Here is a 41127-nt window from a genome sequence, read left to right as displayed (position 1 = left end):
ATTGGATATTGACAAAGCCAAAGCGACTGTAACGGCGAATAGCGTATCAACTGTTTATAATGGACAAAACCAGACTGCATCAGGCTTTACTGCAACAGGCTTAGTCAATGGTGAAACTGAATCTGTACTTTCAGGTGTTACAGCATCCGTAACGGCTAAAGATGCAAGCAGTTATGCGAACAAAGCCAATGGCGTTGATAAAAACTATGACCTGACCTTTGTCGACGGTGTATTGGATATTGCCAAAGCCAAAATTAACCAAGTTACAGGAATTACAGCAAATAATCGTGTTTATGATGCCAGTACACAAGTAACGTTGAATACAGCAGCAGCGCAATTTACAGGTCAAATCGCAGGTGATGAACTGAAAGTCGAATCAGCAAAAGGACAATTCAGTGATAAAAATGTGGGTAATGCCAAACAAGTAAACATTCAAGGAATTAGCCTAAGTGGTGCAGATGCACATAACTACGAGTTAGTGAATAACACTGCACAAACCACAGCTGATATTAGTCAAGCTACGATTCAATATATTACAGGTATTCGCGCAAATAACCGCACCTATAATGGATTAACAATTGCTGATTTAGATCTTAGTCATGCCGAATTCAATGGCATCTATGCAGGGGATAGTCTGAATGTAGCAACAGCAATAGGTCAATTTGACAATGCGGCCACAGGGCAAGGCAAAAATGTATTGATTACAGATTTAAGTCTTGGCGGTTCAGATGCCCAAAACTACACACTCGTGGATAGGACTGCGAAAACTACAGCAGATATTTATATGTTGACACCAGCGGCTTACTTACAGGCCATTCAATTCAAACGACCACATTATTTGCCTGAAACACAAAATGCATTAAATACCGTCAATCTTGACGTACGCCAAGGTGGTGTGAACACCACAGGCATTCAAATCTTGGCAGGGGAGCACTAAACAATGAAATCACAACAACATATATTGTCAGCATCTGTAAGTGCTTGTTTCATGCTATTCAGCAACACAAACCATGCAGCACCTGCCCCGAATGCTGGGCAGCTGTTGCAACAACAGCAACAAGGGCAGACGCTTGAACCACAGACTGCTGTACAGATTGAAAATACCGCAAACCCAATAGCTCCTACGGCCACAGATGTACAAATTCCTGTACGAAAAATTGAAATTATCGGGAATAGCCGTTTTAATACCCAACAACTCCATCAACTGGTTGCTGATGCCGAAGGCCAGCAACTGACATTGAATCAACTTTGGCAGGTTGCACAAAAGATTAGCACTTACTATCAACAACATGGTTATGGTTACAGTCGTGCTTATCTTCCACAACAAAACTTGAGTCAAGGTATCGTACGAATCAATGTTCTTGAAGCGTATTACGATAAAACTCAGATTGAGAATCAAAGCCGAACTCAGAATTGGCTTATTGAGCAAACAGTCGCACCCTTGAAACAAGGCGAGCGAATCAACAGCGATCAAATGCAACAGCAACTTAAATTGCTCAATCGATTAAAAGGGGTGAGCACCCGAAATGTACTAAGTCCAGGAACCACAGTGGGCAGTAGCCAACTCAATGTAGAAGTACAGAATGCATCCCTACTCAATGGTTATATCGGTGCAGATAACTTTGGGAATAAATACACCAGTCGAGTACGAGGTACCGCCGGTGTCTCCGTCAATAATTTAGCTGGTTTAGGGGATGAACTGAGCTTAGATCTGATGACTGCTGGAAAACGGATGAACTACGGACGTGTCGGATACGCCTTTACCTTTACAGGAATGGGGACACGTGCAGGTGCAAGCTATTCCTATCTGGATTACGAACTGGGTAAAGATCTAAAAAGTATTGGGGCAGAAGGAAGTGCAGCACAAAGCAGTGTATTCATCAGCCAGCCTGCATTACTGACCAATACAGCAGAAGTGTTGTTAAGCTTACAATATGACCATAAACAACTCAAAGATGATATTCAATTGAACCAATATTACAAGCATCGCAATATTGATGTGATGACTGCGCGGCTAGATGGTTCGCAATTTGACTCTTGGTTAGGTGGTGGATTAACACAATATGGTGCCTCGACCAGTTATGGACGTGTTAAATTTAAAAATGATGATGCCGCTGCCTTAGATGAACAAACAGCAAAAATAGCAGGAGATTACTACACTGCAACACTGAATCTTTCCCGTTTACAAAATCTGGGTGGTAAGGGTACACAAGGCTATTTGGGAATTTATGGCCAATACAGTCCTAATAATCTAGACAGCGCAGAACAATATTTAGGAGGCGGCCCATTTAATGTTCGCGGTTATGAATCCAGCCAATTCGCAGGTTCGACCGGATATTTAGCTACAGCAGAACTGCGACAAAGCTTATTTGCAAATGCCAAACATCAACTTACTGGTAAAGTTTTTGTGGATACAGCAGAAGTAACCTTAAATGCGCAACGTTGGGCAGGCGTCACAGGCGACAATCAAGTACAAATCAGCAGTGCTGGATTGGGCTTAAACTGGAGCAGTTTATGGAATATCCAAGCCAATGCCGAAGTTGCATTTCCAATAGGAAGCACACCAGAACAACTCCAGGAACGAGATCATCAACAGTATTGGTTGAGTATCAGAAAAACTTTTTAATGCGGTAGAGAAGGAGGCAAATGCCTCCTTTTTTGATCGATAGGGCTATAATACTCAAAATGATAAAAGTGTTAAAAAGGTTTGCAGTGGATCCATTGCTTTCTTTTTATCAATTCTATCTAAAGTTTTCATTTAAGATAAAATATTTTTTTCGCACAACATTTTTTAAAGTGAAGACGCATTTTAATATGCTCAAACGTTTATGTGCTTTTTTGACGGAGAAAAACTGACCTGCCCGATGGAATGATAAAAATGGGGCGTTGATATTGCAAAAAATGTAATAAGCATTTGATTTTTTTATTATGCATATTTGTATAGGCTTGTATATACAAACAAGGTTGAGACCATATACAATGATTTGATATATTTTGTATGAGTTTTAGTCAATGTCAAGAGAGTCAAAGCACAACGATTTAGACTTGTCACTAGAAGAAGATAGTCCTGTTCCATTGTATTTGCGCGTAAAGCAAATGATTTCACAAAAAATTTATGAAGGAACATGGACGGTGAATAAAAAAATTCCTTCTGAAAGTGAATTGGTCAATTTACTCGGTTGTAGCCGTATGACTGTGAACCGTGCCTTGCGTGAACTCACCAGTGAGGGGTTATTGGTACGTATACAAGGTGTTGGATCTTTTGTTGCTGAAGGTCAGGGACGTACTGCTTTATTTCACGTCAATAATATTGCCGAAGAAATTATTGCAAGAAATCATAAACACCATGCTGAAGTCTTGGTACTCGAACAGATCCAAGCCAATGCAGAGCAAAGTCGTCTCATGCACATTCGTGAAGGGCAAAAGTTATTCCACTCTATCATTGTGCACTATGAAAATGGCGTGCCTGTGCAAATTGAAGATCGTTTGGTGGATCCTATTTTGATTCCCGATTATCTTGCACAAGATTTCAAAAGCATTACCCCGAATGCGTATTTAATGTCAAAAGCACCTGTTACAGAAGGTGAGCATGTGGTTACGGCGATTTTGGCATCCGCACAAGAATGTAAGTGGTTGAAAATCAATAAAACAGAACCTTGTTTACTGATTCGTCGTAGAACGTGGTCGAATAAACAGTTGATTTCAAGTGCCCGCTTAATCTATCCAGGAAGTCGCTATTATCTTGAAGGTAAATTTACGCAATGATTGCGCTGTTAGACATATCACACTATAAAAAAATGCGATGGAAAAACGGTGAAGGCTATACGCTAGAAATTGCCCGAAGTGCAGGAGAAAGCCTGAACGATTTTGAGTGGCGTATTTCGATGGCTGATGTCAAAAGTGCTGGAGAATTTTCCAAATTCCACGGGATGCAGCGTTTTTTAACCGTATTGGAAGGTCAGGGAATTTCACTGCATATCGATGATGATTTCAAATATTTGCATACCCTGCAAACTGTTTCGTTCAATGGGGAAAGTGTGGTGTACTGTGAGTTATTGGCAGGTCAAATCCGAGATTTTAATCTGATTTATGATCCCAAAAAAATATCAGCACAATATCAATGGATCTTTACTCAAGACACATTCAAAATTCCTGTCTCTTCAGATTTTATTTTTGTTTTTAACCAGTCAGTAAAACCATTAGAAATCATGATTGACGAAAAGATTTTTTATTTGCAGCATCAGAACTGTCTCAAAATCGAACATGAAAATTTGGCAAAAATGATGATTTTGAATCCACAATTTTCTACACAAGCCTGTCTCATTCAACTCTCAAAAATTTAAATTTCATTGATGTTGTTTCGACGCATTCAACTTAAAGTTGCATGCGTTTTTCTTTTTAATTGAAAATAATTTCAAATTAATTCATGTGCTTAAATCTAATTTCGAAAAAAAATTAAAAATCATCTTTTCAAGTTTAGAGATTTGTGTAGTATATAGATGTATATACAAGTTAATACATTGCTAGACAGTGAAAGTGATTTCATTCACTGCTTTAAACTCAAAGGAAGGAGTCCTATTGTGACAACAACGACAACAAAATTTCGTGATGTAGAGATTCGCGCGCCACGTGGTACGACACTCAATACAAAAAGCTGGTTGACTGAAGCTCCACTTCGAATGCTGATGAATAATCTTGATCCGGATGTCGCAGAGAACCCAAAAGAATTGGTTGTTTATGGTGGTATTGGTCGTGCCGCGCGTAACTGGGAATGTTTTGACAAGATTGTTGAAACACTTAAAAATTTAGAAATTGATGAGACGCTATTGGTTCAGTCAGGTAAGCCAGTGGGTGTATTTAAAACCCATCAAGATGCACCTCGTGTACTGATTGCAAACTCAAACCTTGTTCCTCATTGGGCAAACTGGAAGCATTTCAATGAAATGGATGCCAAAGGTTTAGCGATGTATGGGCAAATGACGGCAGGTTCTTGGATCTATATTGGCAGTCAAGGCATTGTACAAGGCACATACGAGACTTTTGTTGAAGCTGGGCGTCAACATTATAACGGTGATTTGAAAGGGCGTTGGGTACTGACCGCAGGTTTAGGTGGTATGGGCGGAGCACAACCTTTGGCTGCAACATTGGCAGGCGCTTGTTCTCTCAATATCGAATGTCAACAAGCCAGCATCGATTTCCGTTTGCGTACACGTTATGTTGATGAGCAAGCAGCAGACTTGGACGATGCGTTAGCACGTATTGAAAAATACACGCAAGAAGGCAAGGCAATTTCGATTGCACTTCATGGTAATGCTGCTGAAATTTTACCTGAACTGGTGCGCCGTGGTGTGCATCCTGACATGGTCACAGATCAAACCAGTGCACATGATCCATTGAATGGTTATTTGCCAATTGGCTGGACGTGGGAAGAATATCGTCAGCGTGCCCAGACTGAACCAGAAGTTGTGGTTAAAGCAGCAAAACAATCGATGGCAAAGCATGTTCAAGCCATGTTGGATTTTCAGAAGATGGGGGTTCCAACTTTTGATTATGGCAATAACATTCGTCAAATGGCACAAGATGAAGGTGTGGAAAATGCCTTTGATTTCCCAGGTTTTGTTCCTGCATATATCCGTCCGCTGTTTTGTCGAGGTATAGGTCCTTTCCGCTGGGCGGCTCTTTCAGGTGATCCAGAAGATATCTATAAAACAGATGCCAAAGTCAAAGAATTGATTCCAGATGATGAGCATTTGCATCGTTGGTTGGATATGGCACGTGAACGTATCAGCTTTCAAGGCTTACCTGCACGTATTTGTTGGGTTGGTTTGGGCTTACGTGCAAAATTGGGTTTAGCATTTAACGAAATGGTACGGAGTGGCGAGCTTTCAGCACCAATTGTCATTGGTCGTGATCATTTAGACTCGGGTTCAGTGTCAAGCCCTAACCGAGAAACTGAAGCCATGAAAGATGGTTCAGATGCGGTGTCTGATTGGCCATTACTGAATGCACTGTTAAATACTGCAGGTGGGGCAACTTGGGTGTCATTGCATCATGGTGGGGGGGTTGGTATGGGGTTCTCTCAGCATTCAGGTGTGGTGATCGTCTGTGATGGTACGGATGAAGCAGCAGCACGTATTGCTCGTGTACTGACCAATGACCCCGCAACAGGTGTAATGCGTCATGCAGATGCAGGTTATGACATTGCGATTGATTGCGCGAAAGAGCAAGGTCTGAACTTGCCTATGATTACGCAATAAAAAATACAAGGATCGCGATTACGGTGTTTTTTGCAATTGAGCAGAAAGCACTGTAACAGAACAATATAGTGCAAAACAGGACGTCAATAATGGAACTTTTAATTCAACCGGGCAAACTCACCCTAGCAGATCTCCGTCAAGCTTATTTAAATCCAATCAAAGTTAAACTCGATGACAGTGCTTCTGAAGGCATCAATGCGAGCGTTGCTTGTGTGGAAAAAATTGTCAATGAAGGGCGTACAGCCTACGGTATCAATACAGGCTTTGGCTTACTTGCCTCAACAAAAATTGCACCTGAAGACTTAGAGCAATTACAGCGTTCTTTAGTGCTTTCTCATGCCGCAGGTGTGGGCGAAGCATTAGATGATGCAATGGTCCGTTTAATCATGTTATTAAAAGCCAATAGCTTGGCACGAGGCTTTTCAGGTATTCGCCGTAAGGTGATTGATGCAATTCTTGCTTTGGTCAATGCTGAAGTATATCCGCATATTCCTTTAAAAGGTTCAGTGGGTGCTTCAGGTGACTTGGCACCATTGGCACATATGTCACTGGTTTTACTGGGTGAAAGTAAAGCGCGTTATCAAGGGAAATGGTTGCCTGCGGTTGAGGCACTTAAAGTAGCCGGTTTAGAGCCGATTTCTCTAGCAGCCAAAGAAGGTTTGGCGTTGTTAAATGGTACACAAGTTTCCACAGCATATGCACTACGCGGATTATTTGAAGCCGAAGATTTATTTGCGGCAGCGACTGTGTGTGGTGGTTTGAGTGTTGAAGCAATGTTGGGTTCACGTGCGCCATTTGATGCACGTATTCATGAAGTCCGAGGTCAACGAGGTCAAATTGATGTTGCTGCAGCATATCGTGACTTATTGACCGATTCGAGTGAAATTGCTCATTCACATGAAGATTGCAGCAAGGTTCAAGACCCATACTCATTACGCTGCCAGCCACAGGTTATGGGTGCATGTTTAACGCAAATACGTCAAGCCGCGGAAGTACTCGAAATCGAAGCAAATGCAGTATCTGATAATCCTTTGGTATTCGCAGCGGAAGGTGATGTGATTTCAGGAGGCAATTTCCACGCTGAACCAGTCGCGATGGCAGCAGATAATCTAGCACTTGCAATTGCTGAAATCGGTTCATTGTCTGAACGTCGTATTTCAATGATGATGGATCGTCATATGTCCCAACTGCCACCATTTTTAGTTGCCAATGGTGGTGTCAACTCTGGTTTTATGATTGCGCAAGTAACTGCTGCGGCATTGGCGAGTGACAACAAAGCGCTTGCACATCCTGCAAGTGTGGATAGCTTACCAACATCAGCCAATCAGGAAGACCATGTATCTATGGCGCCAAATGCAGGGAAACGTTTGTGGTATATGGCAGACAATGTTCGCGGTATCTTGGCAGTTGAATGGTTGGGAGCATGTCAAGGACTTGATTTCCGTGAAGGATTAAAAAGTTCACCAAAACTGGAGCAAGCACGCAAAGTGCTACGTGATCAAGTGCCGTATTACAGCGAAGACCGTTTCTTCGCCCCAGATATTGAACAGGCAAGTGAATTACTTGCGAGTGGTTGCTTAAACGAATTACTCATTCCAAAGCTATTACCAAGTTTATCTAAAGTGTGATCAATAAAACGGCCACATGGAGTGGCCGAATCTATCTAAATTTCCTCAAGGATTGGAGATTATAATGTCACAGAACTCCACATTACAGCGGGGGTTAAATACCCGACATATCCGTTTTTTAGCCTTAGGTTCAGCCATCGGAACAGGATTGTTCTATGGATCTGCAACCGCCATTAAAATGGCAGGCCCATCCGTATTACTTGCATATATTGTTGCCGGGATTGCGATTTATATCGTAATGCGAGCATTGGGTGAGATGGCAGTACACAACCCAGTATCTGGCTCATTTAGCGAATATGCATCTAATTATATTGGTCCACTTGCAGGATTTACCACAGGTTGGACCTATGTTTTTGAAATGATCATTGTTGCTTTGGCTGATGTGACAGCTTTCGGTATATATATGGGATTTTGGTATCCTGATGTACCCCGCTGGATCTGGATTTTGTCACTGATTATGTTCTTAGGTGCAATTAATCTGATTCATGTCAAAGTTTTTGGTGAGCTTGAATTCTGGCTATCCATTGTCAAGGTTAGCGCAATTGTAGCGATGATACTTGGTGGTTTTGGTTTGATGTTCTATGGTTTTCATGCTGAACATAGTGGCTTCACCACAGGTATCCAAAATCTATGGATACATGAGGGTTTTATGCCCAACGGCATTGCAGGATTAGTGGCCTGTTTATCTGTTGTGGTGTTTGCATTTGGTGGTATTGAAATCATCGGAATTACTGCGGGTGAATCTGAAGATCCTAAAAAATCGATTCCACGTGCAATCAATGCTGTTCCATTACGTATTTTGCTATTTTATGTTTTAACTATTTTTGTATTGATGTCAATTTTCCCGTGGAATCAAATTGGGAGTAAAGGCAGTCCATTTGTCCAGATTTTTGAAAATCTTGGTATTCAATCAGCAGCAACGATTTTAAACATTGTGGTGATTACTGCTGCGATTTCTGCAATCAACAGTGATGTGTTTGGTGCAGGTCGTATGTTGTATGGTATGTCGAATCGTGGTCAAGCACCGAAGGTTTTCCAAAGAATTTCCAAAAGAGGTGTGCCTTGGATGACTGTTGTGGTCATGGCGGGTGTCTTGCTTGTTGGTGTGGTACTGAATTATCTCATTCCTGAAAATGTTTTCATTATCATTGCGTCAATAGCAACCTTTGCAACTGTGTGGGTCTGGTTGATGATCCTGCTTTCTCAAGTTGCAATGCGTCGAAAATTATCGAAGGCAGAAATCAAAGCCCTGGATTTTCCAGTGATCGGTTGGCCATATGCTCCTGCATTTGCGATTGTATTCATGGTTTTCATTTTACTGATGATGGGATATTTCCCGGATTCGAGACCCGCGATCTATGTCGGTGCAAGTTGGCTGTTGATTCTTTGGATTGCTTACACGATCTGGGTTAAGCCAAAACGAAATAATGCAAAAGAAAAATCAAACTTACAGCAAAATATCGAAATGGAAAGCTAATACTGAAACTGCCTATGTACTTGACTACATAGGTAGTATGAGGAAATGTGAATGAAAAAACTTTGGACAAACTGTCATATCGCGACCATGCAAAATGGGCATTATTCCATTATAGAAGATGCTGCAATCGTGACTTTCGGACCACATATTCACTGGATTGGCGTACGAAAGGATGTTCCTGAAGATGATTATGCAGAGACCATCAATCTCAATGCAGCATGGCTAACTCCAGGTCTGATTGATTGCCATACACACAGTGTATTTGGTGGTAATCGAAGTATTGAGTTTGAAAAACGTTTGCAAGGGTTAAGCTATGCAGAAATTGCAGCGAGTGGTGGCGGAATTGCCAGTACTGTTCGTGCCACGCGTGAAGCAAGTGAAGCGCAACTTTTAAGCACAGCCTTGAAACGAGTCCTATGTCTGCTCAAAGATGGTGTAACCACGATTGAAATCAAATCAGGTTATGGTCTGGACTATCAAAATGAACGAAAAATGCTTCGTGTCATCCGTCAGATCGCGGATGCATTGCCAATGACAGTACGTAGTACATGTTTGGCTGCGCATGCATTGGCTCCAGAGTATCAGGGGCAAAGCGATGCTTATATTGAATATATATGCAACGAAATGCTGCCAAAACTAGCGCAGGAAGACTTGATTGATGCGGTTGATGCCTTTTGTGAGCATTTGGCATTTTCACCCGCTCAGGTTGAACGTGTTTTTAAAGCTGCCCAAAGCTTAAAACTGCCAGTAAAGCTACATGCGGAGCAGCTTTCATCCTTAGGTGGTTCAAGTCTTGCGGCACGCTACCATGCACTTTCCGCAGATCATTTAGAATTTATGACTGATGATGATGCCAAAGCCATGGCAGCTTCGGGAACTGTTGCAGTGCTTTTACCTGGTGCATTTTATTTTCTGAGAGAAACCCAATATCCACCATTTGATAGCTTGCACAAACATGGTGTGCGAATTGCATTGTCGAGTGACTTAAATCCGGGAACCTCTCCAACCCTGTCATTGCGTTTAATGTTGAATATGGGCAGTACTTTATTTCGATTGACGCCTGAACAAGCATTGGCGGCTGTCACCATCAATGCTGCTTTTGCACTTGGCTTGCAAGATACACATGGCAGTTTGGAACAAGGTAAGTTCGCTGATTTTATCGCATGGGATATTGAGCATCCTTCCGAAATTGTTTACTGGTTAGGTGGCGATTTGTCCAAACGGATTATAAGACATGGCACAGAAGTTTTATTCTAGCTTTAAACTCAGTTTGACAGCGTTGTATTTATTATGAAGCATTCATTTATATGGCAAGGACGCAACGATGGTGAAGGTGCTGCGCACTTGCGTATCCATCAAGTGATCAACACCCAAGCTCACGCATCTTATGCATTGATTGGCTTTGGTTCAGATGAAGGTGTGAAGCGTAACAAAGGTCGCTTGGGTGCAGCAGATGCGCCTGATGCAATTCGTGCCCAATTGGCAAATTTACCCGTACATCAACCGCTTTCAATTGCGGATTTGGGTACAGTAATGTGTGTAGATGGTGATCTTGAAAAGGCACAGGCGGAATTGGCTGATCAGGTTGAAGATTGTCTTTGCTCTGGAAGCCAACCCATCATTTTAGGTGGTGGGCATGAAGTGGCGTTTGGAAGTTTTTCCGGGTTATTTCAATATATACAGAAACATCAACCCGATCAAAAAATTGGGATTATCAACTTTGATGCACATTTTGATTTGCGTGAAGCTGAACGTGTAAGCTCGGGAACACCTTTTTTAAATGCTGCTCATTTATCAGCACAATATCAACAAGAATTTCACTATCTATGTATTGGTGTTGCCAAACATGCAAATACTCAAGTGTTATTTGAAACAGCTGATCGTTTGAATTGTACCTATATTTATGATCAAGCATTAAGAGAAACTCATTTAGATGCAATCATGCTGAAAATGAATCAGTTCATTGAGAAAGTTGATGTGCTTTATGTGACGGTCGATTTAGATGTTTTTAGTGCCAGTATCGCACCAGGGGTGAGTGCTCCAGCCGTGAAAGGAATCGATTTATCAGTATTTGATCCTTTATTTCAAGCCATTAAAAATACTGGGAAAATTAAAGTTCTTGATGTCGCTGAATGCAACCCAAGATTTGATTTGGACAACCGAACCGCCAAATTGGCTGCTTATATTATTTTTAATTACCTTTTCGATCAATGATTGAATACAAGGCATTAAAAGGACAAAACAACACATGTCGAATTTATCTTATATCGCTCAAAATCATGGCCCGTGGTCGACTTATCTCGAACAAATCGAACGGGTGACGCCTTATTTGGAACATCTCAAGGGTTATATAGACACATTAAAACGTCCTAAACGTGCACTGATTGTGGATGTGCCAATCGTGATGGATGACGGAACGATTCAGCATTTTGAGGGATACCGTGTACAGCACAATTTGTCACGTGGACCGGGCAAAGGCGGGATTCGCTATCATCCAGATGTTGATTTAAATGAAGTTATGGCACTTTCAGCATGGATGACGATTAAAACTGCTGTGTTAAATTTACCTTTTGGTGGTGCAAAAGGCGGTGTTCGAGTTGATCCACGTAAACTTTCTCCGCGTGAGTTAGAACGTATAACTCGACGTTATACCAGTGAGATCAGTCATATTATTGGTCCACAAAAAGATATTCCAGCACCTGATGTGGGTACCAATCCCAATGTAATGGGATGGATTATGGATACCTATTCATCTGGACAGGGTCATACTGTTACTGGTGTTGTGACGGGCAAACCAATTCACTTGGGCGGATCTTTAGGTCGTATTAAAGCCACAGGCCGTGGTGTTTTTGTGACTGGTCGAGAAGTTGCCGAAAAAATTAAGCTTCCACTCAAAGGAGCAAAAATTGCGGTTCAAGGTTTTGGTAATGTGGGCAGTGAAGCAGCTTACTTATTTGCAGAATCGCAATCTCTTATCGTGGCGATACAAGATCATACGGGAACTATTTTTAATCCAGAAGGCATTGATTTAGCGGAATTAAAAATATATTTCGAGACTAATCAGGGCGTTGCAGGTTTCGAGGGTGCTGAAATGATCAGCGATGAAGATTTCTGGAATGTTGAAATCGATATTTTGATTCCTGCCGCGTTGGAAGGGCAAATCACAATTGAGCGAGCACAGAAATTAACCGCAAAATTAGTCTTGGAAGGTGCAAATGGTCCAACTTATCCAGAAGCCGATGATATTTTGATTCAGCGTGGTGTGACAGTTGTTCCTGATGTGATTTGTAATGCAGGTGGGGTTACCGTCAGTTATTTTGAATGGGTGCAAGACATGTCGAGCTACTTCTGGTCTGAAGAAGAAATCAACCAACGCTTGGACAAGTTAATGGTTCAGGCGATCAATGATGTCTGGCATACCTCAAACGAAAAGATATGCAGTTTAAGAACGGCAGCATTTATTTTGGGGTGTGAACGAATTTTAAAGGCACGTATGGAACGTGGTATTTTCCCAGGTTAATCAGCTGTGCTATCCAAAAGGACTTTTATGTATTTACATGAAAGTTCTTTTTTTTTAATCAAGATAAAAACACCAAGGATAGAAATAAAATTATGTCGATGTTAAGTCTGTTCAACTCAAACCTTAACCTGACACTAAAGACACCATGAGGGTGATCAAATTATCAATCATATTTTACGAAAGCTATTTTATACAGTGAAGGCTGAAATCTGCGTAGATTTTTTCTTTCAAAGACCAGACAAAACGAAATCTTTGCGAAAGTCATTGATATGATCTGTAAAAGGTATCGGGGCTTGTAGCTAATAGTTATGAAAATAGATTAAATAATAATTGCTTAATATTTACTTTTTAAAAGATTATAGGCTACTGATTTTCTCATTTATAGTTTCAATTTCACATGAATTGAAATTTAGCGTATAAATAAACCCAACGAACAACAATTCATATCAATGTCTTCAATAAAATGTTTGGATCAGTAGGTTAATTGTATGAACAATATATTTTCAAAATGGCTATATATCTGGGGATTTGTGAGTCTGTCTGGTGTTGCAACGGCACTATCGGCTGCACCGACATTGCAATACTCAAAAACATATGATAAATGTAATCATGCTGCCAAGTCATCAACGAACAAGCAGAAATGTATAAGTGCAGAGTATCAACGTCAGAATCAAAGGTTAAAAAATGCCGAACAAAAACTGTCGGCGACACTCTCAGCCACTGAACAAAAAAGATTGTTAGATGTGCAAAAAGAGTGGCGATCCCTTCATACCTTCTATGATGATCAGTGTAATCAGACAGCATTTGATGCTGAAAATGCGCCCGCAACATCAAGTAAAAAAGTTACTGAATTAGACTGTGATCAGCAATTTCTTGAACGAGTGACTGAACGTGCAAATGAGTTGGAGCAGGGTAAGGTGAGAGCTGAATATTACCTGGATCCATAAAATTTTAGTTTCTCAGATTATAATTTTCTCTAAAAAGTAAAAAATGTTTTATGAAAAGCCATTGGACTATATTGAATATAGGTCAATAAGGCAAAATCAAAAATTAATAAAAGGAAATTTTTATGTGGATGAAACAGCAAGCAATAAACCCTGTTTTTCAACAGTCATCAAGTACATTGAAACTCAATCTGATCGGTCTGTTAGCGACCTTGACATTGGGGCTTTCGCTTACCGGTTGTGTCACTACACCTAATCCAGTAAAACAAGCCGCCGATAAATTGGTGGGACAGCACGTAAATAAAGCCATTGATATTTTTGGTTCACCGACTTACCGTGTCCCTGCCAGTAAGTTAGGCGGTTCAGCAATGTGGGAAAATTCTATTGTTTCTCAACATGTGGTGCAGCAGTTTGTGCAAACTGGATCTGAATATGCAGGTCAGCGTGTTGTTGGACAGACCGGAGGACAAGGTGTGGTAGGCGCGATTTATGAAAATCAATATCGACCAACAGGCTATTATCAAAATGCAGTCCAAGAACGTGCTCAGTATCTATGCAATATCACTGCATTAACTGGTCCCGGTGACATCATTACCGATATTATGGTGATTGGCTGTAAACCCAGCAAAGATGGTTTGTAATCTTTAACTACAGACCCACAATTGAGAGCTGACAGAACTATTTGACCTTGTAGCTCTGTCAGGCCAGTCTCAAGCAATGTGTATTTAAGCCATATTATTATGTTATTGTTTAACAAGCCTTTGCAACACCTCCGATAATTAAATCAATAATTGAATTTCCATAATTTTCTAAACCAATCAAGTCATCAGGATGGGCTAAAAAGCGTAAGGCGCCATTCATGATCATACCGATGATGTTGTGTCCTGTATTTTCACAGTCCAGATTTTCCCTAAAAAAGCCTAGTTCCACGCCATGTTCCAGATAGTCAGCCGTAAGCATGCCAGCCATCTGCATTAAATTTTGAATAAACTGGGTCATTTCAGCATCAATCGATGTTGCTTCGAGCAATACCAATTTTAAAGTGCGTGGATTTTCGTGAGCAAAAGCCCTTAAACGTTCTGAAATACGCTGACACTGCTCCCGATATTGTTCAATATTTTTTACAGCTTGAGGCGCATTTTCACCGGTCAGCAACGCCATGATTTTCTGCATCGTGTCTGAAATAACATGTTGGAGAATATCGCGTTTATTTTCAAAATGTCGATAAAAGGTACCGTGTCCAATACCCAGACGTTTAGCGATGTCTGAAATGGCTGTTTGGTGATAGCCGCGTTCAGAAAACTCTAAAAAAGCGGCTTCTAAAATTTCTGCTTGCAACTGTCGTCGTTGCCGTTCTGCACGACTTAAACCGATTTTTTCACTCATAGGCAAAAACTACCAAATAATCTTTTAAATTGTTAAACAATAGAAATTGACAAGTCATTCCGTTTTTGACATTTTATTCCAGTCGATCATATTCTAAGCGATTATTAACATGGAACCAAAGAAAAATAATGCAAAGGATCAAAACTTTTATCGCGTCATTATCGTCGGTGGTGGTTTCGCAGGTCTGGGCGCGGCGATCAAACTGAAACAAGCTGGCATCGAAGATTTTATTCTATTGGAAAAAGCCGCTGAAATGGGTGGAGTATGGCGGGAAAATACCTATCCAGGCTGTGCTTGTGATGTTCCATCTGCTTTGTATTCTTATTCTTTTGAACAAAATCCAGCTTGGTCTCGAGTTTTTGCTCAACAGAAGGAAATCAAACAGTATTTGTTTGATGTTGTTGATAAATACATGGTTATGCCACATGTACACTTAAATTGTGAGGCACTTGAAGCACAATGGTCGGATACAGAAAGCTGTTGGATCATCAAGACCAATCAAGGTGAATTGAGATCGCAATTTGCTATTCTTGCCTGTGGTCCTATGCATGAACCAGTATTACCGGATATTAAAGGAATTGAACATTTTAAAGGCGAGATTTTCCATTCTTCACAATGGCGTCATGATATCGATTTAACCGGAAAACGTGTTGCAGTGATCGGAACAGGGGCATCTGCATTACAGTTTGTGCCACAAATACAGCCTGTTGTAAAAAAATTGACAGTGTTTCAACGAACTGCACAATGGGTATTGCCCAAATCCGATATGCCTTTATTCGCACCTGTACGTGCCATGTTTAAGCTATTGCCGATGACGCAACAGCTTATGCGTGGATCTGTGTATGGGATTTTCGAAACCATCAATGGTGGAATCCAAAGTCCAGCAGCCATGAAGCAATTTCAAAAATTAGCACGATGGCATTTAAATTATCATATTAAAAATCCACAATTACGCCAAAAGCTCACCCCTGATTTTATCATTGGTTGTAAGCGTATTTTACAATCCAACAATTGGTATCCTGCATTAGCACAAGACAATGTCGCGGTCATTGCCAGTGGTTTAAATGAAATTAGCGGCAATACTTTAATTGCTTCAAATGGCGAAAGCTGCGAAGCAGATGTCATTATTCTTGGAACTGGCTTTGAAATCGCTGAGCCACCGATTGCCAAACGGGTCTATAACCGTTTTGGAGAAAGGATGTCAGATGTCTGGCAAGGTAGCCCAGAGGGCTATATGGGCACAATGGTAGAAAACTGTCCGAATGGTTTTTTAATGTTTGGACCGAATATAGCAGTGAGTTCTTCTGCTTTTATCATTATTGAAGCGCAGTTGGGCTATATCATGGATGCTTTAAAGCAGGCGATGCGATTGGGAATTCAAACCATCGAGCCCCATCCAAAACTGACCAGAATCTTTAATGAAGAAGTTCAAGCTGCTTTGCAGACCACAGTGTGGAATAAAGGGGGCTGCCAAAGTTATTTTATTGATCGGAATGGTCGTAACAGTACAGTCTGGCCGTGGACCACATTTAAACTGCGTGAAAAAATGAAACGTTTTAATCTTCGAGAGTATCGTGTCGATTATAAACCCGGGACAAAATCGGCATCATGATTATTGCTAAATACAAAATGATATTTTACTCAAAATAAGCAACTTAAAATGTGGATTAGATAAAGGACAAAACCATGTTTAAAAAACAACAATTAAAAGGGAAAGTGATTGCGATTACAGGGGCGGCACGGGGTATCGGTTTGGCTACTGCGGAAGCTTTGATCGCATTGGGTGCGAAAGTCAGTATCGGTGATCTTGATCTAGCGCTGGCTGAAACAGAAGCAAAACGGATAGGTGCCAAAGCTTTTCAAGTCGATGTAAGAGATCGCACATCATTTGCCCAATTTATTGAAAATACGATTCAACATTATGGCAGTCTTTATTCATTGGTGAATAACGCAGGTATTATGCCAATGGGTGCATTTATTGATGAAGATCCTGCCTTGGCGGATGCACAAATTGACATTAATTTCCGCGGTGTAGTCATCGGAATGCAGTTGGCATTGCCAGAGCTGATCAAACAGCAGCAAGGACATATCATCAATATTGCATCGCTTGCCGGACGTTTTGCTTTACCAGGTTCAGCTGTTTATTCTGGAACCAAATTTGCGGTGATTGGTCTGACTGAAGCAGTGGCTGGAGAGTTTCGTGATTCCAATATTCAGTTTACTGCAATTTTGCCCAGCAAGGTACTGACAGAGCTTACTTTAGGGACTGAACATGCGGCAAAGACAATTCCTGCGGTGACACCTCAGCAAGTTGCCAATGCTGTGGTAAGTGCCTTAGTGAAACCACGTTTGTTTATTGCAGTTCCTGATTATTTACAAACTGTGCATGGTGCTTATGGTCTATTGCCACAATGGGCACAACGAGGGGCGCGCCGTGTCTTGGGTGATAATGGAATACTGACCAAACTTGATCATTCTGCACGTTCAGGTTATGACAAACGAATTCATCAATTGGCAGAATAATGTTCTGGCTGGCTAAGCCATTATTGTTCTAAAACAATTCGGTGGGAAGATAACAGTCAAAAAGTCCCACCTTTTTAAAAATTGAGACGTACTAACGTCGCAAGTGAACGAGGATTTAAACGCCAATAAAATAGATTCCTTGGATAAGTATTTTTTATGATGCGTTCTAGAGCCTTTTAAGCACGATCCATCATAAAACGTTTGGCATGGCATAGAAAGGAATTTGGACGATGTTAAAATTTGCAATATTATCTTTTTGAACTGAGGATGATTTGTGTGGCTAAACCAAAAAAGACGGTACCCATAAACCATTTTTGTACTTTCAACCAAAGTATGTGACGATTTAGAAATTGTGTAAATGAACTGGCTGAGAAAATAAAAAATGCATTGGTGAGTAAACTCACAGTAATCTGCACAAAACCTAATTTCAAAGTTTGTACAAGTACAGCACCTTCATGCGGCTGGATGAATTGAGGAAGTAAAGCCAGATACATCATGGCAATTTTAGGATTAAGTATATTGGTCAGGAAACCCATTAAAAATAGTTTTGAATTGGAATAAGTCTGAACATTGCGCATTTCAAAGGGGGATTGCGGTGAGCTGATGGCTTTCCAACCCAAGTAGACCAGATAAATTGCGCCTGCTATTTTTAATGCATCATAGGCAAGTGGAATCGTCATCAACAGGGCAGTGATTCCAAATGCTGCACAAAACATATAGAACACGAAACCAAGTGCAGTACCCGCCAAGGAGACTAGACCTGCTGTACGACCCTGACACAATGATCTTGAAATGAGATAAATCATATTTGGACCTGGGGTTAGTGCCATACCCAAGGCAATCAGTGAAAATGCAAATAATGATGTATCCATATTCAAATCTCAGTTTAAAAGATTAATCACTGGATGAAATTGTATTCTGTTGAATACATTCGGCAAGTTTGACTTTATCTTGCGGATGTAAGGTAATGAAATAGGCACCTACACGATACTGCTCGTTTTCAACTGTTTCAGAATAGGCAATTTGTGCTGTGGCGGCAATATGAAAGAAATTTTCAGGATGACTCAAGGTCACATGAATATAACTGCCTTGTTTAAGATACTGCTGACTAATAAAACTAAAGCCACTTTCTGAAAAATTAACGTTTTGTGGCGTTGGTAACATGGTTTGTACAATAGAATCGTAAAGAGACCCTGTAATAAGGTTTAACTTTTGGTTGAATAAGGATAAGATTCGAGCAATTTGTTGATCTTTTTCATTTAATTGTTCTAATTCGTAGTGAAGTGCATGATCAAATTGATCTAATTCTGCAAGTAGTAGAAAATAGCGCGGTAATACAAAATTAGGATCATATGGATCGTTCAGTGCAACTTCTTCAGAAATGATTTGATAGTTGATTCTCAATGCAGCATCAATTCGCGACATGACACGACGTTCAATCATTTCATTTTGCTGCTGTAACGCTTCCATAAAACACCTCGGACTAGATGGTATGTTTAAACCAATCTCGCTGTATATAGGGTTGAGATACACTCGCGCGCGGCGTAGTAATCACTTTATTTCTTTTATCGCTCTGGTTTCCATGATCGGTCTGACCTTAGGGGTTGCTGTACTGATTACAGTTTTATCTGTGATGAACGGTTTTGACCGAGAGCTAAAGAACCGTGTCTTAGGTATGATACCTCAAGCTACTGTTTCTTCAACACAAATTTTAACAGACTGGCCAGTTCTCGCGAAAAAAATTGAAAAACATCAACACGTCACCGGTGTTGCGCCATTTACCCAATTACAAGGCATGCTCACTGCTCAGGGACAAGTTGCAGGCATCATGGTCACTGGGATTGAACCTCAATATGAGAAAAAGGTTTCAATCATTCAAAATCATATGGTGGAAGGCAGCATAGATCAACTGAAAAAAGGAGAATATGGCATTGTTTTAGGCAAACAAATGGCAGATGCGCTTGGTTTGAGTCTCAATGACAACGTCACTTTGGTTTTGCCGGAAGCAACACCTTCTCCAGCAGGCGTTGTTCCTCGTTTTAAGCGTTTTAAAATCGTAGGAATTTTTAGCATTGGTGCAGAAGTTGATTCTAGCTTGGGTTATATTGCATTAAATGATGCTTCAACCCTGTTACGCCTTCCAGATGGTGCGCAGGGGATTCGCATGAAGCTTGATGATATTTTTCAAGCGCCTCAAGTTGCCAATGAAATTGTGCGCGATTTGCCAAGTGGGTTTTATGCTTCTGACTGGACTTATACACATGGGAATTTGTTCAGTGCAATTCAAATGGAAAAAGCAATGGTCAGTTTATTGCTCTTCCTGATTGTCTTGGTGGCTGCATTCAATATCGTTTCTTCACTGGTGATGGTGGTGACTGATAAAAAATCTGATATCGCGATTCTTAGGACACTGGGTGCTTCGCCAGCAACCATCACAAGAATTTTCATGGTACAGGGAACAGTGATTGGTGTGGTCGGTACAGTGACGGGAGCAATTCTAGGTGTAATTTCAGCGCTAGGCATCAGTAATTTTATCGGTTGGCTCAATACGACATTTGGCTTACACCTTTTTGATGCTTACTTCATAAACTATTTACCTTCATATTTAAGATGGCAAGATGTCGTGATTATTGTGACGCTATCATTGGGTCTAAGCTTTATTGCCACCATTTATCCTGCATTGCGTGCTGCCAAAATCCAACCTGCGGAGGCGCTTCGTTATGAATAGTAGTGCAGTACAACCCGTGGTACTCGAAGCGAAAAATATTTATAGATCATTTACAGATGGAAAATCACATGTAGAAGTGATCAAAGACTTGTCCCTACAAGTCCATCAAGGTGAATTTGTATCTATTGTTGGTTCAAGCGGCTCCGGTAAAAGTACCTTGTTGCATATTTTAGGTGGTTTGGATCGTCCAAGTCAGGGAATGGTCAATCTAAATGGCAAACGGTTCGACAACTTGGGTGAAGCGGAGCGAGGCTTTTTACGCAACGAAAACTTAGGTTTTGTTTATCAATTCCATCATTTATTGCCAGAATTTACTGCGCTTGAAAATGTTGCGATGCCGTTGATGTTAAGAAAAGATGCTGAATTTAAGCAGGTCAAAGCACGTGCCGAGTTTTTGCTTGAACGGGTTGGGTTATCGCATCGTTTAACTCACCAACCGGGTGAACTATCGGGAGGTGAACGCCAACGCGTGGCTTTGGCGCGTGCCTTAGTCACCCAGCCTAAGTTGATGCTGGCGGACGAGCCAACCGGTAATCTTGATCGTAAAACAGCAAAATCTATTTTTGAGTTGCTACGTGATTTACGTGAGGAATTCAATATGGCAATGTTAATCGTGACTCATGATGAGCAATTGGCAAAATCTGCAGATCGTATTTTGCATATGCAAGATGGTATCTGGGTAGGTGAATAGAAGATTTTAGTCATTTTAATGATGCAATCTTAAGTGTATATTCATAATTCATGATTAAGTCCAAAACTTGGGCTTAATCAACACAAACATATTGAAAACAATAAAATTGAACAATTATATGTATATATATTTTATCTTGGTCGGATGGGTAGTGGGTATTTCACTGTTGGGCTATCCCTTGCCACAGCATGTTAATCTGTTCCTTGTTTTAGGTATCGGGACAAATCTTCTGCTGATTTTATTTCATTATTTTAACTACAAAATCATAGGTTCCCTCTATTTTAAACTTCTTCACACAGCTTTAATCACTTTACTCAGTGGCTTGATCGGCTGGTATTATGCAGACAGTGCATTAGACCAACGACTGAATTTAAGAGATGCCCGACACAGTCAAATCGAACACATTATCTATATTGCTCATATCAATAAAGTTAAACAAAAAACGACGATATCTGGTGAAAGATTTTCAAATACAGCAACGATCCAACAAAAAGTTCAGCTGTTAGCTCCTCAACAGACCATACAGCTATTGTTATATGTTCATCCTTCCCAAGCGGAGCTTTTAAAATTGGGGCAGTACTATCGGGTGACAGGTCAAATTAAGCCTGTCCACGGTTTTGCAGTAGAAGGCACATTTGATAAAGAAAAATGGAGTATCCAGGAAAATATTTTGGGCATATTGCACCCTCAGTCCATTGATCTCATTGCGCCTGATCAAGTTAAACGGATGGGCTATGCTGCCTTTATTGACCGGCAACAGGCATGGTGGAAACAGGCACAATTGAAAATAGAAAAATTAAGATTCGATTTTAGGAATTTAATTGCTCATTCATCCTTACAGCATAAAGGATTATTGCTGGCATTGTTAACAGGAGATGAAAGTTTATTACCAAGCACGATACAAGATTTATTTAAAAAAACGGGAATTTCCCATCTATTGGCAATCTCTGGTCCTCATGTGTTGATTTTTGCGACGTTATTTTGCTTTTTATTCAATTTGTTCATCAAGCAATTTTTCTCGTCTATTTTTTTAAAAGTGCCGCGACCTTATTTAATGGTCTACCCATTTTTAATCTGTGTGGTGTTTTACACTGCTTTTGTCGGATTTGAAATTCCAGCACTTCGAACCATGCTGACGATCATCATTTTAAGTCTGATCATTGTGTTAAAACAAAAAATTCAACCGCTAAAACATTTATTGTTGGCTGCCAGTATTTTATTGTTGCTGGACCCTTTTAGTATTCTTTCTGCGGCGTTTGCCTTGTCCTTTGGGACGTGTTTTATTTTGATTCGAATTTATCAAACAATCCAGCAACAGGATCCCCATCAGATTCTTACATGGAAAATGCAAGCCAAACGCTTTATCTATGTATTGATCGAATCCCAATGGAAAATTTTTATTGCACTTATGCCCTTGGTTTTATGGGTGTTTCAACAATTCTCTTGGCTCGCTCCCGTGAGTAATTTGATAGCCATTCCCATGATGGCGATGATTGTCCCTATTGAAATAATAGCTGCTGCTCTGAGTATTGTTTCTGAGCCGCTTGGATTATGGATATTTCGGTTTTCTGATCTGCTTCTGTCCATTTTAGTTGCAGGATTAGACCTGTTTGATCAATCTTTAGGGGGAGGGTTGCGCTGGTGGGCATTCAGCCAATTTGAAATTTTCTGTCTGGCATTGGCTTTATTCATTTTATTCCTTCCTCAAGGAACAGTTCCCAAATTTTGGGCTCTGTTATGTTTGAGCCCGCTACTTTTACCTCAACAAAGCCCTTCAATTTTTCAGTTGGATGTTCTAGATGTCGGACAGGGTCAGGCAGTACTGATCAGGTTGCCCCAACATAAAATGCTGATTGACACAGGAGGTTCATGGGATGAAACTCAATTCAGCATAGCGCAGCAAGTGATGTTGCCTTATCTGATGCGGCAAGGGATTCGTGAGCTTGATCAAGTGATTTTAACCCATCTGGATCAAGATCATAGTGGTGCATTTACACAGATTGCAGAACAGATCAAGATTGATAAAGTGCTTTCCAATGAACAACATGAAGATTTTAAACACTATCAATTTGAATATTGTCAGCAGGGACAAGTCTGGCAATATGCTGAGATTCGCATTTCAATACTATCGCCTGCCCAGAATAAACTCAGTGAGGCGGCATATAATAAAAATGAACAGTCATGTGTGGTCTATATTCAAGTACCGCAATCAAAGTCCTATCAAAACTTTTTGCTGATGGGAGATGCAGGCTGGGAAACTGAGTTTGGTTTATTACAGCAATATCCAGATTTAAAAGTAGATGTGCTGGTATTGGGACATCATGGGAGTCAGAACAGTTCCTCGTATGCCTTTTTAAAACAACTACAGCCTAAGCTAGCGATTGTATCGGCTGGATATAACAATCGTTATGGTCACCCGCATCCGATCGTATTGAAACGTCTGGCTCATTTAAATATTCCACTCAAATCAACCAGTCAGCAGGGGACGATCCAAATTGATCTTCATCGTAACGGCGAGATGAAAATAAACAGTTTCCGTGACAGCCTAAAATGGCTAGGTAGGGCTGAAAGTTGAACCATTGCGAATGAGATTCGCCATTTCCATGGCTTCTTTATTGGGAACATTATAAATCTGCTTAAGCTGTGGATGGGCTTTAAAGCGTTTATAACTCCAATGATAATGTTCGGGATATTGGCAAATAAGCTGTTCCAACAATTGGTAAATGATCCGCGTGCCTTGATTGGCATCAACTTGATAGATTTTTTCATCCACTGGTTGAATGACCATGTCAAAACCTTGGTTGTCATTTCTGATGGCATATAAGAATAGTGCTTTGGCTTTGGTTTTTTGAATTAATTTAGCACTTAAATTGCTTGAAGAAAGGGGTATACCAAAGTACTCAATCAGTTCACCCCCTTGATGAGGGGTATGATCAGGCAGAATGACGGTTGTACCACCCTGTTTCAAGGCTCTAAAAATTTGACGCACACCTGACTCATCCGTAGGTACAAGCATAGCGTTTTCTCGACTCCGTGCAGCACGTACAAAATCATCTGCACTGACATCCTTGATCGGTTCATACATGATGGTCATTTGAGTATATTGCGCAAACCAAGCATTCATGACTTCCCAAGTCCCAAAATGCGGCACGATTAATACTAAGCCTTTACCTGCTGCAATGGCGTCATGAAAATAGTGTTCACCTTGAATATGATGAATACGATCAATATTTTTTTGATTTGATCCACCCCATACAGTAAAAAATTCCATATAGGACTGTAATTCGTTACGAATGGCATGTTCAGTAATTTTTTCACGTTGCGCTTTGTCTAATTCTGGAAAGCATATTTCAATATTTAGACGGATAGTTTCAGATGTCTTGGTGATACGCAATAAATTAACCAATCCAGCTAAAATTCGGGCAATAAAACGAGCCACTGGGATAGGAAGCTGGCTAAAGAAATTGAGCAGTCGTGTGGTTATGGTTTTATGTTTATCAGTCATCTGGATCAAGAAATTAATACTGAGGTGAATAGGGTGAGCTTGATTTTAGCTGGCACTGTAAGCTACTACGCAATATCAATACGCCCTAATTTTAAGATTTAGCGAAATATTATAAGTTAAATCGTAATGATTAAATAGATTATACGGATTCCGTGTATATAATGAAGCATGAATAATTAATTTGGATGGTATAAATGTCCGATTGGCCACCTAAACCTCAAAATGACAATACAAATTTAAACTCGAATGTAGGTCAGCAGCCTACAGGGCAGGAGTGGAAGATATTAGAAAAAGCAGTGCTTGCCTCTGTGGAGGAACAGCGCCGTACTCGACGTTGGGGAATTTTCTTCAAGATTCTGACTTTTCTGTATATTCTGTTTGTTTTGGTTGCATTCGTCAAAAGTTGTTCTTTATCCAGTACAGATGATGGTTCAATGACCTCCGAAAACCATTTAGGGGTGGTTAATATTATTGGCACAATCGACTCAAGCAGTCAGGGTGTGAATAGTACCGATACGATCAAATCATTGAAGAAAGCTTTCGAAGCAAAATCTGCCAAAGCTGTAGTATTGAATGTTAACTCACCTGGTGGTTCTCCTGTTCAATCAGACGATATTTGGCAGGAAATCCAGTATCTTAAAAAGCAGAATCCTGATAAAAAAGTATATGCCGTAATTGGTGATATGGGTGCATCAGGTGCTTACTATATTGCTTCTGCAGCGGATGAGATTTGGGTAAATCCATCAAGTTTGGTCGGCTCTATTGGTGTCATTATGCCAAACTATGGGGTCAGTGGTTTAGCGCAAAAGTTAGGTGTTGAAGACCGTACGATGACATCTGGGAACAATAAAGATATTCTCAGTATGACCAAACCTATTAACCCAGAACAACGTGCACATATTCAGGCGTTATTAGACAATGTACATGCGCATTTTATTGATGCAGTAAAACAAGGTCGTGGTGCCAAACTCAAATCTCAAGATCCAGCCATCTTCTCTGGCTTATTCTGGACAGGTGAACAAGCGATCAAATTGGGTATTGCCGATAAAGCTGGCAATATCGAAAGTTTAAAACGCGAGTTAAAGGTTAAGAAAACAGTCAATTACACAGTTGAACGAAGCCCATTTGATTCAATTCTTGGACGTATGGGGTCGGAAATGGGGCATGGTCTCGGTGAGACAATCAACCAAAAATTGGGTATGAATCAAGATGTAAAAATGCAATAGTTTTAAATACGTGATATGTAAAGCGTGGTCTCTCGTTGAACACGCTTTACGGCATGAAAACTGGTCTATACGCTGATCGTCAGCGTTTTTGTAAATTTAGTGCTACACCAGAAAGAAATCATCTATGTTTCATCAGCAGTTAAAAAAATACCAATCCTGAATGGATGATCAATCATCAATATCATTGGATGGTTAAAGAAAAGTCAGCAAAATCAAAATGCTCCATATCCTCATTTTTTATTGATACATTCTAACTGCATCGAAAAGAATAGTCTAAACAGTCTAAAAAAATGGTTAACGCAAGCCAAATTATCCTATACAGTGTTTTCAATTGCCTTGATTTTTGAATGTAAAAGGAACACATGACCCGCTTATCTCATATGAAACCTGTTATTCATTTTACCCATGCCAATGGTGTACCTTCAAAGGTATATACAAAACTGTTTGAATTATTGAAAGATCAATATGATGTTATCTATGTGTCATTGTTGGGAACCGATCAACGTTATCCAATCGATAGCAATTGGTCGAACTTTGCTGATCAAGTCATAGATAGTATTGTCCAGCAATCCAGTGGTCGTAAAGTTATTGGGTTAGGGCATTCTTTAGGTTCTGTTGCGACATTTTTGGCTGCTTTTAAACGTCCAGATTTATTTGAGCAAGCGATTCTATTAGACCCGCCTTTAATTATGGGCAAAGCTTCATTATTTTTTAATCTCGCAAAAACTTTTTTCCCAAAAAAAGTCGATCAAATTACGCCAGCACATTTGAGCTTACGACGACGAGATCATTGGGAATCACGTCAACAAGCAGCAGAGCTACTGAGACCCAAAGGTTTTTACCAGCATTTTGATGAAGAATGTTTTCAAGCATATATTGACCATGCCTTAACGGAAGATCATGTGCGCGGTGGAGTCACCTTAACCATTCCTAAAGATGTGGAAGTTGCAATTTTTAGAAGTGGGCCATCTTATTGGTGGCTGCCACATCCACAACCTCAGGTACCTGTAGATTTGGTGATCGGTTCAGAAAGTCCATTTTTAAAACGTAAATTTCCTCAAATTGTAAAAAAGAAATTCAATATTCCTTTTACAGTGACGTCAGGTGGTCATATGTTCCCTTTGGAATATCCAGTTGAAACTGTTGAACTGGTCAAGCAATTGATACTAAAGAAATAATTGTTTTAAGGGCGTATAGATTTTTCAACAGATTGACTATTGCACACATATTGAATCTGATTGGAAGTTTCACCATGCTCAGTTGAATGTTTTCAGCGAAAAAAAATGCATCCTGAGATGCATTTTTTTGGAGCATATTTCAACTCAAATAGCGTCTAAAACTGACAGAACTGAATTGGTTTCTCAAGCACTTGCCCTCTATACAACACTTGACCATTATCCAAATGCTGCAGGGTGCCATTGCAGATCCATTCAACGGCTTGAGGGTAAATTAAATGTTCCAGAACATGTACACGTGCCGCAAGAGATTGAGCATTGTCATGCAAATCAACTTTTAAAATTCCTTGTGTCAATGCTTGACCTGCATCCAATTCCGCGGTGACATAATGCACCGTACAGCCATGCCATACATCCCCAGTGTTTAAGACGCGTTGATGGGTATGCATGCCTTTGTAGTCTGGCAATAGGGATGGATGGATATTGACCATTTTGCCTTGCCAAGCATTTACAAATTGGGCACTTAGAATACGCATAAATCCCGCGAGAATAACCAGATCAACATCCCAATCTTTTAATTGTTGATGCATGACATCATCAAATGCTTCACGATTAGGGTAATTTTTATGTTCAATCACGCGAGTCGTAATGCCTGCCTTTGTCGCACGCTCTAAAGCGTATGCTTCAGGTTTATTAGAAATTACCCCTACGATTTGCCCTGAAAGATTGGCGTCAATCAAGGCTTGTAGATTGCTTCCACTGCCTGAAACAAGTACAGCAATTTTAATCATGCGAAAACTTAGGCAAAAATTACACGAATTTTTTCGTCAGCGCCTTCAACAGAAGCTGAGTTTTCTTGAATATGACCAATTTTCCAGGCTTTTTCACCTTGTGTGGTCAATACTTCAATCGTTTTATCTGCATCATTTGCATCAACAGCAATCACCATGCCTACGCCGCAGTTGAAAGTACGATACATCTCGAATTGTTCAACACCACCTTCACGTTGTAACAGTTTGAATAGCTCAGGCCATTCCCATGAAGATTCTTGAATGACTGCTTGCGCACCATTTGGCAATACACGAGGTAAATTTCCAGGTAAACCGCCACCCGTAATATGTGCCATGGCATGAACATCAACTTGTTTGCAAAGTTCAAGAACCGGTTTTACATAAATACGTGTAGGTTCCATCGCAACATCTGCAAGAGGGCGACCCTCTACAAGTTGTGTCAAATCGACATTTTTTACATCAAGGATTTTACGAAGCAAAGAGTAACCATTTGAATGCGCACCAGAAGATGCTAAACCAATTAAAACGTCACCCGCTTTAACTTTAGAGCCATCAATAATTTTGCTTGCTTCAACAACACCTACAGAAAAACCTGCAAGATCATAGTCTTCGCCTTCATACATTCCTGGCATTTCAGCAGTTTCACCACCGACTAAAGCACAGCCTGCAAGTTCACAGCCTTGACCAATACCAGTCACTACATTTGCAGCAACATCTACATTGAGATGACCTGTTGCATAATAATCAAGGAAGAATAAAGGTTCTGCACCACACACTAAAAGGTCGTTTACACACATTGCAACCAAGTCTTGACCAATTGTGTCATGACGGTTTAAGTTTAATGCTAAACGTAGTTTTGTACCGACACCATCTGTACCTGATACAAGAACTGGTTCTTCATAACCTTTAGGAATTTTGCAAAGTGCACCGAAGCCGCCTAAACCACCCATTACTTCAGGGCGTGTTGTGCGTTTAGCGACTGATTTGATTCGATCGACAAGTGCGTCGCCCGCTTCAATATCGACACCAGCGTCTTTATAGCTTAAACCAGTGTTTAGGGTAGAAGTTGAGTTGCTCATAATTGAAGTCTCCGCATTCGCGCGAGGATTATACCTGAATATACGAAACTCTTATGTTATTTATGCGGCAAAATGTTATCTTTATCAAAATATTTTACTCTCAATAATGATTAAATTTGAAAAAGGCGTGATTCGATGCATGATCGGACTTTAAAACGAATTTTTATTCTTGCTGCAATCGCTTTTGTTCTATGGATTTTGTATTTACTGAAACCTGTAGTGATTCCATTTGTCGCTGCATTTCTCGTAGCTTATCTGTTTAGCCCAGTTGTTGAAAAGCTGGCTAAATTTTTACCGCGCTGGTTGTCTATTTCAGTGGTATTTGTTGGAATCGGTGTATTGCTGACTTGGGCAATTTGGTTTGTGGTGCCTTTGGTTTGGAAACAATTAATCTATGCACGTGACAGTATCCCAGCTGGAATTCATTGGGTGAATGCGACTTTTTTACCGTGGTTATCCAATAATTTTAATGTGGAACACATGGAGCTTGATACAGATCAGATTTCTAAAGTGGTCATGGACTATGTGCAAACCAACTATAGCGCAGACAGTATTCAATCTATGGCGTTGAAAATAGCACAATCTGGACTGAGTTTTATTTCGATTGGCGGTACGATTGTTTTAATTCCAATTATTGCCTTTTATTTCCTGCTCGATTGGAACCGTATGCTACAAAGCATGAAGGGATTTATTCCGCGCCAATATGAAAACAGCGTTTTAAATATTGTTGCTGAATGTCATAGTGTTTTGGGTGCTTTTGTTAAAGGTCAATTTTTAGTCATGGTCTTGTTGGGCATCGTATATGCAGTTGGCTTACAGTTGGTTGGATTGGAAGTCGGATTGATTATTGGGATGATTGCAGGTCTATGCAGCATTATTCCTTATTTGGGTTTTGGTGTAGGTATTATTGCCGCCATTATTGCCTGTTTCTTCCAATTTGGTCTTGATGTAAAACATTTATTGATGGTTTTAGCAGTATTTGGTGTTGGGCAATTGATTGAAGGATACATCCTGCAACCTTTCCTTCTGGGGGATAAAATTGGTTTATCGCCAGTCGCTGTGGTTTTTGCGGTACTTGCTGGTGCGCAATTAGGCGGCTTTATTGGGATGTTGATTGCACTTCCTGTTGCTGCCGTGATCGTGGTTTTATTGAAACATCTCAAAGAGTTATATCAGCGAAGTCAGTTTTACAAGGCAGAAAGCACGCTGGTAACCATACAAAATACTGGAAGTTCCGAGACAATTTCAGTTGAAAGCGATAAAGTTGATCTTGATATTGAAGTCAAAAACACGCAAGATACTGATGAATCGATTAAAACTGATCAAAATCCACTTTAGGAATGATTTGAATATATGCGTCAATTACAGTTGGATATAGAACCACAACTGGATGCCAGAATTAGTGATTTTTCTGGACCGGGTTGGGGACCTGTAATTGATGCTGTGCGTCAGCTTCATGCAGGGTTGATGAATCGTTTCTATATCTATGGGGGGGCTGGAACTGGAAAAAGCCATTTACTCTCTGCAATTTGTGATTCTTATTTAGAAATTGGTAAGTCTGCAATAAAGGTATCTTTACTGGAGTTGTTGGACGCCCCCATAGAAGCAATTACATCATTAGAAAGTTATGATCTTGTTGCCTTAGATGATATCGAGGCGATCAGTGGCGTGCCGCATTGGCAAAAAGCAGTTTTCCATCTCATCAACAATAATAACGAAGATGGCGGGCAGTTGGTATTTTCATCGAGATTCGCACCTATCGAATTAAAGCTCGAACTTCCTGATTTACAATCACGTTTAACCCAAGCGGTAAGTGTAAAAGTACCCAGTGGACAGTCTTATGCAGATCGTCATGCATTATTACATTCTGTCTTGGAACGCCGGGGTGTACATTTTGACCCGCAAATAACGGAATATTTGCTATTACATGGACCACATCAAACGAGTACACTACTGCAATCTGTGGATCAACTAGAAAAGTTATTGAAGGGTGAGAAAACCAAATTATCTCATGCGACGCTAAGACAACTCTATGCATTGATTGATGAATATAGACAGTAATTATTTGTATTTTATAGTAATTTTTGATCTGTATTTAATTTGATGTGTGATCGACAGTGTAAAAATAAAAATTCTTGAGAATTTTTATTAGCTGTGACAAAGTACGCAAAAAGGACTGATAGCAAAGCATTATGCTGGCTAATAAGAAATAATTAAAAGAAATCAAGGAGACTATAATGCTCAAACGGGGCATAGGCTTAGGATTATTATGTATTACTGGTCATGCATTCAGTGCAAATATTACTGTAACAACAACAGATGATATTGTAAAAGCTGATGATCAGTGTTCATTGAGGGAAGCAGTTGAATACGTCAATCAGGGGATGCCTGAAGCTGGCTATAACGGATGCGGTGGTAAAGATGCAACAGCAAAAATCATGTTGCAGGCAAACAAAGAATATTCACTGACAAAGCAAATTCATATTTTAAAAGATGTGGCATTTGGTTCTGACTATCAAACCAATGTCAATGATAATGAGTCGATTGTTGGTAAACGAAATGCCATCATTAAAATGGTCGGTAAAGACCGTTTGTTTCAAATCGAAAAAGCAAATGACCCAAATGCAACCATTCCTCCTGCGATGCTGAAAGTTTCTTTTGATGAAATTACACTAAAAGGATGCGGACAGTCGATTTGTGCAGATCAAGGCGGTTTGATTTATAACAAAGAATCATTGGGTATCAGCAACGGGCAACTGTTAGACGGGTCTGCACGACAAGGTGGTGCAATTTATAATGCAGGTATCTATGCTGCAAATACCGCGCTCAGTTCTGTGGCATTGTCAAAAACTTTAATGAAAGGCAATAAGGCTGCAGAGGGTGGTGTCATTTATACTGAATTGCCCTCGTTTATCATTTCTCAATCATTGATTCGAGACAATGAAACAAGTAACAGTAACAGTTCAAATTTTGAAACACAAAATCAATTCTCTGAAGATGCATTAAAAGCAATAGGTTCCTCGATTCCATTTGGAATTGTAACCAGTACCATTTTTAACAATAAAGGTTATGTGGTTAAAATCTATGATGCGATGCAAGTCAATAACATCACCATGATTTTAAACAGCATGGGCTTGATTGTGAATGCACCACAGAAGAAAGGTTATGTTGCCAATAGTATTATTGCGCAAAATGGTACACAAGATTGTACTGTGCTGGCAGGTGGAGAAGCTGAGCAAATCAGTAATAACCTCTACTCATCGGGCTGTGCTGGGTTTAAATCGACTGCAATGGGGAATGCTCAACTGATTGCTGGCGCAACAACTGAAGGTAAATGTGACTATAGTACCAATGGTATTTTGTGTCCTTTTGCAGAGTCTCCTACGATTGCCTTGGGATATTTTTTACCGAGAATTTTACCGAGCTACAATTCAGCAGAAGACTCGTTGATTATTAATCATGGACCTGCTGCACAAGATAAAATATTGTCATGCTTAGCAACTGACCAACGTGGCAAGAATAGAGATATAAATGCTGAATTGTGTGATCGAGGCTCAATTGAATTGGTGATTGACACGAGTAATATTTCAATTGTTGGACAAGACATTCTGTATGGTGAAAAAGCTAGGTTTTCGATTGCTGATCAGTTGCAGGATGGCGAGTTGGTTAGCCCTGAAAAATGTAAACAAATCTTCAATCGAGATGTTGATGACCATGGTAAACCATGGCAAATCGGATGCCTCAAAACAGTTCAAACCAATACCCCGTCTAAGGGTAGCTTAGTGATTGATCAAGCAGGTGATTTGGTCTATACCCCAAATGGGAATTGGCAAGGTTCAGATGAATTTAAAATTAGTGTAGTGACATCCACAACAAGTTTTAATAAATCGGATAACCCTTATATCACTATACCTGCACGAGTTGTACAGAGAAAACCTGATGATTTTAAAGATTATAAAGTCAAAACATCAGGCGGAAGTCTAGGATTCTTTTCTATCGTAGGTCTTCTCGGATTAGCAGGCTATCGACGTTTAAAGAATAAGTAAGGGATTTGCTATGAAAAACTATAAAAAGGGATTTCTGACACTTGTTGTATTGTCTGCGATGTCATTAATGGCGGCAGAAGATAAAACGATTTATGTCACGACTTTTGATGATGAAGATGGAACAAATCCCGACAAGTGTTCTTTGAGAGAAGCATTACATGCTGCTGCTATACACAAAGCTTATGGCGGCTGTAGTGCAGGACAGATCTATTCTTCAGTGCCTAACGTGATCCAATTGGAAGCGGGAGAGTATAAGTTAAATAAAGAGCTTAGACCTAATTCAGATGTATCAATTGTTGGGAAAAAACCAGGTGATTATACCCGTCCTGATGTGTTGACCAATCAATTTCCAGCTGCAACGCCAATTAAAACCACAATTTCTGGTCAAGGCATTTCACGTATTTTTAATACCATTTATGAAAATAAGCCGAGTCTGGTGCTTAACGATTTAATTTTAAAAGATGGTTCAAGTTTAGGTGACAGTAATTACAGCGTTGGTGGAGCAATTTATGCGGGCGGAACACTGACTCTAAATAATGTTACCGTCCTGAATTCCAAGGCGAAAGTCGGGGGTGCGATTTATTTAAATGATGTGACCAGTTCACTCAATATCAATTATGGTGTTTTCGACGGGAATAGCGCGGACCAGGGCAGTGTACTTGGGATGACATGTTCAGATAATTTAGGATTTACAACACGTACTATCGGAATTAACTACGCAAGTTTTCTGAGAAATGGATCTGAAAATAGCCTAAGTATGTTTAGCTTTTGTGGACAACCTTCGGTTACATTTACCGCCAATACCATTACTGACAATGTGGCAAATTCAAATCAAGGCAGTATTATTCAATTCACACAAACAACCCCGCAAGGAAAGGTGAATTTAAGTGATATAGCTGCTTTAAATTTAATCAGTAATACTATCGTTAGAAATACTGCATGGTCGACATTGTTATATGGCTTTAATGGAATAAAAGCATTAAGTAACAATATTTTGGCCTACAATACTGGCAAGTCTTGTCGTTATGCAGATGGTGATGTCAGCAAGGTTGAAAAATCAGGTGTTGCACTCACCTATAATGCTTTGACAATGTCCGCTGGAAATGACCAGTGTGAAGTGGCAGAAGAAGTGAGGAAAGACGGCAAAGACCATACCTTTGATGTTAGTAATATTAACTTCTCAACTCTCTTAAATGAGCTTGAGCCACCTAGTGAATCTACTGGGTTTATGCCGATGTATTTTCCTAAAAATTTAGGCACAGACAAAGATTTGGTAGATATCGGTTATACAGGCTGTAGTGGTAAAGATCAGCGTGGTGTAACTCGCGTCATTGCGGAAAATTCGAATGGTGAAAATGATGTTGCCAACTCTTGTGATATCGGCTCAACTGAGGTTTTACGCTTAACAGCAAATAACCTGAGTGCAACCAATAGTTCTGTGGTCACTATGTTGGAGTCATATCAAACCATACTGGATAACTATAATAAGTTGTTGGAAGATCCAGCGACCAATAAAGATTTTATTCCGTTCTATAAAATTCAATCGGAGACATACAGTAACTTAATCAAATACACCAAATCTGATCAGAAATATCGCACCATATTTGTTGATCCTTTTGCCGCGAATCTACCTGCTGAGATTGTAACGAAAAATACAAGTGGTCAAGATACGCGTGTAGTCAAACATTTAAACACGGATAACTACAGCGTAACCGTTAAAGCGCTTGGTGTAGGCACATTGAATGATAAAAAGGTATTTGTAGGCAAAGAAGATCCAAACTTTAAATGTGAATGGAATCCAAATCTGAAGAGAATCATGCTGTGGCGTATCAATGATAATGTGACACCTTCAGGTGATAATGAATTCTGTAGCTATCAACTACAATTAATTGCAGATCCAAGTATAAAATCTTCAGCTTATATCATTGGTAGTTTTACCAATATTGCACCAATCGCTAAAGATGCAACATTGAATATCGAATATGGTTCAACCAAACCATTGGATGTTGATTTACTGCAATATGCCAATGATGATGGTGATGGAAATGTTGCAGCCTTAACTGCAAAACCCAATAAACCAAAATTCTATGTCAATCCAGAAGGAATTGAGCTTCCAATTAGAATTGCAAACAGCATTGATCCTGTGGTGATTACGTCAGACCGTAGTGGACCGTGTCCAGGTGATGACGGTAAATATACCTGTTACAGCGGTAAGGTGCATATCCAGCTCAGAAGTACACTTGATCCATTCAGTTATAATTTTACTTACTATGTGTATGATGCAGATGGAAAAATTTCGAATTCAGCAACAGTGAAATTGCAAAACTCAGGCACTGCACCAAGCAGTCCGCGTGTCAGTGGTGGTGGTGCGTTTGGATGGTGGAGTATATTGGGTTTGTTCGGATTGCTGGGATATCGTCGCTATCAGTTGCATAAACAGGCGAAATAGTCATTTAGATGTATGAAAACCAGCTTTTCGAAGCTGGTTTTTTTGTCTGTATATTTTTTGCTATTTAGTTAGGCTTTAAGCTGAATTTGTATTATAAGTTTTAATTAGACAGGGTGAGTCTGATGATTGCCCTTAAATCATTGAAAAATTATTCATTTTGAACTGATATGAAACAATTTACTGTACTGACACCACTTGAACAGATTTCTTGTAATGCTGATGAATTGCTTTCAATTAAACGTAATGACCTTGTTCCATTGCTGGATAATCAAACCCGACTCAATTTGTATGCGGATCAATTGATTCAAGCACAGTCCGTATTGTTAAAAAGTATAGATCCGAATTTGACACAAAAGTTAAGTCAAATTATTGCCCAAATTATTGAACAGTTATCTGTATCAAAGAAAAAGTTGAACCAAAGAAAATTTAATGCTTTGCAAAAGTGGTTAGGTTTGGATTTAGAGTTTAGCGTCGGGCAAGTAAAATATTTACGGGATTTAGAAAGCTTAATTGATGAAGCCAAACAACTGAGTCAACGATTGCAAATTGAAATTCAAAAGTCAGAATCTCGTTTCCAACAAGCCAATGGTTTAAGAGAGCAAATGGCAAAATATATTCGCGCAGCACAGGAATTTTTAGATGAATACCCTGTATTTGTGCAGCAACGTCATCCCTTGGATAATTTTTCAGAACGTTTGTTAAAAAAGATCAACACCTTGCAGACTTTACAAGCCAGTAATGATATTGCATTGGCTCAGATGCAGTTAACCCAACAACTTTCCTTAACATTGTTGGACCGCTTTAATGAAGCACAGCAAGTTTTGATTCCTGCATGGCAGTACCATGTCAGACAGAGCAGTGCACAAAATTCTTTGGTGACGACTGAAGAACTTGATAAAAGTCGTGATAAATTAATTCAATCTTTAAAGAAATCATTAGAAAATAAATAGGGTAGATCTATGAGCGATTCGAATCAGCAACCATTAACAACATCAGCGGATTCTATGACGTCAACGACAGCAGAATCAAACTCTCCATTGGAAATTCAAAAATTTGAACAATTGAATCTCAAAGAGATCGGTTTAAATACCGAGGATTTTAATGAGGTGGTCAATGCGCATAAAGATTTGGCAAATATCAACCATGCAGCAGTTGCAGAGTACGGAAAAAATATTGCAACTAAAACTTCGTCCTATACGGATGAATTGTTGAATCTGGTTAAAAATAAAGACCTCGATGTGACGGGGCAAAAGTTAAATGAAGTCGTACAAGTTGCGCAGCAGCTCAATACATCGAGTATTTTGAATCAATCGAAAAGTTCAGGATTTATCGGCAGTCTCTTAAATAAGTTTAAAGGTGCGAAACAGAGTTTTGACCAACATTTTAATACCACCAAAGAACAAATTGACGCACTGGTTAAAGAAATTGAAACTTCGCAGACGGGTTTGAAAGCACGTGTAGATACCTTAGACCGTATGTTTAATGGTGTGCAGGAAGAATATCGCCAGTTGGGTATCTATATTGCTGCCGGACGAATCAAACAACAAGAGGTACAACAAGAGATTGCGACTTTATCTGCACAAGAACAAGATCAAAAAACCAATCAGCGTGTCTACGATCTCAACCATTTAGCCAATAATCTAGAAAAAAGAGTCAGTGATTTACAGGTTCTGCAACAGTCCGCCATGCAAACTTTGCCGATGATTCGAATCATTCAGTCAAATAATATGATGTTGGTTGATAAATTCTATGCCATTAAAAATATCACATTGCCTGCTTGGAAAAATCAAATTAGCTTAGCGATATCATTAAATGAACAACGCAACAGCGTACAACTTGCCAATACGATTGATGATGCAACAAATGAGTTGTTAAAACGCAATGCGGATTTGTTACATCAAAATTCAGTAGATACCGCCAAAGCCAATCAACGCTCGGTGATTGATATTGAAACGCTTGAACATGTTCAAAACACCCTCATTAAAACAGTAAATGATGTGATTCAGATACAAAAAGAAGGCATGCAAAAGCGTGAAGAGGCTTCAACCCGAATCAAAGCTTTGCAGTCGAATTTACAGCAGTTGGTTTTGGACAATACTGCACAAAAATCTTGAATCAATTTTAAATGTGCCCATTGATGTCGTGAATAAAGGTGTAATACTTGACTGAAAATAATCAACATGCTGTAGATATTCAGCAAATAGAACATGGATTAAAGATGTTACAGCGCCGTAAGTGGAATCTTACGGCGGCGGCAGTAGTTTTGTCAGCGGTTGGTGTTGCAGGTTTGATTTCATTATTTTTTCAGCAGGAATGGGTTTTTAACATGTTTGGGGTTGCTCAACATGTGCATCAATTGCATCTGCCTTATATGGTTGATCAGCAATTAAGAGACGCAATTTATCAGCCTGATTATCTGATGAACGCGTTCTCTTGGTTAGGTTGGTTAATTTTAAAATTGATCGTTTCTTTCATTGGTGCATTTTTTGTTATTAAATTACTTAAAAAGTTGCAATTTTTCCTGATTCGTCTGCAATCTTTTATTCTCAAATGTGTGGCATGGTTAATTGCTTTTATTGTGATATGGTCAGGTTTGACTTATATACAATACGATCTAAAAGATGAAGGTGACAAAGAGCTGAAAGCTTTTGTTCATTATGATCAGAATATTCAACACAGTAATATTTACCAATATCTCAGCAAATCTGAATTACCTGAACCTGTACAAAACTATTTATTGGCACAGACAGCATTAATGCATAAACCTGTGGATCAAGTGGTTGCAACAGTCTATGCAGAAAAGCTCATCAAAGCAGAGCAAGGCGACCCTCAATTCTTAGAATATGGATTTAAACCAGAACAGTTATGGACGATTCAGCATCAAGTATTTAACCAAGCGTTGTCTCCACTTGCCAAAGGTGTTGAAGTTCAAGTGAATCGAGCAAATTTTTGGTCTAATATCGTCGAGAAGCTGTTGTGGGGAATTGGAGCAATGGGTTTGTTATCAGGCTTATTCATCTATTTGATTGCATATCGAATGAGTAAACGATTACAGCGGATTGGTCATCGGATAAGTTAATGTGTTATCTGTTACATACAGGGGCATTCAACTAAAAAGCACTTTTTGTTTTGACGCAAAGTGCTTTTTTTATGTGTGATCGGAATTGACTAGGCTACATCTTTCGCGCGTTGAGTAATAAGTTCCTTAAGTTCAAGTGTATCAAAAGTTTTATCCCAAATTTCACCGTCAACCAAATAGTATGGTGTTGGATGTTTACCAAAACTTTGGACATATTGGGTAATTTCAGCTTGTTTGTCAGCAACTTCTTTATGTTGAATTGAACGTAGAACTTTAGTGCCGTCCAGTCCCATGCCTTCAATGACTTGTTTTAATATTTCAGGATTGGCAATGTCTTTACCATGCGCAAAAATAGCGTGAAATAAAGCCTGGGTTAAAGCAAACTGATCAAAGACATTATCCAAGGCTAAAATAGCCTGATGCGCCAAGCGACTATTGGGCATACGTTTCATATGCTCGATATCTACAGTCAAGTCTTGACTATATGCAGCAAATTTTGCCATATCAAGTTTACGATCAGCTTCTTTGGTTCCGTATTTTTCAGTCAGGTATTGATAAATATCTAAACCCTGTTCCGGAATTTCAGGTAAAACTTGCACAGGTAATAATTCGATTTTTTTCGCCGTTGGTTGATTCCAGTGTTGTTTGAGTTTTTCAAATGCAACATAACTCATTGGGTAGACGATATCGAACACAAACTCTATTTTCATTGTTTTACCTCATCACATCTATATTTGGAAATTGTGAATAAGTACACGTTGTTGTACTTAATAGGAGAAACGACACCATCAATTTAGCTTAAAACTTTGTGTAGTCTCCGAGCAGAGTTTTTTGTAGAAACATGGTCGCAAAAATATTATTTTTATTGAATATTAATCTAATTTTAAGTTTTGAAGAATTGTCCTGATTGATTGATTTTATCGTGAATGCCCCGATATACAATACAGTTAAAGACTTGTACTGAATAAACAGGGGAACATGTGATGCAAATGAGTCGGATTATTGTTAAACTAAAAAACCGATTGATTTAATGAAAACAAACTGTTTTATCTATTTTTTAAATAGTCGTAATATACATTTAACGAAATAAATTTACTCCCTTGGAGATTGTTAGCATGTTAGACACAAATACTTCTGCTCAATTAAAAACTTTGTTAGAGCGTCTCGAAAGCCCGATCGAAATCGTTGCTTCTTTAAATGGCTCTGAGAAGTCAGATAAAATTAAAGAGTTAGTGACTGAAGTTGCTGCGCTTTCAGATCAAGTGACAGCACGTTTTGATGGTCAAAATGAACGTAAGCCTAGCTTTGGTATTGCAAAAGTGGGTGAGCAACCACGTGTATTCTTTGCTGGCTTGCCTATGGGACATGAATTTACTTCACTGATCTTGGCTTTGTTGCAAGTTTCTGGTTATGCGCCCAAAGTTTCTGATGAAGTTCTGGCACAAGTCAAAGGCTTAAACCTGACTGCAGACTTTGATGTATTCGTCTCTTTAAGTTGTCACAACTGTCCAGATGTTGTTCAGGCATTGAACTTGATTGCCATTAACAACCCTGGTACGACTGCAACCATGATCGATGGTTCATTTTTCCAAGATGAAGTTGAAGAGCGCAAAATTTTAGCTGTGCCAATGGTTTTCCAAAATGGTGAACATATTGGTCAAGGTCGTATGACTCTAGAAGAAATTATTGCCAAACTAGACAGTGGTGCTGCAGCCAAAGATGCAGAGAAACTCAATGCCAAAGATGCATTCGATGTATTGGTGATTGGCGGTGGACCTGCTGGTGCAACGTCTGCGGTATATGCTGCACGTAAAGGCATTCGTACTGGTATTGTGTCAGAACGCTTTGGCGGTCAGGTCATGGACACCATGGATATCGAGAACTTTATTTCAGTTCAGAAAACCCAAGGTCCTAAATTTGGTGCTGATATGGAAGCTCATGTACGTGAGTACGGCGTCGACATCATGAACTTGCAAAAAGTTAAAAACATTGTAGGTGCAGATCAAACAGCCAATGGCTTGGTCGAAGTTGAGTTGGAAAATGGTGCAAAACTTGAATCAAAAACAGTCATCTTATCAACAGGTGCGCGTTGGAGAGAAATGAATGTACCAGGCGAGAAAGAGTATAAAACACGTGGTGTTGCTTACTGCCCGCATTGTGATGGTCCATTGTTCAAAGGCAAAAAAGTTGCTGTAATCGGGGGTGGTAACTCAGGTGTGGAAGCCGCGATTGATCTTGCAGGTATTGTTGAGCATGTGACATTAATTGAGTTTGATACCAAACTTCGTGCTGACCAAGTACTTCAAGATAAGCTCAATAGCTTGCCAAATACTACAGTGATCATGAATGCACTTTCTACAGAGGTGATGGGTGATGGTTCGGTCGTGACAGGCTTGAAATATAAAGATCGTGCGACTGATGAGCTTCACATCATTGAGCTTGCTGGAATATTCGTACAAATTGGTTTATTGCCAAATACAGATTTCCTAAAAGAAACCGCTGTTGAACTTTCTAATCGAAATGAAATTGTAGTGAATGATCGCAATGAAACCAATGTGAAAGGTGTTTTTGCTGCAGGCGACTGTACAACAGTACCTTATAAACAAATTATCATCGCTGCGGG

At 39.7% G+C, this 41127-nt stretch carries 34 protein-coding genes (1 of these 34 cut by a window edge); 27 read left to right on the top strand and 7 right to left on the bottom strand.

Annotated elements, in window-relative coordinates; all coding sequences use genetic code 11:
- The 12 genes from OSH00_RS10625 to OSH00_RS10570 all read left to right on the top strand — a co-directional run.
- On the top strand, positions 1–937 hold a 937-nt coding region (locus OSH00_RS10625; protein WP_266130411.1), incomplete at its 5' end, for a YDG domain-containing protein.
- Positions 938–940: 3 nt separating this feature from the next.
- Positions 941–2626, top strand: coding sequence for a ShlB/FhaC/HecB family hemolysin secretion/activation protein (locus tag OSH00_RS10620; RefSeq protein WP_266130410.1), 1686 nt, complete (start codon positions 941–943; stop codon positions 2624–2626).
- 386 nt (positions 2627–3012) lie between these two features.
- The gene (gene hutC, locus OSH00_RS10615; protein ID WP_266130409.1) at positions 3013–3765 is read left to right on the top strand and encodes a histidine utilization repressor; all 753 of its coding nucleotides are present in this window, start codon (positions 3013–3015) and stop codon (positions 3763–3765) included.
- Positions 3762–4343 (top strand): HutD/Ves family protein, encoded by a 582-nt coding sequence (locus OSH00_RS10610; RefSeq protein ID WP_266130408.1) that lies wholly within the window; start codon positions 3762–3764, stop codon positions 4341–4343. Before hutC ends, OSH00_RS10610 begins: the two co-directional genes overlap by 4 nt.
- 237 nt (positions 4344–4580) lie before the next feature.
- Positions 4581–6257: a urocanate hydratase gene (gene hutU, locus OSH00_RS10605; RefSeq protein WP_266130407.1), complete on the top strand. Its 1677-nt coding sequence runs from the start codon at positions 4581–4583 to the stop codon at positions 6255–6257.
- A gap of 89 nt (positions 6258–6346) precedes the next feature.
- On the top strand, positions 6347–7885 hold the full coding sequence (hutH, locus tag OSH00_RS10600) for a histidine ammonia-lyase (RefSeq protein ID WP_266130406.1): 1539 nt from the start codon (positions 6347–6349) through the stop codon (positions 7883–7885).
- Between the two features lie 64 nt (positions 7886–7949).
- Positions 7950–9362 carry an amino acid permease gene (locus tag OSH00_RS10595; RefSeq protein WP_266130405.1) on the top strand — a complete coding sequence of 471 codons (1413 nt, stop codon included), beginning with the start codon at positions 7950–7952 and terminating at the stop codon, positions 9360–9362.
- A gap of 51 nt (positions 9363–9413) precedes the next feature.
- Positions 9414–10619, top strand: a complete 1206-nt coding sequence (gene hutI / locus OSH00_RS10590) for an imidazolonepropionase (protein WP_266130404.1) — start codon at positions 9414–9416, stop codon at positions 10617–10619.
- Positions 10620–10652: 33 nt separating this feature from the next.
- A complete protein-coding gene (gene hutG, locus OSH00_RS10585) occupies positions 10653–11576 on the top strand; it encodes a formimidoylglutamase (protein ID WP_196075260.1) in 924 nt (307 codons plus the stop codon).
- Between the two features lie 34 nt (positions 11577–11610).
- On the top strand, positions 11611–12882 hold the full coding sequence (locus tag OSH00_RS10580; RefSeq protein WP_266130403.1) for a Glu/Leu/Phe/Val family dehydrogenase: 1272 nt from the start codon (positions 11611–11613) through the stop codon (positions 12880–12882).
- 488 nt (positions 12883–13370) lie between these two features.
- Complete coding sequence (locus OSH00_RS10575; RefSeq protein WP_266130402.1) at positions 13371–13829, top strand: lysozyme inhibitor LprI family protein; 459 nt, start codon at positions 13371–13373, stop codon at positions 13827–13829.
- Positions 13830–13951: 122 nt separating this feature from the next.
- The gene (locus tag OSH00_RS10570; RefSeq protein WP_266130401.1) at positions 13952–14467 is read left to right on the top strand and encodes a hypothetical protein; all 516 of its coding nucleotides are present in this window, start codon (positions 13952–13954) and stop codon (positions 14465–14467) included.
- Positions 14468–14576: 109 nt separating this feature from the next.
- Here the strand turns inward: OSH00_RS10570 and OSH00_RS10565 are convergent, their stop codons facing one another.
- Positions 14577–15212, bottom strand: a complete 636-nt coding sequence (locus OSH00_RS10565; protein ID WP_266130400.1) for a TetR/AcrR family transcriptional regulator — start codon at positions 15210–15212, stop codon at positions 14577–14579.
- 109 nt (positions 15213–15321) lie between these two features.
- Here OSH00_RS10565 and OSH00_RS10560 point away from each other — a divergent pair, with 109 nt between their 5' ends.
- The gene (locus OSH00_RS10560; protein WP_266130399.1) at positions 15322–16824 is read left to right on the top strand and encodes a flavin-containing monooxygenase; all 1503 of its coding nucleotides are present in this window, start codon (positions 15322–15324) and stop codon (positions 16822–16824) included.
- Positions 16825–16898: 74 nt separating this feature from the next.
- A complete protein-coding gene (locus tag OSH00_RS10555) occupies positions 16899–17735 on the top strand; it encodes an SDR family oxidoreductase (protein ID WP_266130398.1) in 837 nt (278 codons plus the stop codon).
- 248 nt (positions 17736–17983) lie between these two features.
- Here the strand turns inward: OSH00_RS10555 and OSH00_RS10550 are convergent, their stop codons facing one another.
- Together OSH00_RS10550 and OSH00_RS10545 are read right to left on the bottom strand one after the other, a co-directional pair.
- A complete protein-coding gene (locus OSH00_RS10550) occupies positions 17984–18607 on the bottom strand; it encodes a LysE family translocator (RefSeq protein WP_266130397.1) in 624 nt (207 codons plus the stop codon).
- 22 nt (positions 18608–18629) lie between these two features.
- Entirely contained in the window at positions 18630–19205 is a 576-nt protein-coding gene (locus OSH00_RS10545) for a PilZ domain-containing protein (protein WP_005029975.1), read from the bottom strand.
- Positions 19206–19227: 22 nt separating this feature from the next.
- Between OSH00_RS10545 and OSH00_RS10540 the strand changes: the two genes are divergently transcribed.
- From OSH00_RS10540 to OSH00_RS10530, 3 genes are all read left to right on the top strand, one after another.
- Positions 19228–20463, top strand: coding sequence for a lipoprotein-releasing ABC transporter permease subunit (locus OSH00_RS10540; RefSeq protein ID WP_266130396.1), 1236 nt, complete (start codon positions 19228–19230; stop codon positions 20461–20463).
- Positions 20456–21154, top strand: a complete 699-nt coding sequence (lolD, locus tag OSH00_RS10535) for a lipoprotein-releasing ABC transporter ATP-binding protein LolD (protein ID WP_196074792.1) — start codon at positions 20456–20458, stop codon at positions 21152–21154. Before OSH00_RS10540 ends, lolD begins: the two co-directional genes overlap by 8 nt.
- A 118-nt stretch (positions 21155–21272) precedes the next feature.
- Positions 21273–23729, top strand: coding sequence for a DNA internalization-related competence protein ComEC/Rec2 (locus OSH00_RS10530; RefSeq protein ID WP_266130395.1), 2457 nt, complete (start codon positions 21273–21275; stop codon positions 23727–23729).
- Here OSH00_RS10530 and OSH00_RS10525 read toward each other — a convergent pair.
- Positions 23709–24659, bottom strand: a complete 951-nt coding sequence (locus tag OSH00_RS10525; RefSeq protein ID WP_266130394.1) for a lysophospholipid acyltransferase family protein — start codon at positions 24657–24659, stop codon at positions 23709–23711. The two genes, OSH00_RS10530 and OSH00_RS10525, sit on opposite strands and share 21 nt — an antisense overlap.
- 194 nt (positions 24660–24853) lie before the next feature.
- On the opposite strand from OSH00_RS10525, the gene sppA reads away from it, so the two are divergent.
- A complete protein-coding gene (sppA, locus tag OSH00_RS10520) occupies positions 24854–25885 on the top strand; it encodes a signal peptide peptidase SppA (protein WP_266130393.1) in 1032 nt (343 codons plus the stop codon).
- A gap of 380 nt (positions 25886–26265) precedes the next feature.
- Positions 26266–27063: an alpha/beta hydrolase gene (locus OSH00_RS10515; RefSeq protein ID WP_266130416.1), complete on the top strand. Its 798-nt coding sequence runs from the start codon at positions 26266–26268 to the stop codon at positions 27061–27063.
- 155 nt (positions 27064–27218) lie between these two features.
- On the opposite strand, the gene purN is transcribed toward OSH00_RS10515, so the two are convergent.
- Positions 27219–27851 carry a phosphoribosylglycinamide formyltransferase gene (gene purN, locus OSH00_RS10510; protein ID WP_266130392.1) on the bottom strand — a complete coding sequence of 211 codons (633 nt, stop codon included), beginning with the start codon at positions 27849–27851 and terminating at the stop codon, positions 27219–27221.
- An 8-nt stretch (positions 27852–27859) separates the two neighbouring features.
- Positions 27860–28930, bottom strand: a complete 1071-nt coding sequence (gene purM, locus OSH00_RS10505; protein ID WP_266130391.1) for a phosphoribosylformylglycinamidine cyclo-ligase — start codon at positions 28928–28930, stop codon at positions 27860–27862.
- A 135-nt stretch (positions 28931–29065) separates the two neighbouring features.
- On the opposite strand from purM, the gene cxpE reads away from it, so the two are divergent.
- From cxpE to OSH00_RS10470, 7 genes are all read left to right on the top strand, one after another.
- Positions 29066–30268: a chloramphenicol efflux transporter CxpE gene (gene cxpE / locus OSH00_RS10500; protein ID WP_266130390.1), complete on the top strand. Its 1203-nt coding sequence runs from the start codon at positions 29066–29068 to the stop codon at positions 30266–30268.
- A 15-nt stretch (positions 30269–30283) separates the two neighbouring features.
- Positions 30284–30991: a DnaA regulatory inactivator Hda gene (gene hda, locus OSH00_RS10495; RefSeq protein WP_004831456.1), complete on the top strand. Its 708-nt coding sequence runs from the start codon at positions 30284–30286 to the stop codon at positions 30989–30991.
- A gap of 176 nt (positions 30992–31167) precedes the next feature.
- The gene (gene rbtA / locus OSH00_RS10490; protein WP_266130389.1) at positions 31168–32976 is read left to right on the top strand and encodes a rhombotarget A; all 1809 of its coding nucleotides are present in this window, start codon (positions 31168–31170) and stop codon (positions 32974–32976) included.
- A gap of 10 nt (positions 32977–32986) precedes the next feature.
- Positions 32987–35425 carry a CSLREA domain-containing protein gene (locus OSH00_RS10485; protein WP_266130388.1) on the top strand — a complete coding sequence of 813 codons (2439 nt, stop codon included), beginning with the start codon at positions 32987–32989 and terminating at the stop codon, positions 35423–35425.
- A gap of 167 nt (positions 35426–35592) precedes the next feature.
- Positions 35593–36375, top strand: a complete 783-nt coding sequence (locus OSH00_RS10480) for a tellurium resistance protein (RefSeq protein ID WP_266130387.1) — start codon at positions 35593–35595, stop codon at positions 36373–36375.
- Between the two features lie 54 nt (positions 36376–36429).
- Positions 36430–37539, top strand: a complete 1110-nt coding sequence (locus OSH00_RS10475) for a toxic anion resistance protein (protein ID WP_266130415.1) — start codon at positions 36430–36432, stop codon at positions 37537–37539.
- A gap of 47 nt (positions 37540–37586) precedes the next feature.
- Positions 37587–38504 carry a hypothetical protein gene (locus tag OSH00_RS10470; protein WP_266130386.1) on the top strand — a complete coding sequence of 306 codons (918 nt, stop codon included), beginning with the start codon at positions 37587–37589 and terminating at the stop codon, positions 38502–38504.
- 89 nt (positions 38505–38593) lie between these two features.
- On the opposite strand, the gene OSH00_RS10465 is transcribed toward OSH00_RS10470, so the two are convergent.
- Positions 38594–39214: a DsbA family oxidoreductase gene (locus tag OSH00_RS10465; protein WP_266130385.1), complete on the bottom strand. Its 621-nt coding sequence runs from the start codon at positions 39212–39214 to the stop codon at positions 38594–38596.
- A gap of 405 nt (positions 39215–39619) precedes the next feature.
- Between OSH00_RS10465 and ahpF the strand changes: the two genes are divergently transcribed.
- A protein-coding gene (gene ahpF, locus OSH00_RS10460) for an alkyl hydroperoxide reductase subunit F (RefSeq protein WP_266130384.1) crosses the window boundary here: on the top strand, positions 39620–41127 show its 5' portion. 58 nt of this gene lie beyond the right edge of the window; the window shows 1508 of its 1566 coding nt (coding positions 1–1508); the start codon lies at positions 39620–39622; its stop codon lies beyond the right edge, outside the window.

This window comes from Acinetobacter nematophilus (assembly GCF_026344175.1).
GTDB classification, from domain to species: Bacteria; Pseudomonadota; Gammaproteobacteria; order Pseudomonadales; family Moraxellaceae; genus Acinetobacter; species Acinetobacter nematophilus.
This window is presented reverse-complemented; position numbering and strand designations above follow the sequence as displayed.

What these genes read in the sequence shown, in the direction of transcription:
- OSH00_RS10620 (WP_266130410.1), top strand. Translation starts at nt 941, where the DNA reads ATGAAATCACAACAACATATATTGTCAGCATCTGTAAGTGCTTGTTTC.
- hutC (WP_266130409.1), top strand. Translation starts at nt 3,013, where the DNA reads ATGTCAAGAGAGTCAAAGCACAACGATTTAGACTTGTCACTAGAAGAA.
- OSH00_RS10610 (WP_266130408.1), top strand. Translation starts at nt 3,762, where the DNA reads ATGATTGCGCTGTTAGACATATCACACTATAAAAAAATGCGATGGAAA.
- hutH (WP_266130406.1), top strand. Translation starts at nt 6,347, where the DNA reads ATGGAACTTTTAATTCAACCGGGCAAACTCACCCTAGCAGATCTCCGT.
- OSH00_RS10595 (WP_266130405.1), top strand. Translation starts at nt 7,950, where the DNA reads ATGTCACAGAACTCCACATTACAGCGGGGGTTAAATACCCGACATATC.
- hutI (WP_266130404.1), top strand. Translation starts at nt 9,414, where the DNA reads ATGAAAAAACTTTGGACAAACTGTCATATCGCGACCATGCAAAATGGG.
- hutG (WP_196075260.1), top strand. Translation starts at nt 10,653, where the DNA reads ATGAAGCATTCATTTATATGGCAAGGACGCAACGATGGTGAAGGTGCT.
- OSH00_RS10580 (WP_266130403.1), top strand. Translation starts at nt 11,611, where the DNA reads ATGTCGAATTTATCTTATATCGCTCAAAATCATGGCCCGTGGTCGACT.
- OSH00_RS10575 (WP_266130402.1), top strand. Translation starts at nt 13,371, where the DNA reads ATGAACAATATATTTTCAAAATGGCTATATATCTGGGGATTTGTGAGT.
- OSH00_RS10570 (WP_266130401.1), top strand. Translation starts at nt 13,952, where the DNA reads ATGTGGATGAAACAGCAAGCAATAAACCCTGTTTTTCAACAGTCATCA.
- OSH00_RS10565 (WP_266130400.1), bottom strand. Translation starts at nt 15,212, where the DNA reads ATGAGTGAAAAAATCGGTTTAAGTCGTGCAGAACGGCAACGACGACAG.
- OSH00_RS10560 (WP_266130399.1), top strand. Translation starts at nt 15,322, where the DNA reads ATGGAACCAAAGAAAAATAATGCAAAGGATCAAAACTTTTATCGCGTC.
- OSH00_RS10555 (WP_266130398.1), top strand. Translation starts at nt 16,899, where the DNA reads ATGTTTAAAAAACAACAATTAAAAGGGAAAGTGATTGCGATTACAGGG.
- OSH00_RS10550 (WP_266130397.1), bottom strand. Translation starts at nt 18,607, where the DNA reads ATGGATACATCATTATTTGCATTTTCACTGATTGCCTTGGGTATGGCA.
- OSH00_RS10545 (WP_005029975.1), bottom strand. Translation starts at nt 19,205, where the DNA reads ATGGAAGCGTTACAGCAGCAAAATGAAATGATTGAACGTCGTGTCATG.
- OSH00_RS10540 (WP_266130396.1), top strand. Translation starts at nt 19,228, where the DNA reads ATGTTTAAACCAATCTCGCTGTATATAGGGTTGAGATACACTCGCGCG.
- lolD (WP_196074792.1), top strand. Translation starts at nt 20,456, where the DNA reads ATGAATAGTAGTGCAGTACAACCCGTGGTACTCGAAGCGAAAAATATT.
- OSH00_RS10530 (WP_266130395.1), top strand. Translation starts at nt 21,273, where the DNA reads ATGTATATATATTTTATCTTGGTCGGATGGGTAGTGGGTATTTCACTG.
- OSH00_RS10525 (WP_266130394.1), bottom strand. Translation starts at nt 24,659, where the DNA reads ATGACTGATAAACATAAAACCATAACCACACGACTGCTCAATTTCTTT.
- sppA (WP_266130393.1), top strand. Translation starts at nt 24,854, where the DNA reads ATGTCCGATTGGCCACCTAAACCTCAAAATGACAATACAAATTTAAAC.
- OSH00_RS10515 (WP_266130416.1), top strand. Translation starts at nt 26,266, where the DNA reads ATGAAACCTGTTATTCATTTTACCCATGCCAATGGTGTACCTTCAAAG.
- purN (WP_266130392.1), bottom strand. Translation starts at nt 27,851, where the DNA reads ATGATTAAAATTGCTGTACTTGTTTCAGGCAGTGGAAGCAATCTACAA.
- purM (WP_266130391.1), bottom strand. Translation starts at nt 28,930, where the DNA reads ATGAGCAACTCAACTTCTACCCTAAACACTGGTTTAAGCTATAAAGAC.
- cxpE (WP_266130390.1), top strand. Translation starts at nt 29,066, where the DNA reads ATGCATGATCGGACTTTAAAACGAATTTTTATTCTTGCTGCAATCGCT.
- hda (WP_004831456.1), top strand. Translation starts at nt 30,284, where the DNA reads ATGCGTCAATTACAGTTGGATATAGAACCACAACTGGATGCCAGAATT.
- rbtA (WP_266130389.1), top strand. Translation starts at nt 31,168, where the DNA reads ATGCTCAAACGGGGCATAGGCTTAGGATTATTATGTATTACTGGTCAT.
- OSH00_RS10485 (WP_266130388.1), top strand. Translation starts at nt 32,987, where the DNA reads ATGAAAAACTATAAAAAGGGATTTCTGACACTTGTTGTATTGTCTGCG.
- OSH00_RS10480 (WP_266130387.1), top strand. Translation starts at nt 35,593, where the DNA reads ATGAAACAATTTACTGTACTGACACCACTTGAACAGATTTCTTGTAAT.
- OSH00_RS10475 (WP_266130415.1), top strand. Translation starts at nt 36,430, where the DNA reads ATGACGTCAACGACAGCAGAATCAAACTCTCCATTGGAAATTCAAAAA.
- OSH00_RS10465 (WP_266130385.1), bottom strand. Translation starts at nt 39,214, where the DNA reads ATGAAAATAGAGTTTGTGTTCGATATCGTCTACCCAATGAGTTATGTT.